The organism is Streptomyces sp. H39-S7 (genome assembly GCF_027158205.1).
Lineage (GTDB): Bacteria > Actinomycetota > Actinomycetes > Streptomycetales > Streptomycetaceae > Actinacidiphila.
The window spans coordinates 72,059-119,715 of record NZ_JAPVLU010000031.1 but is presented as its reverse complement, the minus strand read 5'-3'; the positions used below and the strand labels follow the sequence as shown (position 1 = coordinate 119,715).

The 47,657-nt window shown below is 72.1% G+C and carries 28 protein-coding genes; 16 read left to right on the top strand and 12 right to left on the bottom strand.

Annotation, left to right across the window (positions count from 1 at the left end; genetic code table 11):
- The 4 genes from O3X23_RS27530 to O3X23_RS27515 all read right to left on the bottom strand — a co-directional run.
- Positions 1–1,619, bottom strand: a 1,619-nt coding sequence (locus O3X23_RS27530; protein WP_269274268.1) for an alpha/beta fold hydrolase, incomplete at its 3' end; no start/stop codon positions are given.
- Between the two features lie 36 nt (positions 1,620–1,655).
- Positions 1,656–3,020, bottom strand: a complete 1,365-nt coding sequence (locus O3X23_RS27525) for a carotenoid oxygenase family protein (protein ID WP_269274267.1) — start codon at positions 3,018–3,020, stop codon at positions 1,656–1,658.
- Between the two features lie 81 nt (positions 3,021–3,101).
- Complete coding sequence (locus O3X23_RS27520) at positions 3,102–4,646, bottom strand: MFS transporter (RefSeq protein ID WP_269274266.1); 1,545 nt, start codon at positions 4,644–4,646, stop codon at positions 3,102–3,104.
- A gap of 115 nt (positions 4,647–4,761) precedes the next feature.
- The gene (locus tag O3X23_RS27515; protein WP_269274265.1) at positions 4,762–5,208 is read right to left on the bottom strand and encodes a DUF7144 family membrane protein; all 447 of its coding nucleotides are present in this window, start codon (positions 5,206–5,208) and stop codon (positions 4,762–4,764) included.
- A gap of 324 nt (positions 5,209–5,532) precedes the next feature.
- Here O3X23_RS27515 and O3X23_RS27510 point away from each other — a divergent pair, with 324 nt between their 5' ends.
- Together O3X23_RS27510 and O3X23_RS27505 are read left to right on the top strand one after the other, a co-directional pair.
- Entirely contained in the window at positions 5,533–6,504 is a 972-nt protein-coding gene (locus O3X23_RS27510; RefSeq protein WP_269274264.1) for an alpha/beta hydrolase, read from the top strand.
- Positions 6,505–6,731: 227 nt separating this feature from the next.
- Positions 6,732–7,178 (top strand): DUF2267 domain-containing protein, encoded by a 447-nt coding sequence (locus tag O3X23_RS27505; protein WP_269274263.1) that lies wholly within the window; start codon positions 6,732–6,734, stop codon positions 7,176–7,178.
- An 18-nt stretch (positions 7,179–7,196) separates the two neighbouring features.
- Here O3X23_RS27505 and O3X23_RS27500 read toward each other — a convergent pair whose 3' ends face one another.
- Positions 7,197–7,727 carry an SMI1/KNR4 family protein gene (locus tag O3X23_RS27500; protein ID WP_269274262.1) on the bottom strand — a complete coding sequence of 177 codons (531 nt, stop codon included), beginning with the start codon at positions 7,725–7,727 and terminating at the stop codon, positions 7,197–7,199.
- Complete coding sequence (locus O3X23_RS27495; RefSeq protein WP_269274261.1) at positions 7,727–12,400, bottom strand: DUF6531 domain-containing protein; 4,674 nt, start codon at positions 12,398–12,400, stop codon at positions 7,727–7,729. Before O3X23_RS27495 ends, O3X23_RS27500 begins: the two co-directional genes overlap by 1 nt.
- 504 nt (positions 12,401–12,904) lie before the next feature.
- Between O3X23_RS27495 and O3X23_RS27490 the strand changes: the two genes are divergently transcribed.
- The 8 genes from O3X23_RS27490 to O3X23_RS27455 all read left to right on the top strand — a co-directional run bounded on the left by O3X23_RS27490 (position 12,905) and on the right by O3X23_RS27455 (position 32,786).
- A complete protein-coding gene (locus tag O3X23_RS27490) occupies positions 12,905–14,350 on the top strand; it encodes a DUF4331 domain-containing protein (RefSeq protein WP_269274260.1) in 1,446 nt (481 codons plus the stop codon).
- A gap of 86 nt (positions 14,351–14,436) precedes the next feature.
- Complete coding sequence (locus O3X23_RS27485) at positions 14,437–15,732, top strand: tetratricopeptide repeat protein (protein ID WP_269274259.1); 1,296 nt, start codon at positions 14,437–14,439, stop codon at positions 15,730–15,732.
- Entirely contained in the window at positions 15,729–17,450 is a 1,722-nt protein-coding gene (locus O3X23_RS27480; RefSeq protein WP_269274258.1) for a HoxN/HupN/NixA family nickel/cobalt transporter, read from the top strand. Before O3X23_RS27485 ends, O3X23_RS27480 begins: the two co-directional genes overlap by 4 nt.
- 61 nt (positions 17,451–17,511) lie before the next feature.
- Positions 17,512–17,811 (top strand): hypothetical protein, encoded by a 300-nt coding sequence (locus O3X23_RS27475; protein ID WP_269274257.1) that lies wholly within the window; start codon positions 17,512–17,514, stop codon positions 17,809–17,811.
- 146 nt (positions 17,812–17,957) lie between these two features.
- Positions 17,958–18,821 (top strand): RNA polymerase sigma factor SigF, encoded by an 864-nt coding sequence (locus tag O3X23_RS27470; protein WP_269274256.1) that lies wholly within the window; start codon positions 17,958–17,960, stop codon positions 18,819–18,821.
- Between the two features lie 224 nt (positions 18,822–19,045).
- Positions 19,046–26,344: a SpvB/TcaC N-terminal domain-containing protein gene (locus O3X23_RS27465; RefSeq protein WP_269274255.1), complete on the top strand. Its 7,299-nt coding sequence runs from the start codon at positions 19,046–19,048 to the stop codon at positions 26,342–26,344.
- Between the two features lie 95 nt (positions 26,345–26,439).
- Positions 26,440–31,725, top strand: a complete 5,286-nt coding sequence (locus O3X23_RS27460) for a neuraminidase-like domain-containing protein (protein ID WP_269274254.1) — start codon at positions 26,440–26,442, stop codon at positions 31,723–31,725.
- Positions 31,726–32,018: 293 nt separating this feature from the next.
- Positions 32,019–32,786, top strand: a complete 768-nt coding sequence (locus tag O3X23_RS27455; RefSeq protein ID WP_269274253.1) for an IclR family transcriptional regulator — start codon at positions 32,019–32,021, stop codon at positions 32,784–32,786.
- Between the two features lie 158 nt (positions 32,787–32,944).
- Here O3X23_RS27455 and O3X23_RS27450 read toward each other — a convergent pair whose 3' ends face one another.
- Entirely contained in the window at positions 32,945–34,042 is a 1,098-nt protein-coding gene (locus tag O3X23_RS27450; RefSeq protein WP_269274252.1) for a YncE family protein, read from the bottom strand.
- 180 nt (positions 34,043–34,222) lie between these two features.
- Between O3X23_RS27450 and fes the strand changes: the two genes are divergently transcribed.
- Positions 34,223–35,476, top strand: a complete 1,254-nt coding sequence (fes, locus tag O3X23_RS27445; protein ID WP_269274251.1) for an enterochelin esterase — start codon at positions 34,223–34,225, stop codon at positions 35,474–35,476.
- Between the two features lie 53 nt (positions 35,477–35,529).
- Here the strand turns inward: fes and O3X23_RS27440 are convergent, their stop codons facing one another.
- The 5 genes from O3X23_RS27440 to O3X23_RS27420 all read right to left on the bottom strand — a co-directional run bounded on the left by O3X23_RS27440 (position 35,530) and on the right by O3X23_RS27420 (position 41,656).
- Positions 35,530–35,736 (bottom strand): MbtH family protein, encoded by a 207-nt coding sequence (locus O3X23_RS27440; RefSeq protein WP_269274250.1) that lies wholly within the window; start codon positions 35,734–35,736, stop codon positions 35,530–35,532.
- A 4-nt stretch (positions 35,737–35,740) separates the two neighbouring features.
- Positions 35,741–39,688 carry an amino acid adenylation domain-containing protein gene (locus tag O3X23_RS27435; RefSeq protein ID WP_269274249.1) on the bottom strand — a complete coding sequence of 1,316 codons (3,948 nt, stop codon included), beginning with the start codon at positions 39,686–39,688 and terminating at the stop codon, positions 35,741–35,743.
- A complete protein-coding gene (locus O3X23_RS27430; RefSeq protein WP_269274248.1) occupies positions 39,685–39,912 on the bottom strand; it encodes a phosphopantetheine-binding protein in 228 nt (75 codons plus the stop codon). The genes O3X23_RS27435 and O3X23_RS27430 overlap by 4 nt, the downstream gene beginning before the upstream one ends.
- Before the next feature lie 5 nt (positions 39,913–39,917).
- Complete coding sequence (locus tag O3X23_RS27425; protein WP_269274247.1) at positions 39,918–40,580, bottom strand: isochorismatase family protein; 663 nt, start codon at positions 40,578–40,580, stop codon at positions 39,918–39,920.
- Positions 40,581–40,669: 89 nt separating this feature from the next.
- Positions 40,670–41,656 (bottom strand): ABC transporter substrate-binding protein, encoded by a 987-nt coding sequence (locus O3X23_RS27420; RefSeq protein ID WP_269274246.1) that lies wholly within the window; start codon positions 41,654–41,656, stop codon positions 40,670–40,672.
- 82 nt (positions 41,657–41,738) lie between these two features.
- Between O3X23_RS27420 and O3X23_RS27415 the strand changes: the two genes are divergently transcribed.
- From O3X23_RS27415 to O3X23_RS27395, 5 genes are all read left to right on the top strand, one after another.
- Positions 41,739–42,770 (top strand): FecCD family ABC transporter permease, encoded by a 1,032-nt coding sequence (locus O3X23_RS27415; protein ID WP_269274245.1) that lies wholly within the window; start codon positions 41,739–41,741, stop codon positions 42,768–42,770.
- Positions 42,767–43,897 (top strand): FecCD family ABC transporter permease, encoded by a 1,131-nt coding sequence (locus tag O3X23_RS27410; RefSeq protein ID WP_269274244.1) that lies wholly within the window; start codon positions 42,767–42,769, stop codon positions 43,895–43,897. The genes O3X23_RS27415 and O3X23_RS27410 overlap by 4 nt, the downstream gene beginning before the upstream one ends.
- Before the next feature lie 6 nt (positions 43,898–43,903).
- Complete coding sequence (locus O3X23_RS27405; protein ID WP_269274243.1) at positions 43,904–44,722, top strand: ABC transporter ATP-binding protein; 819 nt, start codon at positions 43,904–43,906, stop codon at positions 44,720–44,722.
- A gap of 48 nt (positions 44,723–44,770) precedes the next feature.
- Positions 44,771–46,345 (top strand): hypothetical protein, encoded by a 1,575-nt coding sequence (locus O3X23_RS27400; protein WP_269274242.1) that lies wholly within the window; start codon positions 44,771–44,773, stop codon positions 46,343–46,345.
- 61 nt (positions 46,346–46,406) lie between these two features.
- Positions 46,407–47,627, top strand: a complete 1,221-nt coding sequence (locus O3X23_RS27395; RefSeq protein WP_269274241.1) for an HtaA domain-containing protein — start codon at positions 46,407–46,409, stop codon at positions 47,625–47,627.
- The last annotated feature ends 30 nt before the right edge of the window (positions 47,628–47,657 follow it).

Below are 47,657 nucleotides of genomic sequence, written 5' to 3'. Positions count from 1 at the left end.
GACCTCGCCCGCCCCGCGCAGGCGCTCGCCGCGGTCGCCGGCGCACTGAGCGACGACGGGGTGTTCCTGATGGGCGACAACGCCGCGTCCAGCCGGCTGGAGGAGCACACCGACCACCCGCTGGGGGTTCTCAGGTGCGTGCAGATGGTGCCGGGGGCCGGCAGCGCGAGGGTGGTCAGGTAGTGGTTGGTGGCCTTCTGCACGCACTTGGACGCCAGGAACATGCTGTAGTCGTCGCCTTCGTGGCCCAGGACGACGCTGCCGGGCAGTTGCGCGGCCATCGCCGCCCCCGCGCGGAACGGGGCGAGGGCCTGATGGGTGGACTGGAGGATCAGCGCGGGCGGTGCGCCGTGGACCGGGGCGCCCGCCTTGACGGGCTCGGCCGGGACGGGCCAGCCCAGGCAGCCGGCGATGGCCTTGTAGGAGCGCACCGCGCCACCGAGGTGCGGGGAGACCCGGAGGAGTGCCGCCTGCAGCGCGATGAGTTGGGAGAGGTTGCGCACCGGGCGGGCGTTGTCGAGGCAGGCGGGTACCTGTACCTGTGTCGGGTCGAGGGTGTCGTCCGGGTCGTGGGTGAAGTCCGTCGCGTCGCCTCCCTGAGCGCTGACGATGGCCTTCGCCAGTTCCGCCCAGGTGCTACCGGACAGCGTCAGGTAGTCCTGGGTCGCCTCGCGGATGTCCTCACCGGTCACCGGCTGGTGCGCCCTGCCCCCCGTTCCGATCGGGTCACGGTCGGCACGGGCGACGAGTGCGTCGTACTCGGCCGGGACGTCCTTGCCGTGCAGAGCGCACTCCTTCGACGCGGCGCACCAGGCGCTGAAGCGGTTGAACGCCGACTCGGCGGTGGCCGCCTCCTGGGTCACCCGCGAAAGGGGTGAGCCGGTGTCGTCCAGGGCGGTGTCGAGGACCATGGTGCGCAGCCTGCCGGGGTAGAGCTTGGCGTAGGTGCGTCCGACGAGCGTGCTGTAGTGGATGCCGTACCAGTTCAGCTGCCGTTCGCCGAGCCCGATCCGGACCGCCTCGAAGTCCCGCGCCGTGCTGGTCTGGTCGACGTGGGCGATGAGCCCGCCGTTGCGGCGCACGCAGTCCTCGGCGAAAGCCCGGTTGTGGGCCACGAGCGCGTCGAACGCGGCCTGTTCCTTCGGGAAGTGGCTGACTCCGGCGGGCTTGAGCGGTTCCGCGCAGAGGATCGGCGTGCTGTGCCCGACTCCGCGCGGATCCACCGCCACCACGTCGAAGTTCTGGGTCATGGCACCGGCGAAGTTCGGGAAGCCGATGCGCATCGCCAGTCGCAGCTGCTCGATGGAGGAGCCGCCGGCCCCGTCGTTGAGGAGCAGGGCGCCCTGACGGTGGGCCCGGTCGTCCGCCGAGCGGCGGACGAGGGCGAGGGTGGTGCTGCCGGAGCGGGGGGCGGACCAGTCCACGGGTACCTGGAGCGATCCGCACTGCAGGTTCTTGAAGTCGCTGTCGGCGCAGGCGTGCCAGTCGATGCCGCCGGCGGTGGCGGGAGTCCGCCGGTTCGCGTCCTCACCCTGCGCGAGCGCCGGTACGGCGAGGGTGGCCAGGAGTGCGGAGAGGCCGGCGGCGATCCAGCCGATGTTCTTGCGGGGTGTCTTCATGTCGACTTTCTTTGGTGGTGTGCGGATGGAGGGGGATCAGCGGGTGGTCGTGTCCGGCGCGGTGTCCGGGATCCAGGAGCCGTGGATTCCGGCGGTCACCCGTCGTGGCAGGTGGACGGTGGCGATCCGGTCGAGGCCGGAGGCGTCGAGGACGAGGAGCTGGGAGGCGTCCTGCTTGAGGTCCGAGGTCACGGTGAGGAGGTAGCCGTCGTCCTCGCGGGTGGCTCCGGCGGCGGGGACGAACACGGCTTCGCTGGGCAGCCGCGCGTCGCCGACCTGGTGGATGCGGCGGGCGCCGGTGGTGCGGTCGTACTTGACGATGCCGTAGCTACCGAAGCCCTTCTCGTCGGGGAAGGAGACGGCGTACTGGTAGCGGTGCTCGGCGCCCAGGTACTGCTCGTTGATGGTCGGGAACTCCACGGTGAGGTCGTCGATGATCTGCTCGTCGACCGTGCCGGCCGCCATGTCGACCACCCAGCGGCGGGTGTAGGAGCGGGCGCCGGGCTCGGTACCGCGGTCGGGGGCGCCGACCCACCAGTTCCAGGAGAGCCGGAAGCCCTCGCGGTCCACCGTGGGACCCTCCAGGACGATCCGGCCCTGGCTGTCCTCGTAGGCGTTGGCTGCGTGCAGCAGGTTGCCGGGCTCGATGGAGAACCAGCGGATCCGGCCGGCCCCGTCGCCACCACGGGGCATGACGCCGATACGGGACAGCTGGGCGTCGCTCCAGCCGTAGGGGATGCCGGAGTGCTCGGCCGGGTCGAAGGTGACGTTGCCCTCGACGAAGACCACATGGCCGCGGGTCAGGGCGAAGTCGTGCTTGAGGGAGGCGGTCGCTCCCGGGATCTCGGCGCTGTGGACGATCTCGCCCTTGGCGTCGGCGACGTAGTACGTCAGGAAGGGCGGGAAGGGCGAGGAGCCGAAGAAGTGCAACTCGCCGTTGGCCGGGTCCTCCTTGGGGTGCGCGGTCATCGCGCCCCGCAGCGTGCCGCCGAAGTCGTAGGCACCGACGGTCTCCAGATCCGGGGTCAGTTCGAAGGGGAGATTCGCTTCGCACAGGGCGAGCAGCCGTCCGGCGTGCTCGATGACGTGGGTGCCGGCGGTGCTGGCGGTCAGGTCGGGTCCCCTGTCGGTCGTGTAGGGGGCACCGTCGAGCGCGGGGGTATGCACCCAGCGGTTGCGGTACCACTCGGCGCGGCCCTCGCGGAGCCGGATCCCGTGGACCATGCCGCTGCCCTTGAACCAGTGGTCCGGGGTGACACCGGGCTTCGGGTTGTGGCCGTTGCGGATCAGCCGGCCGTCCAGCTCCGGGGGCAGGGAGCCCTCCACGGTGAGTCCGGTGGCGGTGACCTCGTCGGTGACGGGGGTGAAGTGGCCGGTCAGGTAGGGCTTCGTAGTGGCCATGTCAGGAACCTCTCTCCATGAAGGTGACGAAAAGTCAGTCGTGTTGCTTGGCAGGGGACTTGAGGTGCGGGCTCCGGGTTCTCAGGAGATCCGGACGGGTTGCGGGTCGTCGAGAGCCTGGCCGGCGGGGGTGGACGCGGCCCGCGGGCCGCCGCGGCGGGTGAGGAGCAGCGCGAGGAGGGCTGTCGCGGCCAGGACCGCGGCTCCGACGGTGAAGACGGCGCGGTAGCCGGCGGTGAGGGCTTCCAGGTGGGTTTCGTGGGTGGCGGCGTGGGCGGTGACGGAGCCGGCCAGGGTCGCCAGGGCGGCGAGGCCGATCGCACCGCCGACCTGGCGGGTGGTGTTCACCAGGCCACCGGCCAGACCCGCGTCCTGCCGCGGAACACCGTCCACGGCGAACGCGGTGAGCTGCACGAAGGCGATGCTCAGGCCGAGTCCGATGAGGATGCTCGGGCCGAGGATGTCGGCGAGGTAGCTCCCGTCGGCACTGATCCGTGACAGCCACAGCAGCCCGGCGGCCTCGGTGAGCAGGGCGGCGGTCACGGTCACGGTGCCGCCGACGCGCCGGGAGAGGCGAGGCGCCAGGGCAGCGCCGAGCATGTTGGCCGCGGCGAGCGGGAGTTGGCCGGCGCCGGTGGCCAGGGGGCTCGATCCGAGTACCTGCTGCTGGTAGAGCGGCAGGAAGAAGAACAGGGCGATCCACACGGACCCCAGCAGCGCCATCAGCAGATTGCCCGCCGCGACCCGGCCGGCGATGAACAGGCGTGGTGGTACCAGCGCGTTCGGCCGGTGAAGCTCGATCACGGTGAAGGCCGCGAGCAGCGTGGCGGCACCGAGGAGGGAGCCGAGCACCCGGGCGTCCGTCCAGCCGGCCCCGCGTGCGGTGGTCAGCCCCCAGACCAGGCACGTCAGGGCGAGGGTGACGGTGGCGGTGCCCAGCAGATCGAACCGCCCGGTGTTCGAGCCGCCCGTCCGCGGGTCGAGCCGGTCGATCTTGCGGGGGTCCGTTGGGCCCGCCGCCCGGTCTGCCGGCCGGGGCACGAGGGCTGCCACGGCGATCAGTACCAGCGCCGCCCCGAGCGCGACCGCGTGGAAGATCCAGGGCCACCCCCACGCCTGGGTGAGCGCGCCGCCCAGCAGGACGCCGCCCGCCCCTCCCGCGCCGGAGACCGCCCCCCACACCCCCAGCGCTCTGCCACGCCCGGGACCGGGCGGGAACAGGTCCATCACCAGGGCGAGCGCGGCCGGGGCGATGGCGGCGGCGCCGAGACCCTGGGCGGCGCGGGCGGAGATCAGCGCGCCCGGGGAGGAGGCGAGTCCTGCCGCCAGTGAGGACACCGTGAACAGCGCGAGGCCGGCGTTCAGCACGCGGCGGCGCCCGAGCAGGTCGGCCGCCCGCCCGCCGGCCAGGAGCAGGGCCCCGAACACCAGGCCGTAAGCGTTGACCACCCAGGTGGTGCCGCCGTCGGACAGGCCCACCCCGGCGCGGATCTGCGGCAGCGCCACGTTCACGATCGAGGTGGCGAGCATGACGGTGAACTGGGCCGCGGCGAGCGCCGCGAGCACGGCCCTTGGCCTGGGGGTGCGGGGCGTCCGGTCCGTCGGTGCGGTGCGTCGGAGGTTCATGACGCACAGGCTGGCGCCGGGCGCTGTCCACTTTCCAGATCAGGCTTGGGCGGGGACTGTCCACTCCTGTCCGCACCTGTCCACCTGCGGTGCGGACCGTGCCCCTACCCGTTGGTCAGTAGGAACCTTCCGATGTCCTGGCGTGGGACGGGGCGCACAGGGCGTAGATGACGAACGCGTCGATGGCGATCAGGACGATCGCCCAGAACGGGTAGTACGGCAGCCACAGGAAGTTGGCGATCATGCTCAGCCCCGCGAGAACGACGCCGACCGCGCGCGCCCACATGGCCCCGGAGAACAGGGCGCATCCGGCGAGCAGCACGACGATGCCCAGGATGAGATGGATCCAGCCCCAGCTGGTCAGATTGAACTGGAACACGTAGTTCGTCGTCCTGACGAACAGGTCGTCCTTGGCGATGGCGGCGATCCCCTCGAGGATGGCCATGGCTCCGCTGAAGATCAGCATGATCGCCGCGAAGACGATCCACCCGGACTGCGACGCGTACGACGGTCCACCGCTGTGCGGGCGCGCAGCCTGCGACGGGGTGACGTTGCTGGCCATAGGTGCCTCCGTGGTCAGGGGAGTCGCCGGTGGCGGCCCCCTCTGAGCAGGCCGGTCGGCAGCTCCTCTACCAGAGTTCCACGATCATCCCGATTCCGCTCCCTGTGCGGGTCCGGGGCGCTGACGCCGCCGGACGGGTCCTGGTCGGATGCCCGGTCGGCCGTTCGCGCGGCCTACGGGGTGACGCCCCGCTAATGGCAGGTCCACGGCCGCTCCGGAGCGCACCACGAGAACACTCGCGGCGCGCCGGGGGACACGTGACCGGTGGCGGCAGCACATAGCGTGGTGACCAGGAAAGCCTTCCCGCCATGCAAGGAGCTGCAGATGTCCGACGCGACGAACCCGGTCCAGCCCGTTCTCGAACCCGAGGCTTCGGCATTCGCCGAAGCGACGGCGAATCCGCCGTACCTGTTCGACCTGGCTCCGGCCGAGGGCCGCAAGGCCGTGGACGAGGTCCAGTCGGGCGCGGGCGAGCTGCTCGACGTCGATGAAGAGTGGATCACCGTCGCGGGCGGCCCCACGGGCAGTGTCCGGGTGCGGATCGTCCGGCCCGCCGGCTCCGTCGGTCCCCTGCCGGTGGTCCTGTACATCCACGGTGCCGGATGGGTCTTCGGCAACGCCCACACCCACGACCGCCTGGTGCGCGAGCTGGCCTTCGGCGCACATGCCGCGGTGGTCTTCCCCGAGTACGACCTGTCGCCCGAGGCCCGCTACCCGGTGGCCATCGAGCAGAACTACGCCGTCGCCCAGTGGATCGTCACCCAGGGGGCCGAGAAGGACCTGGACGGCACCCGGCTGGCCGTGGTCGGCGACTCCGTCGGCGGCAACATGAGCGCCGCGCTGACCCTGATGGCCAAGGAACGCGGCGACGTGGCCCTGCTCCAGCAGGTGCTGTTCTACCCGGTGACCGACGCGAGCTTCGACACCGGCTCCTACCACCAGTTCGCCACCGGCTACTTCCTGCGCCGCGACGGCATGCAGTGGTTCTGGGACCAGTACACCACCGACGAGAAGCAGCGTGCCGAGATCACCGCGTCCCCGCTGCGCGCCACCACCGAGCAGCTCACCGGTCTGCCCCCGGCCCTGGTCATCACCGGCGAGGCCGACGTCCTGCGCGACGAGGGCGAGGCCTACGCCGCCAAGCTCCGCGCCGCGGGCGTCGCCGTGACCGCCATCCGCGTCCAGGGCGTCATCCACGACTTCGTGATGCTCAACGCGCTGCGCTCCACCCACGGGGCCGAGGTCGCCATCAACCTGGCCGCCGACACCCTGCGCACCGTGCTCCACCCGGCCTGACCCGCCGCTTCTCCCTCCGGCCGGCAAGGAAGGCCGCTGTCACCCAGCCGCCCACGCCCACCGTCGGCCTGCCACGGTCCTCGCTCGCCCCGTCCGCCGCAGCGGGCGGGGCGAGCGGTCCCGTTGCCGGTCCCAGGTTTGGTTCCTCCCGCCGCGGACAGGCGAGGGGTGTCCCTGGCCCTCCGCCGCGGTAGCTCGACGTGCGCAGCTCGAAAGGATCCGCCGCGATGTCCCCCCGCTGTGAAGTGACCCCCGCACCGCACCCGGCCCGCCCGGACATGGCGTTCGTCCAGATGCTGGAGAGGATCAGGTACGACGGCGCGTACCCCACCCGCGAGCGAGCCGCGCAGGCTCTGCACGCCGTGCTGGGAGCCTTGGGGCAGCAGCTGATCGGCGACGAGCGGGTGGAGCTGGCCGCTCGCCTGCCCCACGAGGCCGCCCGCACCTTCGCCTCCCAGGTCCCCGCCACTCAACCGTGCACGGGCCGGGACTTCGTTCAGGGCGTCGCCTCCCGCACCGCCGGCACGCCCGCCACCGCACGCTGGGACACCAGCGCGGTCCTCCTCACGGTCGCCCGCCTCGCCGGCCCCGACCTCCTCGACCGCATCATCGCCCAACTCCCCGCGGGCTACGCCCTCCTCTTCGGCCGCCGCGAGCTCAGCCACGCAGCCTGAGCGCGGGAGCTCGGGCCGTCAGATGTCGTACGGGGCGAACATGGGCGGATCCGTCGGGAAGTCGTCCGGGAACACCGGCACGGTGATCCGGCGGGAGAGCGTCGCGGCCAGGAAAGCGGTGGCGTTTCCGTCGAAGGGGAACCATTCCGGGCCGCGGGCCTCGTTGACCAGGACGGTCCACTGGTCCGGATCATCGCCGGTACGAAGCCAGTAACACTGGTCGCCGTTGTCGGTGACAGCGAAGGTCAGGATCTCGTAGGGCTGTTCGAGGCGGAACGGGACCTCCTCGCTGAAGTCGTCGCGCAGCGTCCGGAGAGCGGCCACGGAGGTGTCGATCTGGTGCGCCAGGTCCAGCGGCCGGTGCGGGGAGGCCGGCTGGAAGACGTGCAGGAAGCCGTCGAAGGACCCCGGCCCGTAGGTCTCGATCAACTGCCGGTAGTCAGCCGGCAGCCGGAAGCCGAGATCCCCTTCCACCTGGTTCCAGTCCGGCCGGATCCGGGGCGGGTCCTCCGGTGGGGGGCAGACACTCGTGAGGTTTTCGATCGACATTACGGCTCCACGTTGGCTATGGACTGATAGAGGTGGAACCCGTCCGACCCATGGGCCTCAAGGATGACATGGGTGGGCATCAGGATGTCTCCGTCGTACACGGGGGTGACGGAATACTGGACTGTCTGGCCCGCGGTTTCGGCGTTGCCCTGGACCGCAGCCCGTATTTCGGACTCATAGCCTCGCATGACCGGCGTGTTGACGGGGTTGTGGACGAGGGTGACGAGGTTTTCCGGTATGTCCCCGGAGCCGCCGAGCTGGTTGCCGAGCAGGTGGCCCCGGGCCTGGTTGCCGAAGGGCATGCCGCCCGTGAAGCCCGGAGGCCGGATCCGGCCGGCTGCCGGGGTTCCACCTCGGATCATGTCCCGGCCGATCGTCGCGTACATGGTAGTGGGGCGGTCGAGGTGGTCCAGTGCCCCGTATCGGACCCGGCCGCCCCAGGTGACGTCCGCGCGGCAGGCCCCGGGGGCCAGGCCGAGGGGGTCGGCCCAGATGAGAGGGTTGGACACGTAGCCGTGGGGGTCCGGTGCTGGATCGAGGCCGAGGGGGTCCGGCGATTGGTAGCGGCTGGTCTCCGGGTCGTAGTAGCGGTGCACGTTGTAGTGCAGCCCGGACTCCACGTCGTGGTACTGGCCGGGGAAACGCAGCGGGCAGTCGACCGGATGGGCGTCATCGGGCGACCTGGTGCCCCAGGTATCGGTGCTTGCTCTCCAGACGATCGCTCCGTCGCTGTCGAGGAGTTCCTCGGGCGCACCGACAAGGCCTGCGACGATGGCGTAGAACCGCCGATCGAACCAGTCCTGTTCTTCCCGCGTTTCGATCTGGCTGAGCGGGCGACAGCTGACGGGATCCCAGTCCCAGGTCATCGACCTGCCCTGCCCGGTCTCTTCGACCAGTTGGTTGTCGTCCCACGTGAACCGCACCTGCTCCGCCACCGACCCGTCGGGGGCGAGACGCTGCTTCGCGACGCGCCGGCCCAGGGCGTCGTACTGATATTGCCAGTGCTGACCATCGGGGGTGTTGAGATCGGTGAGCCGGTCCTCCGCGTCCCAGGTGTATTGCCAGGTCCGGCGCCCGCCGGACAGGAGGCGGCGACTGCGGCGGACGACGCGTCCTTGGGCGTCGTAGTCGTACGTGGTTCGCCCGGCGCGGCGGAGGAGAGTTCCCTCATATCCGCGATCGCCCTGGACGAGTGCGTCGGCGCGGGTGGCGACCGAGTGGTTCGGGCGACCCGCGGCATCGAACGCATACGCCTCCGCGGTGTGCTCACCCTCCACGGCCGTGATGCGGCCCGTGGGATCCAGCGTGAACTGCCGCATGCCGGAGGTGAGATCGGTAACGGACGTGGGGTATCCGTCTGCCCGGTACCGGTAGCTCCGGCGTTCGATGGGGGAGCCTCCCGCGTCCGATCGGCGGAGGGCCTGTGCGGCGAGCCGGTGGTTGGCGTCCCACGAGTGCGACAGCTCGACGCCGGAATCGAACTTTCGCTGTGCTTCCCTGCCTGCGGCGTCGAACCTGAAGTTGATGGTATGCCCCGCCGAGTTCAGCGAGGTCGGCTGGTTGGCGGCGTCGTACGCCCAGGTGCTCCGGACTCCTGCCGGGGTCAGGCGCTCGACGCGCCGGCCCAAGGCGTCGTAGGACGATGCCAGGACGCGTCCATCGCTGTTCTGGGTGAGAACGCGTCCCAGGGGGTCCCGTTCGAAGACGACCTCCGACACGGCGTTGGCGGCGCGCAACAAGCGGCCCGAGGCGTCGCGATCGAAGACCGACACCTGGTCCCCGGACCTCTGCTCGATGATCTGCCCCAGTCCATCGCGGGTGAAGGTGATCGTTTGGCCGAGACTGTTGGTCCGCTCCTGGAGTTCACCGGCGGGGTTGTAGCGGTAGGTGAGCGCCCGTCCGTTGAAGTCGACCTCACGGATCATGCGGCCGGCGGGATCGTAGGTGTAGGTCCACACCAGTTGCTGGGGGTCGGTGACCGCTATGAGTCGACGTTCGGTGTCGTAGGCGAATTCGTGGCGGCTGCCGTCCGCTCCGATACGGGCTGACGGCAGATCGAAGTGCGTGTACTCGAAGCGGGTCACGAATCCGGCGGCGTCCGTGTGGTGGAGCATGTTGCCTTCGCCGTCGTACTCCCAACGTTCCGTGGCGCCGTCGGGAAATGTTCGCCACACCGGTCGGCCTTGCGCACTCCAGCCGGTCCGCGCGGCCCCACCCACCGGGTCGAGTGTCTCCGTGACGCGGCCGAACGCGTCCCGCCGGTAGCGTGTGGTCACCCCCAGCGCGTCCGTTACCGCGATCGGGAGCCCTGCCGGGTCGGTCACCACCTGCCGTACACCGCCGAACGCGTCGATGACTTCAGTGAGTACTCCGCGCTCGTCGCGGAGGTAGCGGGTGGCGTACCCCGCGGGGTCGGTGGCGGATGCGAGGTTCCCCGCGCTGTCGTAGTCCTGTAGCCATCGTGCGCCATCAGGATGGGTCACGACACTTGCCAGCCCGCGGTCGTCGTGCACAGTGCTGGTGCTGGTGCCGTCGGCGCGGACGACGCGGACCAGGCGCCCGTGGTCGTCGTAGTCGTAGCGCGTCGTGCGACCGAGGGCGTCAGCGGTCGTCAGGAGCCGGTCGCAGTCGTCCCACGTGTTGCGCGTCACGTGTCCGAGTGGGTCGGTCTCGGCGACGAGTTGGAACCGCTCGTCGTGGAGGAACGTCGTGGTGTGGCCGAGGGAGTCGGTGTATTCGGTCGTCCGTGCGTCGGTGTCGTAGACGATGGCGCAGTTGAGGAAGTCATCGGATCCCAGGCCGCGAATGCAACGGTCGTAATCGTCGTAGACGAACCGGTACCAGGAATCGTTGCGGTCGGTCCACGACGTCACTCGACCGGCAGCATCGTAGGTCAGCACGAACGGCTGTCCCGACGCGTCAGTGACGTGCGTCAGGTTCTTGGCAGCGTCATAGCCATATCGCTGGAGGAGGACTTCATCTGCTGGACTGCCCGCGGTGTCCAGGAGCCGGAGTTCCACCACCCGGTCGTCGCGGGTGACGACGGCCAGGTGGTAGCCGCCGCTATGTCGTACCGACACTGGCGCTCCGGCCGTGTCGTAGTCGAAATCGATGCGGTGGCCATTGCGGTCCGAGATCGCACGGATCGGGAGGACGAGTGGGCCCTTACGAGCGGGCGCCTCGGTGGACAAGGGGTCGAAATGGTGGGTGAGGCCGGTTGTGGGCGAGGTGATGCGGATCTGTCCGCCGGCGGAACCGTCCCACGTCATCGGCCAACGTGGCCCCGTCAGGGGCAGAGTCGTCGTACCCGGCCGCGGCACCGGATAGAACAGCAGCATCCCGTCCTCGGCGGCGAACACGACTCCTTCGTCGTCGAGTTCCAGCCGCTCGTCCAAGGTGGACGCCCAGGTGGGCCCGAACCACCGCCCGTAGTGGTAGGTCGAGACATGCGTGCGTTCCAGCACCAGGGGGAGGGCGCCGGGCAGTACGACATCCGTTTCGGACAGCAGCATCTCTCCGGAGACCATGTCGATGGGGTCGCCGCGCTTGCAGCGGTTGACGAAGGACTTCGCCCTTTCCATGGCTGTGTCGGCAGCCCCGCGAAGATCGTCCAATCCCCTCTTGCCCAGGTCCAGACCCTTGGTTCCCAAGCTCCGCAGACCGCGCAGGGCACCCGCGACGTCGTTGAGGTGGCTGCCCATGCCCTTCATCAGCTTGGGCAGGTTCTTCGCCATCTTGAGGAGACCGCCGGCTGTGGTCAGGCCCTTGAACCCCGGTATGCAGTCCAGGGCGGCGAACGCGACGTCCCATAGGCTGGCTTTTCCTTGGGCGTATTTGATGAGCGTGTCGGCGAGGACGACGAGGGCGGCGGCGAGGACGAGCCAGGCGAGCGGTCCGCCGATGATCATCACGAGGATGCCGAGGACGGCGACGATGACCTTGCAGACGGCGACGATCTCGTCCCAGTGGTCGGCGACCCAGTCGACCGCCTTCTCCCACCAGTGTTTGTTCTTGATGCCCGCGTCCGACGCCTCGTGCAGCGCGTGTTCGGCCGTCGACGCGGCGGTGTCCCGCAGGTGAGCCGCCTGCGCGGCGAGCTCCTTGGCCGCGTCGAGGCGTCCCTGGGCGTCGTGGACGGCGGAGTTCGCGGACTTCTGCGCGTTCGAGGCATCCAGCGCGTTGCGGGTGGCGGTGCGGACCTCGTCGGCGGACGGCGGCTCCACACCCGGCTTCGGATCGGCCTGGTACTCCTTGGACTTGTCCCCCGCCCGTTTCACCCAGTCGTCCGCGTTGGTCTGGGTCGACTTCGCCGCATCGAGGTCATGGCGCGCGGTACGGCCGTGGGCGAGCGCACGGTCGGCGTCGGCTTGTGCGGTTTCCAACTTCGGCCAATACGTGTCCAGCGCGCCCGACGCGAGCCGGTAGGACTTCTCCAGCTTTCCGAGTTCGTTCGGCAGGTCCCCGAACTGCTTGCGATACTCGTCGCCGGCCAAACCGGCCCAGTCCTGCACCGCATTGTCGCCGTTCAGGCCCCGCACCGACCGCAGCGCTGAGGAGACGTCGTCGGCGAAGTCCCCCAGCTTCCGAGCGAGTTCCTTGACCTCGTACGGATCACCGGGGACCGGGTCCCGATCCAGGTCGAGTATGTGCCAGTCCGTGGGTCGATTTCCCATGCCCTGCCCCCGTGCATCGACTACCCGCCGCAGCTCCTGTCACTGTGCGAACAGTTGATCCTACTGAACAAGTTCGAAGGGGTCGATGGCGCCGCAGCGGCGATGGGATTCCTGTCGCAGGTCAGGCCGTGTGGCGCGATCGCTACCGGCAGGATTCTGGCGGGGTCCGGATGGGCTCGGCGCTCCGGCCGGGCGCGTCCCCTCTTTGGGCACGTCAATTCGGCCACTTTCTCCGGGCCGGTGATTCGGGTTTTGTCCGCGGCGGCGCGAAAGGCGGGAATCGCACTGAGGTCTGAGGTCCTGCTGTTGCGTTGATGGTGGCGCAGGATCGCATTCAGCGGTGCATGTATGCGAGCTGCCGGGGCTGCTCGTATGGCTGAGAAATTCGGCCGTTCGGGTGGAGGGGCGGGGTGCGGCCAATCCGGGGGGCGTGCGGATGCGAAGAGGGTTCGGAGGGCTCGGCTCTCCGGGACAACACCTTCATTCGCAGAGAAAAGATCGTCGATGATCTCAAGAAATTCGCACGCCTTGATCGGCCGGTGGAAGTCGGCGGCCATGATGCTGGCCCTCGGTTCGGCAGTCGCCGGTACCGCGCTGGCGGGGCCCGGAGCCGGCGTCGGGCAGGCGTCAAGTCACCGGGAAGCGCCGCTGATCGCGGCCGACCCGCAGATGGACAACACGGACGTGTACGCGTTCACCAGCCCGGACAAGCCCGACACGGTGACGCTCACGGCCAACTGGATCCCGTTCCAGGAGCCCAACGGCGGACCCAACTTCTACCCGTGGGCGCCCGACGCGCACTACGACATCAACATCGACAGCCAGGGCACCGGTAAGCCGGACCTGACCTACCGGTGGACGTTCCGCGACGAGGACCGGCGGGGCGAGAAGACGTTCCTGTACAACAACGGCGTCGTGAACAACCTCAGTGACAAGACGCTGCTGTTCCGCCAGCACTACACCCTGCAGGAACTCCGTCCGGGCAGGAAGCCCGTCACGCTGGTCGCGGACGGCATCGCCGCGCCGTCCAACGTCGGCAAGGCGTCCGTGCCGAACTACGGCCGACTCCGCAACCAGGCGACACGGAAACTGCCCGGCGGCGGGCAGACGGTCGCCACGCAGGCCGCCGACCCGTTCTTCCTGGATCTGCGGGTCTTCGACCTGCTCTACGGGGGCGACCTCTCCGAGACCGGGCACAACACCCTGAACGGCTACAACGTCAACACGCTGTCCATCCAGGTGCCCAAGTCCAGGCTCGCCTACAAGGGCAACGCGAAGCGCAACCCGGTCATCGGGGTGTGGAGCACCACCGAGCGGCGCACCATGCAGCTCAGCCCCGGCAAGCAGACCCCCACGGGCAAGTACGTGCAGGTCTCCCGCCTCGGCAACCCGCTGGTCAACGAGGTCGTGGTGCCGGCCGGGCTGAAGGACGCGTTCAACGCGCTGCCGCCGTCCGAGGACCACAACCAGCCCAAGGTCGTCGCGAAGGTGCTCTACCCGGAGGTGCCGCAGCTCATCAAGAGCATCTACGGCATCCCGGCGCCCGCCACCCCGCGCAAGGACCTGCAGGAGATCTTCCTGACGGGCATCGCGAAGGCCACCAAGGGTCCGCTGGCCGTGGACCTCAACTCGCAGCTGCTGAACCTCGACATCAACAAGAAGTGGTTCGTTCCCGCGGAGGAACTGCGTCTGAACATGTCGACCCCGGTCACGGCCAAGCCGGACCGGCTCGGTGTGCTCAACGGCGACTTCCAGGGCTTCCCCAACGGCCGCCGCATGGGTGACGACGTCGTCGACATCGAGCTCCAGGCGCTCGAAGGGGCCACTCCCGGCCACCTGATCAAGGCGCTGGCCGCAGGTGACGGCGTCAACGGGCCGGGCGCCCCGTTCGGGAACACCTTCCCGTACGTCGCCCTGCCCTACACCGGCTCGGTCAACCAGGCCGGTTAGTCCCGAACTGGTCCCGAACCGGCCGGTGCGGGTCAATGCCTCCGACCCGCACCGGTCCACCGTCGCCCGAGAGAGGGAACTCCTCCATGCGCCGCCTCGCCCTGATCGCCACCGCCGCCGTCCTGTGTGCCGGCCTGACCGGTTTCGCGGCGTTGGAGCACACCACTGACTCCGCTCCCACGGAAGTCGGCGCCGCCCGCACCGCTTCGTCGCCCACGACGGTCATCAGCAAGCTCCAGGAGCATCTGCGCCGTCAGCCGTCGGATGCCGCGTCGTGGGCGCAACTGGGTTCCGCCTACGTCGAGCACGCCCGGCTGACCGTCGATCCCACGCTGTACCCCAAGGCCGAAACCGCCCTGCGGCGCTCACTGACCCTGCGGCCGGACGGCAACACGGCCGCGCAGACCGGCATGGCCGGACTGGCCAACGCCCGCCACCAGTTCACCCAGGCCCGTACCTGGGCCGAGAAGGCCGTCGGCGGCGATCCGTACGCATGGGCCGCCTACGGGGCACTCGCCGACGCTCTCACGCAACTCGGTGACGACGCCGGTGCGCAGGAGGCCGTCCAGCGGATGCTGGACCTGCACCCCTCCACCGCGTCGTTCACCCGGGCCTCCTACACGCTGGAACTGCAAGGCCGGAACAGTGAGGCGGAACAGGCCCTCCAGCGCGGATTGCAAGCCGCGTCCAGTGCTGCCGACCGGGCCTTCTGCCGGCACTACCTGGGGGAGCTGGCCTTCAACTCCGGCGCGTTCGAGAAGGCGTTGGAGCACCATCGGAAGGCGCTGGCACTGGATCCTGGCTACAATGCCGCACTCGCGGGAGCCGCCCGTGCGGAAGCCGCACTGGGTCGGACCGCCCAGGCCGTCACCGACTACCAGACCGCCATCGCCCGCGTTCCCCAACCCCAGTACGTGCTCGAACTCGGCGAACTGCTGGAGTCCCTGGGCCGTACCGCGGAGGCCCGCGCCCAGTACAGCGTCCTGGAGGCGGAGCAGAAGCTGTTCGCCGCCAACGGCGTGGTCGACGACCTGAACCTCGGCCAGTACCAGGCCGATCACGGCGACCCGCAGCTCGCCGTCACCCTGCTCACCGCCGAATGGGGCCGCCGCCACAGCGTGCTGGTCGCGGACGCCCTGAGCTGGGCCCTGCACCGGGCCGGCCGCGACGCGGAGGCACTGCCCCTGGCGCGGGAGGCCAACCGCCTCGGATGGCGTGACGCCACCCTGCTCTACCACCGCGGCGTCATCGAGCAGGCGGTCGGCGACGACCGGGCCGCGCGGACCGACCTGACGGCCGCCCTGGCGGCAAACCCCGGCTTCTCCCCGCTGCGCGCACCCGACGCACGAGCGCGCCTCGCCCGCCTCCAAGGACAACGATGACCCGCCTCATTGCGCGCAAGCGACGAGCCGCGCTGCTCCTCGTCGGCATCCCGGTGCTGCTGGCGCTGGCCCCGCCGACCGCGTCCGCCCATCCGCTGGGAAACTTCACGGTCAACCGCTACGACGGGCTGACGCTCCACCCGGACCGTGTCGACGACCTCGCCGTCGTGGACAGCGCCGAGATTCCCACGCTCCAGGCCAAACCAGGCCTGGACACCGATCACGACGGACAACTCGGCCCCGCCGAGGCCGCCACCCACGCCCGGACGGCCTGCGCCAGGCTCGCCGCGGGCATCACCGCCACAGCGACACCGCAGGGCAACAGCGCGGCACGAGCGGGTTCGTTGCGCTTCCAGGTCCGCTCGTCGGGCTATCGGCTCGTGCGGGGACAGGCCGGCCTGGACAGCGGCCGCCTCGAATGCCGGCTGACGGCGCCGGCGGACCTGGGGACGTCGGGGACCGTGGAACTCTCCACCGGAGTGGACCCCGCACGGATCGGCTGGCACGAGATCACCGCGAGGGGTGAGGGGGCGCGGATCGGTGCCTCCGACGTGCCGGCCACCTCCATCTCGGACGTGCTCCGCACGTACCCCGCCGACCTGCTGTCGAACCCGCCCGACGCCCGGCACGCGCGGGTCTCCCTGGGGCAGGGACCCGGGGCCGCCGCTGTCGGCGCGCCGCGGAGCGGCTGGCTCGGAAGCTGGTACGCCGCCCTCGACGCGCGGCTCGGATCGCTGACCGACCGCGACCGACTCACCTTTCCCGTCGGTCTGCTGGCCGTGCTGCTGGCGCTCGTGCTGGGCGCGGGGCACGCCGCGCTGCCCGGACACGGCAAGACCATCATGGCGGCCTATCTCGCGGGCCGGCAGGGCCGGCCGCGCGACGCGGTGACGGTCGCGTCGACCGTCACCCTCACTCACACCGCGTCCGTCCTGGTCCTGGGGGCCGTGCTGAGTGTGTCCTCCGCGCTCGTCGGAGAGGAGGCACTCGCCTGGCTCGGCACCGTCAGTGGACTGATCATCATGGCCGCCGGTCTCTGGCTGCTGCCGGCCGCGCTCCGCACGGTGCGCGCCCGCCGGGACGCGGGTATCGCGCACCACGAGCACACGCACAGCCATCACGGACACACCCACCCGCACACGCACGACGTTCCGGCCGGCGCCGGCGCCGGCGCCGGCGCTGTCGCGGAGCCGGTGGGGGCCGGGCGACTCGTCGCTGCCGGGGCCGGAGGCACGGCTGTTGCCGAGGTCGCCCATGCGGCTCCGCACCAGGCCGACGGAGACGGCCACCACCATGACGGCCACGGCCACACCCACACCCACGACGAAACCGCACACGGCCACACCCACACCCACGGCCTGTTCGGCCACCATCACCACCCCAAGGCGGCCGGCCGCAGGAAGGGTGGCCTGATCGGTATCGGTATCGCCGGGGGGCTCGTTCCCAGTCCCTCCGCGCTGATCGTCCTGCTGGGCTCCATCGCCCTGGGCCGAACCGCCTTCGGCGTCGCCCTCGTCATCTGCTACGGCCTGGGCATGGCCGCCACCCTGGCCGCCGCCGGCCTGTTCCTGCTCAGACTGCGCGACCGGATCCCGGCGCTGAACGGCGGAGCCGTCGGCCGGTTCGCGGCGTGGGGCGCACGCATCACCCCACTCGGCACCGCCCTGCTCATCCTGGCCGTCGGTGTGGGCACCGCACTGCGCTCCATGCCGCTGTGAACGATCACCGCCAGCACACAACCACCGGTTCACCACCACTGCAGAAGACAGGAAGACCACCGTGGCCACCCGCTGCACCACCCTGTTCCTGCTCGGCGCGCTCGCCCTCACCGGCTGCGGGTCCACCGCCGCACAGACCGGCGCTCTCGACACCATCTCCGACAACAAGACGTGCCGTGCCCACCAGAGCGTGCTCCCCAGCGCGGACTACTCGGGGGGAAGCGAGGCCAGGACACCAGCGGTCCTCAGCATGCTGCGGTACTACACCGCCAAGGGGGCGCTGCCGTTCTGCGACGCCAAGCCCGCCACCGAGCAGGACACCGCCTGGGTCCAGCTCTACACCTACCTCACCAAGCCCTGACGACGGCAGGGAACGCCGCCCACGTCGGTGATCGGCTCCCCGCCCGCGGCAGGCAATCCGCGTACGGCACACATGCGTCCAGGGATCGCGGGTACACCACGATCAGTACATCGGACCGTTCCACCACATCTGGGGAGACTCACGTCATGGCCACAGCACCCGCGGCGATAGCCTCCCCGTCCACGCACGTCGCGGGGGTGGCGGAGCTGCCGTGGGTGGAGGATGCCGGGAAGGTCGCCCCCAAGGACGCCCGGGAGCTGTCGAAGCTCTTCTTCGACCGGCTGCGGACCCTTGACGAGGGCACGCGCGAGTATCAGTACGCGCGCAACACCCTGATCGAGTTGAACATGTCGTTGGTGAAGTTCGCGGCCCGCCGCTTCCGCAACCGGCCCGAACCGTCCGAGGACATCCTCCAGGTCGGCACGATCGGGCTGATCAAGGCGATCGACCGGTTCGACCTGTCGCGCGAGGTGGAGTTCACCACGTTCGCGATCCCGTACATCACCGGCGAGATCAAGCGGTTCTTCCGGGACACCAGCTGGGCCGTGCACGTGCCCCGCCGGCTGCAGGAACTGCGGATCGAGTTGGCCAAGGCCACCGAGGAACTGGCCACGCGGTTCGACCGCGCGCCCACCACCGCGGAGCTGGCCGCGTTCCTGGACCTGACGGCCGAAGAGGTCATCGAGGGCCTCGTCGCCAGCAACGGCTACACCGCCGGGTCCCTGGAGATGACCACCACCGAGGACGACGACCACAGCGGCGGTCTCGTCGAGCGGCTCGGGGACCTCGATCCCGCCCTGCAGGGCGTCGAGAACCTGCACGTCCTCAAGCCGCTGATGGCCCAGCTCGGCGAACGCGATCTGCGGATCCTGCAGATGCGCTTCGGTGACGAGCTGACCCAGGCGCAGATCGGCGTCGAACTCGGCATCTCCCAGATGCACGTGAGCAGACTCCTGACCAAGGTCCTGGACCGGTTGCGCCGGGGGATGCTCGCCGAAGCGGCCCTGTGATTCCGCTCCCGTAGCCGCGAACTCACCCAGGCCCGCCCCGCATCGCGAGGGGCGGGCCTTTCGCCGTGCTGCCGGACGGGAAGCGGGTGGCGGGGACCTGCGGTCGGCGTTCCGGTCCGCTGAACGGAACACGGCGTGACAGGCGGCTCCCGCCACTTCCATGCTGCCTACCCTCAGTCCGACTCCAGCGGGGGATTCGGCGATGTCCAGGCGGGGGCGGACACATGGGTGACGGAGCGGATTCCACGGCGGAGGGCGCCGTTCTGTCGCTGCCCAAGGGCGGCGGCGCGGTCGGCGGGATCGGCGAGACGTTCGCTCCCGACCTGTTCACCGGGACGGGGAACTTCACCGTGCCGATCGCCGTCCCGGCCGGCCGGGCGGGGCTGGAACCGCACGTGTCGCTGGCGTACAGCACCGGGGGCGGCAACGGGCCGTTCGGGCTGGGATGGCAGCTGAGTCTGCCGGGGGTGTCCCGCAAGACCTCCCGCGGGATACCGCGGTACGCGGACGCGGCCGGGCCTGGGGCGGAGAAGGCCGACGTGTTCGTCCTGTCGGGAGCCGAGGACCTGGTTCCCGTCGACGGCGGCCGTCCGGGGCGGGTGCGGTACCGGCCGCGTACGGAGGGGCTGTTCGCGCGGATCGAGCACGTCCTGGACGACTCCGGGAACTACTGGGAGGTCCGCGGCAAGGACGGCCTGCTGACCCGCTACGGCACGCCCCGTCCGGCCGGCGCGGACGCGGCCTGGCGCGACCCCGCCGTGGTGGCCGATCCGGCGGACGCGAACCGCGTCTTCGGGTGGCGGATCACCAGGACCGAGGACGCGCTGGGCAACCTGATCCGCTACGACTACCTGCGCGACCGCGGCCAGGAGCCCGGGCACACCTGGGACCAGCCGCTGCTCGCCCGGATCTCCTACGCGGACTACGGGAACCGTGCCGAGCCGTCGTTCCTCGTCGCGGTGGACTTCGCCTACGAGGCGCGGCCGGACGCGTTCTCCGAGCACCGGGCCGGCTTCGAGGTGCGGACGGCGTTGCGCTGCCGCACCGTCCGGGTGACCACGCACGCCGCCGACGGCATCGCCCGGGTGGCCCGCGAGTGCCGCTTCACGTACCAGCAGGCCCCGTTCAACGGTGTGTCGCTGCTGACGCGTCTCGACGTGGTCGGCATCGACGACCAGGGCGTGCCCCCCGGGCAGGAGCCGGCGACGGAGAGCCTGCCGCCGCTGACGTTCGGCTACTCGGGCTTCGGCCCGGCCGGGCGCCGGTTCGAAGCGGTGGACGGGCCGGGCCTGCCGGCGGTGTCGCTGAGCGATCCGGCGCTGGCCCTGGTCGACCTGCGGGGGACCGGACTTCCCGACCTGGTCGAGCTCGGGGCCGCCGCGCGCTTCTGGCGCAACGCCGGCGGCGGCCGGTTCGAACTTCCCCGGCAGCTGGCCGAGGCCCCGCCGGCGTCCCTCGCCGATCCCGGCGTGCGGTTCCTGGACGCCGACGGTGACGGCCGCGCCGATCTGGTCGTGCCCGCGACAGCCACGGGGGCACACACCGGGGGCGCCGTGGCGGGCTACTACCCGATGAGCTTCGCGGGCGGTTGGAGCCGACGCTCGTTCCGGCCCTACCGGCAGTCGCCGTCGGTCGGGTTCGCCGATCCCCAGGTGCGCCTCGTCGACCTGGACGGTGACGGACTGACGGACGTGCTGCACTCCGGCACCCGTCTGGAGTGCTGGTTCAACGACCCCGACCCCCGCAAGGCGTGGCAGCGCACCGCGCAGAGCGCCGACGGCCCGCCGGTGGACCTGGCCGACCCCCTGGTGCGGCTCGCGGACATGACCGGCGACGGGCTGCAGGACCTCGTGCGGCTCCGCAACGGGAACGTCACGTACTGGCCCAACCAGGGCCACGGCCGCTGGGGCGCGCGGGTGGTGATGCGCCGCTCGCCCCGGCTGCCGGACCGCTTCGACCCGCGCCGGCTGCTGCTCGGCGACGTCGACGGGGACGGCGCGGCCGATCTGGTCTACGTCGACCACGGGCGAGTGCTGTTGTGGGGCAACCGGTCCGGCGGCGCCTGGACCGAACAGCCCGTCACGATCACCGGAACGCCGGGCGCGACGAGCGGTGACTCCCTGCAACTCGCCGACCTGCACGGGACCGGGATGGCCGGGCTGCTCTTCAGCCGGGCCGCCGACGGGTCGGGGAGGGCGCACCTGCGGTTCCTGGACTTCGCGGGAGGGGTCAAGCCGCACCTGCTGACCTCGATGGACAACCACCTCGGCGCCACCACCCGCGTCACGTACACACCCTCGACGCAGGAGTACCTGCGCGACCAGGGCAGCCCGGCGACCCGCTGGCGCACCCCCCTGCCCTTCCCCGTGCACGTGGTGTCCCACGTCGAGGTGGCCGACGCGCTCTCCGGCGGCCGGCTGACCACCCAGTACCGGTACCACCACGGCTACTGGGACGGTGTGGAGCGGGAGTTCCGCGGGTTCGCGATGGTCGAGCACCGCGACAGCGAGGCCTTCGGACCGCAGCCCAGGACCGGGCCCGGCGCCGTGCCCGACGGGCACTTCTCACCGCCGACCCTCACGAAGAGCTGGTTCCACCCCGGGCCGGTCGCCGCCGCCGAGGCGGGGGAGTGGGCCGAACCGGACCTGCGGCACGAGTACTCCGGCCTGGACACCCCGATACTGTCCCGGCCGCCGGAGCAGATCGCGTTCCTGGCCGGCCTGCCCCGCAGCGCCCGCAGGTCCGCGCTGCGCACGCTGCGCGGACAATTGCTGCGCACGGAGCTGTACGCCCTGGACGGCACCGATCGCGAGCACCGCCCCTACACCGTCACCGAGACCCTCTCCGGGGTGCGGGAGGAGTCGCCCGGTCCGCCCGGGGACCCGTCGCCGGACGCCCGCGAGCGGATCTTCTTCCCGTTCGTCCTCGGCAGCCGGACCACGCAGTACGAGCGCGGCGACGACCCGCTGACCCGGTTCGCCTTCCCCACCGACCATGACGGGTACGGGTTCCCGGCAGGACAGATCGCCGTCGCCGTCCCGCGGGGCCGTGACCCGATGACCTCGGTCGCGGCAGCGCCGCAGCCCTACCTGGCCACGTACACGACCACCGAGTACGCCCGCCGCGACGACACCGGGCACTACCTGGTCGACCGGGTCGCCAGAACGACCGGCTACGAGGTCGTCAACGACGGCCGGCTCAGCGTCGACCGGTTGCGCGACGCGATCCTCGCCGGCCCGGCGCCGGCCGGCCCGGCACTGCGCGTGATCGCGCACGCCCGCACGTACTACGACGGCGACGCGTTCACCGGCCTGCCGCTCGGCACCCTCGGCGAGCACGGGCTGGCGGTGCGGGCGGAGTCCCTCGCGTTCACGGATGCCTTCCTCGACGCCCTCCACCCGGCCGGTGACCCGCTCGCGGTCGGCCCGCGGCCGGTCTACCTGGCCCCCGGCGGAGTCACCACCTGGCCGGCGCAGTACCCACCCGAGTTCCGCGCCGCGCTTCCCGGCCTCGCCGGGTACACGCACTACACGGACAGCGCCGTGCCCGGATCGCCGGGCGGGTACTACGTGACCGGCGCGCGGCACCGCTACGACGTGCACGTCGCCGGCCGGGTGCCGCGAGGACTGCCGGTCGCGTCGCTCGACCCGCTGGGCGCGCTGAGCCAGATCGTCCACGACGAGCACGACCTGCTGCCGGTGCGGTCGGTCGATCCCGCCGGGATGGCGAGTGAGGCGGCGACCGACTACCGGTTGCTGCGCCCCCACACGGTGACCGACGCCAACGGCAACACCGTCTCGGTGGCCTTCTCCCCGACCGGACTGGTCACCGCCCAGTACGTGCGGGGCAAGAACGGCGAGGGCGACCGCGCCGCACCGGGCGCGCGGATGACCTACGACCTGCTCGCGTTCTCCGAGCGCGGTGAGCCGGCTTCGGTGCGCACCGTACGGCGGGTGCACCACGACCTGGACACCGACGTCCCGGCCGCCGAGCGCGACGAGACGATCGTGTCGGTGACGTACTCCGACGGGTTCGGCCGGCTGCTGCAGACCCGGTCGCAGGCCGAGGACACCCTCTTCGGCGACCCGGTCCACGGCGGCGGCGTCCTGCCCGCCGAGGACCTCGCGCCGGGCGGCGACACCACCGGGCGGACCCGGCGGCCGTCGGACCCCGACAACGTGATCGTCTCCGGCTGGCAGGTGTACGACAACAAGAGCCGGGTGGTGATGAAGTACGAGCCGTTCCTCTCCACCGGTTTCGGCTACGGGCAGCCGCTCGACGCCCAGCTCGGGCAGAAGGCGACGATGTTCCACGACCCCCGGGGTCAGGTCGTCCGCACGCTGAACCCGGACGGCAGCGAGCAGCGCGTGCTCTTCGGAGTCCCCGCCGACCCGGCGGTTCCCGAGGTGTTCGCCCCGACGCCGTGGGAGTCCCACACCTACGACGCGAACGACAACGCGGGCCGCACCCACAGCGAGAGCGCCGCACCCTACCGCGGGCACTGGAACACCCCCGCCGGTATGGAGATCGACGCACTGGGCCGCACGGTGCGCGCCGTCGCGCGCAACGGCGTGGCCGACGCGGACCGCTTCACCACCCGGTCCGCCTACGACATCCTCGGCAACCTCGTCTCGATCACCGACGCGCTCGGCCGGCCGGCCGTCACGTGCGTCTTCGACGTGGCCGGGCGGCGCTGGCGGATGGACGGCGTCGACACCGGACGCCACGACGCGGTGCCCGACGTGCTCGGCCGCCCGGTCGAAACGCGTGACAGCAAGGGCGCGATGACGCTCTGCACGTTCGACGTGCTGCACCGGCCGAGCCGGGTGTGGGCGGCGCGCGACGGGCTGGCCGGGACGGTGACGCTGCGCCAGTTCGTCGAGTACGGCGACGGCGGCACCGCCGCGCAGCCGCCCGCCGCCCGCTCGGCCGCTCGCGCGCTGAACCTGCTCGGCCGGCCGGTACGCCAGCACGACGAGGCCGGACTGGTCTCGGTCGCGGCGGCCGACTTCAAGGGCAACGTCCTGGAGAGCACCCGGCGGGTGGTCGCCGACGCGCCGGTCCTCGAGACGTACAGGACGGCCAGGAGCAAGGAGTGGAAGGTGGTGCCGTTCCAGATCGAGTGGACGCCGGCAGCCGGCCAGACCCAGGTCGACCGTGACGCGCAGTTGCTGGAGCCCGGCGGCTACACCACCACGACGCGCCGGGACGCGCTCAACCGGATCGTCCGGCATGTGCTGCCGACCGACGTGGAGGGGCACCGCAGGGAGCTGCGGCCGACGTACAACAGGGCGGGCGCGCTGGAACAGGTGCGCCTGGACGACGTGGTGTACGTGCGGCGGATCACGTACGACGCCACCGGCCGGCGGACCCTCATCGCCCACGGCAACGGGGTGATCACCCGCTACGCGTACGACCCGCGCACGTTCCGGCTGCTCCGGCTGCGCAGCGAGCGCTACACGCTCGTCGACGACGTCACCTACCGCCCGTCCGGAGAGCCGCTGCAGGACTCCCACTACGACTACGACCTGGTCGGGAACCTCCTGACGCTGCGGGACCGGGCGCCCGGCAGCGGCATCCCCGACAACCCCGACGCGCTGGCTGCCACCGACCCGGTGCTGCGCAAGCTGCTGGGCAGCGGCGACGCGCTCGACCGGCGGTTCACCTACGACCCGGTCTACCGGCTGCTCACCGCGACCGGCCGCGAGCACCAGGCGCCGCCTCCCGGCGACCCGTGGCCCGGCCTGCCGCGCGGCACCGACGTCACGAAGGCGCAGCCGTACACGGAGGCGTACCAGTACGACGCGGCGGACAACCTGCTGAGCCTCGGCCACAGCGGCACCGGCGGCTTCCGGCGTGACTTCACCCTGGTGGCCGGCGGCAACCGGCTGCGGCGGATGTCCGTCGGGGCGACGCCGTACGACTACACCTACGACGGCAGCGGCAACCTGGTCGCCGAGACGACCTCGCGGCACTTCGAGTGGAACCACGCCGACCGGATGACGGCCTTCGCCACCCAGACCGCGGGCGCCGAGCCGTCCGTGCACGCCCAGTACCTCTACGACGCGACCGGACAGCGCGTGAAGAAGCTCGTCCGCCGTCAGGGCGGCGCCGTGGACGTCACCCACTACCTGGACGGGGTGTTCGAGCACCACCGCTGGGCGCCCGCTGCCACGTCCTCGACGGCCGCGCCCGCCGCCGCCCCCGCGGCCCGCGAGAACAACCACGTGCACGTGATGGACGACCACCGGCGCGTCGCACTCGTCCGCGTCGGGGCCGCCCACCCCGACGACCGCGGCCCGGCCATCGCCTTCCACCTCGGTGACCACCTCGGCAGCAGCACCGCCGTCCTCGACGAGGCCGGAACCCTCACCAACCGCGAGGAGTACTCCCCGTACGGGGAGACCAGTTTCGGCAGCCACGCCCGCAAGCGCTACCGGTTCACCGGCTGCGAGCGCGACGAGGAGAGCGGCCTGAGCTACCACCAGGCGCGCTACTTCGCCCCGTGGAACGGGAGATGGTGCAGCAGCGACCCGCTGGGGATCGTCGACGGGCTCAACCTCTACCTGTACGTCCGCGCCAACCCGCTGCGGACGGTGGACCCGCGCGGCACGAACGGTGACGGTGTGAACGACGCCCTGGACGGGGCGTTGAGCCGGATCGACGCGGTGGAGAACCCGTTCACCGCGGACGGGAAGGCCGGCTCGCGACCCATCTCCATGGACATCGACGAACCGCTGCCGGTGGGGGAGAGCGGCATCTCCGCCGCCGACGCACGCGCCAGGGCCCTCGACGGGTCGAACCGTCAGCTGCTCGACCAGGCGACCAACCGGCGCACCAAGTACCTCGGCACCGATGCGAGAGCGACGAACCTCAGCCGTGCGGCCGTCTCGGTGACCGAGGACGCCAACATCCTCATGACGCGGAACTTCAACGAGATCACCGAGATGAGGACGATCTTCGCCCAGGCCGCCGCGAGGATCCGTGATCCCGCGGGGATGCGGCCCACGGCGCTCAAGGACGCGATCAACCGGAACGTCTGGGACATCATCAAGACCGACACCGGTTCCGCGGCGACCCGGGTGCGGAACGCCCTGGGCGAACTCGGATTCGAGAACGTGCCGGGCAAGGGGTTCCGGATGCGGGCGCCCGCCGGGTCCTCCGGCGGATCGCCGGCCCTGGCGGCCGAGGAGTCGATGGCGGTCGAGGCCGCGGAAGTGGGCTCCGGTCTCAGCAGGGCCGGACGCGTCCTCGGGTTCGTCGGCAAGGCGGCCATCGCCATCCCCGTCGCCTACCGCTCCTTCATGGTCGGCGCCTACCTGCGCGAAGGGCACGGATGGGCGGCGCTGCGGCAGGTGGGACTGCTCGCCTGGGACCTGTCGCCCGGCCCGCTCATGCTGGCGTCGGCGAACGCCCGGCAGGAGCTCACCAACCAGGTCCGGGCCACCATCCACGACCCGAAGCAGGCGGAGCAGGCCCTGCGCATGTCCTGCCTCTCCTGGTCGCCCTCCTGTCACCAGTGAACAGCTCTTTCCACCGGCCGTGACGGCCGGTCCCACCGCCGCCCACCGCCGGGCGGACGACCGCGCACTTCCTGAGATCTCGGACGGGGATTCCCATGACGGACAGCGAACTATCAACCGTGGACACCGCACCGGTCGTGTCCATCATCGAGCAGCCCGGGCCGCCGCCGGCCGACATCCCGCCGAGCGTGAGTGTGATCGCGCCGACCGCACGGGTGGTGGCGGGGATCGCCACCACGATCGGGGTGAGCGCGTTCCCCGGTGCGACCTTCCGGTGGGACTTCATCCACGGGGGCTGGCTGTCGTCCCCCCTCGTCACCTACGTGCAGACGGCCGTCAGCGTCGACGGGGTCGAGAAGGTCCGGGAGAACCGGAGCGGCGGAAACTTCACGCTGACGTTCCCGACCCCCGGTACGCACTCCGTCACCGCGCTGGCGGTCACCAACGGGTCGCAGACCTTCGTCTCCCTCCCGGTCGGCGTCCCGGTGGCGGCGGCCCTGCCGCCCGCGTTCACGGTGACGGCACCGGCCGAGGGCGCGGTGGTCGACCTGGGGGAGGGCGGCGGGACGGTCGACGTGCAGCTCAGCCTTCCGGCCGACGTGTTCTTCCCGGTCACGGTCACCATCGCCCTGGACGGCCGGACCGTGTCGACCGAGACGATCTCCAGCACCCAGTACCTGAAGACCCTCACCCCCGGCCCCACGCCGATCGGACCCCGGCCGATCGCGGTGACCGTCGGCGACCGGGACAACTTCACGTCCACGAAGATCCGCATGATCACCGGTCGTGACGTCGGGAAGCCCCGCGTACCCGTCGTGCCGCAGTCCGACGTCGTCGGCGACGCGAGCGGGCACGCCATCGCCCACCTCAACGGGACCGCGGAGGACGCCCAGAGCGGGATGGCCGGCGGGAGTTCCGGCGTGGCCTGGGCCCTCAGCCGGGACGGAGCCAGAACGCCGGCCCAGGCCCTGTCGGGCAGCGACTTCCGCAACTGGCACGCCGACGTGCCGCTGGTCGGGTTCGGCGCCCACACGGTCTTCGTGTGGGCGACCGACGCGGCGGGCAACACGATGCCGCAACCGACGGAGTTCCCGGTCGGGGTCATCAGCGACTTCCTGCCGAAGACGCTGGAGGAGCGGCTGAACGAACGGGAGTACCTCGTCGCGCTGCTGTCCTTCTGCCAGGAACAGGTCAAGGTGCCGGGGCCGCCCGAAGCCCCGCTGGACACCGCCACCCTGGTCCAGGTGCTGGGTCAGCCGCTCGACCGGCTGAGCCAGCCGCTGTCGGCGGCCGCGGACCGGGGCAACGCCGAGATCAACCAACTGCGCGTGCCCGTCGAACTGCTCCGGGCGCGCATCACCGCCACCAAGACCCCCACCGGCCCCGGAGAGGCCGGCGAGACGGCCTACCGCACCGCGGCGTACGCGTCGCTGCTCGCCGCGGTGGGCACCTCCTACGCCGAGCTGCGGCTGGTGCGGGGCGCCGCGCCCGCCGTCCGGGCGGCGCTGGCCGCGCGACTGGGCATCCGGCTCTCGGCGGCCAAACCCGACGAGCTGGACCAACTGGTCCTGGACGGGCCCGGGCTCACCGAGACGGCGCTGGAGACCCTCTTCGGTCTCACGTCCACCACCCGGTCCGACCCGCTGCGCACCCCGTCGACCCCGCTCCTGCTCACCTGGCAACTGGCCGGGCTGGCACTGTCCTGGGCGGACCAGGACCGGCACCCGAACACGCCGCGCACCTACGGCGTGCTCGCCGACCCGGAGGTGATCGGTGCCGCCGACGTCGTCGACGGCCCGAACGGTGAACCCGTCCGCCTGCTGCTGACGCAGCGGGCCACGACGCTCACCGCCTACGAGCAGATGCTCGACGCACTGCGCACCGCCGCCACCACCCCCGTCCTGGGGCTCACGGCCATGGTCACCAAGGCGCTGCCCGGCGTCGATCTCGCCCGGTGGGAGAGCCAGGAGAACCAGGGCACCGACATCGGCAACCTGCTGGCTTCGGCCGGCCTGAGCCGCCCCGGGTTCCTCCTGCTGCGCAAGCTTGCCCGGCTCGCCGCCGGCGGCAACCTCACGTCCGCCGAGTGGAAGGACGCCGTCTCGGTGCTCACCGGCGCCCACAAGCGCCAGCTCTTCCCGGTCTGGACGGGCCAGGAGACCGCGTTCGCGCTCTCCCCCGACTACTTCGTCCTCTCCGGCACCGGCCCGCAGGCCAACCCGTACCGTGTCGACGGCGCCGCCCGGCATGACTGGCAGTCCGTGCTGCGCGGCCGGACCACCCAGCGCGAGGACGTCGTCGAAGGGAGCGCCCAGGCCGTGAGGGCGGCCGAGCAGACCGCCCTGCCGCTCCTGCGCGACGCCCTGCTCGTCGACCTGGCGCCCACGACCACGGGTGTCGTCGGCGAGGAGATGACGGCCCTGTTCCTCGTCGACGTCCTCGCCGGCGGAACGCTGCGCACCACGCGCGTCAAGCAGGCACTGGAGAGCATCCAGTCGCTCCTGTCCGCCAAGCGGTCCGGTGAGATGCTGCCGACGCATCCCGCGTTCGGCTGGAAACTCGGCAACCCGGACGCGTTCACCCGCGCGTGGGTGTGGATGGGTGAGCTGGGAAGCTGGCAGGCGGCCACGACGGCGTTCCTGTTCCCCGAACGCAACCTCGACCCGACCCTGCTGGTGCCGCGCGGCCGGCAGCAGCTGAAGAACTTCTTCGAGGCCATCCGCGCGCCGGGCGCCTTCAGCGCGCAGAAGGCCGTGGACGCGGCGGCCGAGTACCTGCGCCAGCTGGGACTGGCCTTCTCGTACCTCGATCCGCCCAGGTCGGCCGCGCACCAGGACGCCCTGCGGAAACTGCAGACGGGCAAACCCGACGCGGAGAACCGGGAGACCTTCTGGGCCGTGCCCCTCCTGCTGGCCCAGCGCCTGCAGACCTCCGGCGACTACCGTGCGGCGCTCGACTGGTACTGGCTGGTGTACCCGTACGACGACGGCGTGGCCAAGTCGATCTACCTCCGGGTGACCACCGAGCCGTCGGCCCGCCCCGACCTCAAGTTCCCTCCCCAGTGGACGGAGAAGCTGGACCCGTTCGCGCTCGTGGAGAACCGGCCGGTCCCCTACACCCGTGCCTCGCTGCTGACGGTGATCCGCTGCCACGTCGACTTCGCGGACTCCGAGTTCAGCCGCGAGACCGATGAGTCGGTCGCCCACGCCAGGACCCTCTACCTCGCCGCCCGCCGGCTGCTGGCCGTCCCCGCGCTCCGGCCGCTCGTGCCGACGAACCCCGGTGAGCCGGCCCTGCCGATCCCGGAGCTGGAATCCCTGTCGGCACGGGTGAACGTCCAGCTCGCGAAGTTGCGGCAGGGCCGGAACATCGCCGGGATGGCCCGGACGCAGGGCGCCGTCGGGATGATCACGGTGAGCCAGCCCACCCCGTTCCGCTTCAAGGCGCTGATGGAGCGCACCCGGCAACTCGTCGCCCAGGCCGCGCAGATGGAAGCGGGATACCTCGCCGCACTGGAGAAGTACGACGACCGCAGCCTGCGGGCGTTCGACGCCGGGAAGGGCATCGACCTGGCCAACGCGCAGATCACCCTCGCCGCGGGCCGGCTGACCGAGGCCCGCGACGCGGTGAAGGCGGCCGAGGCCCAGGGCATCAAGGCCGGCGTCATGGGCAGGACCTACGAGCGGCAGATCAACCTGCCGCCGAACCGGTACGAGAGCGACCTGCTCAACCAGTACGGCGAGATGCGAGCCGTCAGGAACAAGATCGACGCCGCGGACACGGCCATTGGTGTCCTGCAACAGGCCTACAACGCGGCCGACCTCTCCGGTGCGGTCTTCTCCGGTGGCGCCCGGCAGGTCATAGCGTTGACCATCACCGCCGGACTGGTCGCCAAGGGGATCTTCCAGGCCAACGAGAACAACCTGCAGGCACAGATGGACGCCAACCAGCTCAAGGCCGGCATCGAACAGCGCAAGGACGAGTGGCGCCTGCAGAAGACCGCCGCGGAGCAGGACGCGCTGATCGCCGCCACCCAGGTCGTGACGGCCCGCGACCAAGTGGCGATCGCCACCCAGGAGCAGGCCATCGCCACCCTCCAGCGCGACCAGGCGACGGCGACGCTGAAGTTCCTCAACGACCAGTTCACCAACGCCGACCTGTACCTGTGGATGAGCAACACGCTCGGCGGGGTGTACCGGTACTTCCTGCAGCAGGCCACGGCCACCGCCCGGCTGGCGCAGGCGCAACTGGGCTTCGAGCGGGCGGAAGCCGCGCAGACCCTGATCGGCACCGACTACTGGCAGACGCCGGTCGAGACGCCCGACGCCACCGGTCAGGTCAACCGCCGGGGGCTGACCGGGGCGGAACGGCTCGCGCGGGACCTGAGCGGACTGGAGGAGTACGCCTTCCGCTCGGAACGCAGGCGGTTGAACCTGTCCCAGACGTTCTCCCTCGCCCAGCTCATGCCGGTGGAGTTCCTGGAGTTCCGGCGTACCGGAATCCTGGCCTTCGCCACGCCCATGTCCCTGTTCGAGCGGGACTTCCCCGGCCAGTACTGCCGGCTGATCAGCGAGGTGCGCACCAGCATCGTCGCGCTCGTTCCGCCCGACCGGGGTGTGCGCGCCACCCTGGCCTCCAACGGCATCTCCCGGGTGACCACCCGGCAGGGCAGCAACTTCAAGGACATCGTGGTCCGGCACGACCCCGGCGTGGTCGCCCTGACCTCGCCGGTCAACGCCAGCGGCGTCTTCCAACTCGACTCCCAGGCCGACATGCTGCGGCCCTTCGAGAGCAGCGGCGTGGACACCACCTGGGAGCTGCAACTGCCGCCCGCGGCCAACCCGCTGGACTTCTCCGCCATCGCCGACGTCATGATCACGATCGACTACACGGCGCTGTACGACGACGGCTACCGCGACCAGCTGATCACCCGGTTCAACGGCGCCCGGGAGCAGGGCTCCGACCGGGTGTTCAGCCTGGCGACCGACTTCCCCGACCAGTGGTACGACCTCAACAACCCCGTCGACCGCACGGCCCGCTCGGTCACGATCAATCTGCGGGACGTCGACTTCCCGGTCGGGATCTCCGGCCTGGTCACCTCCGCGCTCGCCGTCCGGCTCGACAGTGCTCAGCCGGTCCCCAACACCGTGGTTTCGCTGCGCCGCGCGACGGCCGGCGGCAACGCCACCACCACGGACGGCACGGCCAGCACCCGGCGGGGCAACGCCGCGAGCTGGGTGCGGCTCTACGGGACCAGCCCCAGGGGGGAGTGGCAGCTCGGTTTCGGCGAGGACGCCGCCGCGCTGTTCGAGTCCGGCAAGTTGGACGACATCCAGTTCGTCGTCAGCTGGACCGGCCAGGCCCCGGCCTGGGCCTCCTGACCCGATCCGACCCGACCACCACCGGCCCGGACGGGGCGTCGCGCACAGCGGCGTCCCGTCCGGGCTTTCGTCATGTCCGGCGGGCCGGCCGCAGGGTGACGCGTCGACCCGCCGGGTGCAGTACCCCCTGACCACACCGCTGTGCGTACGGAACTCACGTTCTCCGCAGCTGAACTCGAGCGCCGCCGGAGCCGTACCCCCGAGTGACACAGCCGGGAGCGGGGTACGAGCCGGCGTTCGGTCACCGGGGGCGGCGCACGCAGCCGTGACACATCGAGACGGGGGTCTCATCGATGAGGCAATTGGAAGAACGGTTGGACCGGCCGGAGGTATCCACGCCGGAGACCGGGCCGTCGGCGGATCTCTCGCGGTGGGCCGGCGGGCGCGGTGTGCTGCAGGGGGCGTTCGGACTCCTCGGTGCCGTCGACCGGGCCGGGGAGGCGGGACTGACGAGACTCGCGTCGGAGTGCGGGCTGCCCAAGACGACCGCGTACCGGCTGCTGGAGCAACTGGTCCAGCTGGACGCCGTCGAGCGGTGCCGCGGGGGATACCGGATGGGCCCGCGGATGTTCCGGCTCGGCCAGGAGTGGCAGCCGCATCCCGGGCTGCGGGCCGCGGTGCGGGAGCCCGTGCGCCGCCTGGTGGGCGCGACCGGCGCGACCGTGGGCGTCAGCGCGCTGCGGGAAGGACGGACGCTGGTGCTGAACTGGACGCCGGGCGAGGACACGGCCCTGCCGCCGCCGCGCAGCGGCACGGTCTGGCCCTGGTACACCGCGGCGGGCAAGGTGCTGGTGGCGGGCGCGGACCGCAGCCTCCCGCTCGACCGGCTCCCGGCCTCCTGGCCCCGTGAAGCGGCGGTGATCCGCGACCGCGGTGCGGCGTTCGACCGTGAGGAGGTGGTGCCGGGCGTGTGCTGCGTGGCGGTACCGCTGTACACCGCGGACGACGCCCCGGTGGCGGCGCTGTGCGTCCTGACCCATCCCGCGCAGCACTTGGAACGCCTCGCGGATGTCGTGCAGCGGACGGGCAGGGCGATCAGCGCGTCCCTCCGGGCCCGTTGAACCGGTGCGCCGATCCCCCGGGGCCGGTTCCGGCCCTCGCGGAGCTGCTGACGTCCGCTCCGGGATCCGCCCGCACGCTCCCGGACGGGGACTCCGTCCGGGAGCAGATCACTCAGGGCTGGCGCACGCCGGCGCTCTGAGCCCCTCGTCGGGCCGGGTCAGCGGCCGAAGGTGATGCGGTGGATCGAGTCGGGGTCGCCGCTGCCGCGGGCGCTGGACTTGTCCACCGCGAAGACGCCGCGCGGGGTGACCGTCACGTGGTTGGTCTTGGCGCCCGTCGCCAGCTCCGCGACGGTGGCGCCGGTGCGCGGGTTGACGACCTTGGTGGTGCCGGACGTCTGCAGGCCGACGTACAGCAGGCCGGAACGCGGGTCGGTGGCCACGGAGATGGTGCCCGCGCCGGTCTCGAGGGTCCGCTCGGTCGTGCCGGTGCGCACGTCGACCACGGTGACCCGGCCGTTCTTCAGGTCGGCGACGTAGGCGGTGCGGCCGGTGCGGTCCAGGGCCACATCGAGCAGCGAGCCGCCCGCGACCGGGATGAAGCGCGGCTCCACGGACGCCTTCGGCGACACGACGATCAGGCGTTCCTTGCTGAGGTCGGTGGCGTAGACGGTGCCGGTGCGCTGGTCGACGGTGAGTCCGGCGGGGCTCGAACCCTCCACGTGGACGCGGCGGATCTCCTTGAGCGTGCGGGTGTCGAAGACGACGACGCTGCCGTCGGCGAGGGCGGTGGCGTACGCGCGGTTGCGCGCCTCGTCGACCACGACCTCGCGGGAGTGCCTGACGCCCGGGAAGGTGGCGAGGTGCTTGCCGGTGCGCTGGCTGTAGACGGCGACCGAGTTGTTGCGGGTGTTGGTCGTCCAGACGGTGTCGTTGCGGTCGTCCACGGCCACGCCGTAGACCGCTTCGACGGCGCCGGTCGCGGTGTCGGTGACCGGCGGGGTGATGGACTTCTCGACCGTGAGGGTGCGCGGGTCGACCTTGAGCAACTGGGACGTGGTGCCGGAGGCCGCGGTGACCCAGAGGTCGTCGTGCCGCTGCGAGTACGCCGACTGGTAGAGGCCGCCGGTGAGTGCGGCCGAGGTCACCTGGTAGGTGGGGGCGGCGTGCCGGGAGGCCGATACCGTCTGCTCCGCCGGCGACTGCGCCATGGCCGTGCCGGCGTTGGCGCCACCGACCAGCGCGCTGACGACGAGTGCGGCGCTGATCGCGAGCGTCGCGCGGCGCCGGGTGGATCGGATGCCACTGTTACCCATGTCGACTCCTTGGATATCTACCGAACAGCCGGCCCCACCGTTCCGGGCCCGCCAAGAATGAAGGTTAGCCTAACCTAAGTTGAGCGGAGCGGGGGGCACGGTTCTCCGTCGGACGCCGCTGCGACCAGGGAAGGTAAGGTCAGCCTTATCCCATGGCCGACACCGGAGGACGCACCGCTCATGCTGCCCGCACCACCGACCGGAACCCCCCGCCGCCCGCCGCCCGTCCCGCGCCCCGCCCCCGTCGAACGGGCGGAGAGCCGCCGGATCGCCGACCTGGCGGCGCGGCCGGAGACGGAGGAGGCGTTCTGGGACGCGGTGCGTGAGGAGGGTGCCCCGCTGGTCGAGGCGGCGCCCGACGGGGAGGGCGGGCACGTCGTCGTCACCTTCGTGTGGCGCGGCACGTCCGATACCCGCGCCGTCCTGGCGCTGCCCAACAAGGTGCTGGACCCGGCCGACTGGAACCGCAACCTGATGCGGCAGGTGCCGGGCACCTCGGTGTGGCACTGGTCGGTACGGATGCGGGCCGACTGGCGGGCGAGTTACGTGCTCTGCGTGGACGAGGGGCAGGCGCCGGCCGGGCTGGAAGGCCGGGCCTACGGCCAGTGGCTGCGCGGCCAGGGCCGCCGCGACCCGTACAACTCCGGTGCGCAGCCGCGCCGCTGGGGCGGCGAGCCGATGTCGGTGGTCGACCTGGCCGCGTCCCTCCAGGACACCGCCCCGGCGGACCGCGTCGCGGAGCGTGCACCCGGCACCGTGGCCGTGCACCAGGTGCGCAGCGCCGTACTGGGCAACGAGCGCCGGGTGTGGGTGTACGCGCCGGCCGGTCACCACCCGGCCCCCCTGCCGGTCGCGGTGGTCTTCGACGGCGAGATGTGGGAGCCCGAACTGCGCCTGTCGCAGGCGCTGGACGCGCTGCCGCCGATGGTCGTGCTGATGCCCGAGTCCCTGGGCGGCGACACCCGGTGGGCCGAACTGGCCTGCAGTGAAGCGTTCGCCGACTTCCTCTCCACCGAGCTGCTGCCGTGGGCGGCCGACCGCTGGCCGCTCACCACCGACCCCGCCCGTACCGTCCTCGCCGGACAGAGCCTCGGCGGTCTGACCGCCGCCTACGCCGCGCTGCGGGAGCCGGAGCGGTTCGGGGTGGCGCTGTCCCAGTCGGGCTCCTTCTGGTGGCCCAGCGGCACCCCCGACGAGCGGGGCGCCGAATGGCTGACGGACCGGATCGGGGAACTCCCGCCCCTGCCGGTGCGCTTCGTCCTGTCGGCGGGCCTCCAGGAGTGGGTCCTGCTCCCGGCCAGCCGGCGGCTGCGGGACGTCCTCCGGGCCAAGGGGTACGACGTCGACTACCGCGAGTTCAACGGCGGCCACGACTACCTCTGCTGGCGCGACGAACTCGTGGCGGCGCTCGGGACCGTGGCCGGCGGTTCCTGAACTTCGGGCCCCGGCCCCCGGACGACCGAGGTCGTCCGGGGGCCGGGGGCTTCTCACAGCGCCATCGTCCAGTACTCCTCCACATAGGCCGAGCAGCGGTCGTGGGAGTCCGGGCCGTACACCTGGATCCAGCCGCCCGGCACCGGGGCGAAGGCGGGCCACAGCGAGTACTCGCCCGCCGCGTTGCGCAGCACCAGATGGGTGGGCTCACCCGCGCGCGCGGCGTCCGGGTCGGCGTCGAAGGGGCTGTGACGGGTCATCGGTTCACGCTCCGAGGTGGTCGGCGAGAGTGGTGGCGATCGTCGCCATCGGTCCGGCTCCGGTCATCTCCTGGTGCAGGCAGTCGATGTCCCGGTTCACGATCCCGCCGGTGAGGTAGGGCCGCCACGCCTCCCTGGTCAGCCACGTCTCGGCGCGGGGTGCCGTCGCGGTGAAGAAGACCAGGTCGCCGTCGAACCGGCTGTGCCGGTGCTCGCGCATCAGACGGGCGTTGTTGACGACGATCCCGGTGACCGCGGAGAGGGTGAACTCCGGCAGCCCGGCCAGCGCGCTGCCCTCGTTCCGCAGCAGTTCGACCGCCGCCCCACGGTTCAGCGCCCGGCCCGGGTCGATGCCCGCCATCCGCAGCAGCGCGGCGAGCGCATCCTCGTCCGTCGGTCCGGCCTGGTCGCGCCACTGGTCGGACGGGTAGGCGTCCATGAGGGCCAGCAGCTCGACCTCGTCGCCCTGCCGCTGGAGATGAACGGCGACGGTATGGGCGACGACGCCGCCGACCGACCAGCCGAGCAGCCGGTAAGGGCCGTGCGGCTGCACCGACTTGAGGTGGCGCAGATAGTCGGCCGCCATGTCGTCCATGGAGGCCGGCAACTCCTCCGGCGCGGTCAGCCCCCGGGCCTGGAGGCCGTGGACCGGCTGGTCGGGGCCGAGCGCGGCCAGCAGGCCGGAGTAGCACCAGCTGATGCCGCCCGCGGGATGGAAGACGAACAGCGGGGTGCGGGCGCCGGTGGCCCGCAGCGGGAGCAGCACTCCCAGCGCCTCGTCGCCACCGCCGCCCCCGGTTCCGGGATCGCGCAGCCGTTCGGCGAGCGCGGCGGGGGAGGAGGCCTGGAAGAGCGCGCCGATGGGGAGGTCGACGCCCAGGGTCGCGCGGATCCGCGCGACGAGCCGGGCCGCCAGCAGCGAGTTGCCGCCGAGGTCGAAGAAGCCGCTCTCGGCCCCGACCCGGTCCACACCCAGCACCTCGGCGAAGAGCCGGGTGAGGGTCTCCTCCCGGGGCGTGCGGGGCGCCCGGCCGGCCGCACCGACGGCGGCGCCGGGCGCGGGCAGCGCGGACCGGTCCAGCTTGCCGTTCGGGCTGAGCGGGAACGCGTCGAGCGCGATGATCGCGCCGGGCACCATGTGCTCGGGCAGCGCCGCCCGCAGGGCGCCGAGGTCGGGCCGCGCGTCCGCCGGGGTGACGTAGCCGACGAGGCGCTGGTCGCCGGGCCGGTCCTCGCGAACCAGGACGCAGGCCGAGGCGACACCGGGGACGGCCGTCAGCGCGGCCTCGATCTCGCCCGGTTCGATCCGCTGCCCCCGCAGCTTCACCTGGTGGTCGGTGCGTCCCAGGTAGGCGACGCTGCCGTCCGGCAGCCAGCGGGCGAGGTCACCGGTGCGGTACATCCGGGCGCCGTCCGGGCCGAACGGGTCCGCCACGAACCGGGACGCGGTGAGCGCGGCACGTCCGAGATAGCCGCGCGCGAGCTGGGTGCCCGCCAGGAACAGCTCGCCCGTGACGCCCGGCGGGCAGGGCTGCAGCGCCGCGTCGAGTACGTACAGCCGGGTGTTCCAGACCGGCTTGCCGATCGGGACCGGGCCCTCGTGCCCCGGCCGGCACGGGTGGTACGTCACGTCGACCGCGGCCTCGGTCGGACCGTAGAGGTTGTGCAGTTCCACGCCCGGCAGCACGGCGTGGAACTGCTCGGCGGTCCCCGCCGGCAGCGCCTCGCCGCTGCAGAACACCCGGCGCAGCCCGGTGCACGCGCCGGCGGCCGGGTCCGTGAGGAAGACCTGCAGCATGGAGGGGACGAAGTGCGCGGTGGTGACGTGCTCCTCGCGGATGACCCGCGCGAGGTACGCCGGGTCCTTGTGGCCCTCGGGCCGGGCCACGACCAGGGCCGCGCCGTGGCGCAGCGCCCAGAAGAACTCCCAGACCGAGACGTCGAACCCGGACGGGGTCTTCTGCAGGATCCGGTCCCCGGGCTCCAGCGGGTAGGCGCCCTGCATCCAGCGCAGCCGGTTGTCGATCGCGCCGTGGGGTACGACGACGCCCTTGGGGCGGCCGGTCGAACCGGAGGTGTAGATCACGTAGGCGGGGTGCTGCGGTGTCAGGGCCCGGCCGGGGTCGGTCGCGTAGTAGCCGCTGAGGTCCGTCCGGTCCACCAGGACGACGGGCAGCGTCAGTTCGGCGGGCAGGGCGTCGCGGGTCACGCTGTCGGTCACGACGCAGGCAGGCCGGGCGTCGTCGAGCATGTACGCGAGCCGGTCGGCGGGGTAGTCCGGATCGAGCGGCAGGTAGGCGCCGCCCGCCTTGAGGACCGCGAGCAGGGCGACGATCAGGTCGATCGAGCGCGGTACGGCGACCGCGGCGAGCACCCCCGGGCCGACGCCCAGGCCCGCGAGGTGGCGGGCGAGGCGGTTGGCGCGGGCGTTGAGCTCGCGGTAGGTGAGTTCGCGGCCTTCGAAGACGAGCGCGGTGGCGTCCGGGGTACGCACCGCCTGGGCCTCGATCGGGCCGATGAGCGTGGTGGGGGGCACTGCGGTGGTGGTGGCGTTGAACTCACCCACGGTCAGGGCGCGTTCGGGCGCGGTGGTGATCCCGGTCAGGGCCTGCGGGCGCTGCGGGTCGGCTGCCGCGAGCTCCTCCAGCAGGTGCAGGAAACGCCCTTGGTGGGCGGCGAGTCCGGCCTCGGTGTACAGCGCGGGATTGCCGTCGTAGTCGATCCGCAGACCGGAGCCGTCGGCCCGGTCGTAGATGTTGACGGTCAGGTCCTCGACCGGGCCCGCGGACAGGTTGTGCGGGGTGGAGGGCGCCCCGCCGAACGTCAGCGCGTAGTCGAACGGCATGACGTTGACCAGGGGGCCGACCAGGGCCCGGCCCTCGCCCAGCAGTCCGAGGTCACGGCGGATGTCCTCGTAGCGGTAGCGCTGGTGCCTGCGGATCGTCCGGATGCCGAGGACGACCTGGCGGACCAGTTGCCGGAAGCTCTCCTCGGGCCGCACGCGCACGCGCAGCGGCAGCACGTTCATGACCATGCCCGGCACGCGCAGGGCCGCGGAGCCCATCCGCCCCATCATCGGCACGCCCAGCACGACTTCGGGCGCGCCGGTGGCCCGCGACAGGTACAGCGCCTGGGCGGCGATCAGCACATCGGGCCACGTGGCCCGGACCGAGCCGGCGAGGTCACGGATCCGGGTCGTCAGTTCCGGTCCGAGGTGGGCGGTACGGCGCAGGAAGGTCCGCGAGGGCAGTGCGGTGCGGTCCGCGAGACCGGGCACGGCGGGCCGGTCGCGGAAAACCTCGTGCCAGTGGGCGCGATCGGCCGCGAAGGCCTCGCCGGCCCGGTAGGCGGCGTCGTCGGCGACGAGTTCGGTGAGCCGGCCGAAGGGGCTCGGGCCGATCCCGGTGCCCTGCGCGAGCGCCGAGTACACCTCGGCGACCCGGCGGGCGAGCAGCGAGTACCCGAAGCCGTCCATCACCGCGTGGTGGATGCGCTGGTACCAGAGCCAGCGGTCGTCGCCGACCCGGAACAGCGCCTGCGCGAACGGCGGTCCGGCCGCCAGGTCGAACGGGACGGCGAGGTCGGCGCGCATCCACGCGGCGGCGGCGAGGCCCGGGTCGGGCTCCGCGCGCAGGTCGGCGGTGTGCAGCGGGAAGCCTTCGTCCAGCGCCCGCACGGCCAGCGGCAGTTGGCGGGGCCCGTCGGGCGTCTCGACCAACCGGACGCGCAGGGCGTCGCACTCGCCGACCGTACGGTGCAGCGCCTCCGCGAACAGCGCCGGGTCGATGTCCCCGTGGATCTCCACGTACTCGGCGGTGTTCAGCGCCGGGCCGGCCGGGTCGAGGGACTGCGCGAACCACATGCCGCGCTGTGCGGCGGTCAGCGGCAAGCCCCCGGCACCGGACACCGTGTCGGCCACCGTGGGCGTTCCGGGGTCGAGCACGGCCGTCATGCGCCGACCCCCGGCAGCGCCATCCACGCCTCGATGGCCGGCTGCTCCGCCAGTTCGACGAAGGTGACCTCCACGCCCTCACGGCGCCACCGCTCGACGAGGGTCATGATGCGGACCGAGTCCAGACCGTAGTCGACGAGGTTCTCGTCGAACGGGATGTCCTGGGGGTCCTCGTCCAGGACCTCGGCGACGTCCTGGCGGATGCGCTCGCGGGTGAGTGCCATGCCGGTCACTTCCCTTCCGTGGTCTGGAAGCCGGGTTCGGTGGTGGGGAAGACGGCGTCGGTGGTGGTGACCACGGCGCACCGGCCCGCCGCCCACTTCAGGGCCATGTGGTGGTCGGCCTCACTGAAGTCGGCGACCGCGTCGGCGACGACGAAGGCCTGGATGTCGCGCATCCAGGCGTCGCAGGCGCTCATCAGGACACCGATGTGGGCGTACACCCCGACGACGATCAGCTGGTCGCGGCCCTGCGCGCGCATCATCTCGGCCAGCTCGGTGCGGACGAAGGCGCTGTACTTCCACTTGGTCAGCACGGTGTCGTGCCCGGCGGGGGCCACCGCGTCCGCGACCGCCGCGGCGCGGGCGTCGGCCGGCAGTCCCGGACCCCAGAAGTCCTGCTGCAGACCGCGCTCCGCGGCACTCTGGCCACCGGGCTGCGCGGAGTACACGACCGGGACGCCGAGCCGCTCGCACTCCTTGCGGAGCAGCGCGATGTTGTCGAGCAGTTCGGTGACGGGCGACGCGCCGGGGGTGAAGGCGTCGAGGAAATAGTTCTGCAGGTCGTGGACGAGCAGCAGCGCGCGGTCGGGGTCGACGGCCCAGTCGACCCGGTTGGCCGGGAGGCTGTCGGGGGTCGGCATCGGGTAGGGCGCGATGGCTGGCAGGGCCATGGGAGTCTTCCTCAGTTCGGTTCTGGCGGCGGTGTCGGCGGTGCGGGGTCGGCGGTCGCGGATGAAGCGGATGAAGAGGTCCCGTCGCGTCAGGGCTTCATGGCCCGCTCGACGTCGTCGAGGACGTTCATCGCGGCGGTCGCCCCGCCGAGGCTCGTCCACTGGGTACCGTCGATCTCGGTGGCGTGCTTGGCGGTGATCGCGCCCAGGCTCTTGAAGGCGGCGTCGGCCGAGAGCTTGGCGATCAGGCCCGTCCCGCCGGCCGACTGGCCGGTGGAGGTGAGGGTGCCGATGAAGAGCCAGTCGGCGTCGATCTGCCCGATGTCCTCGGCGCTGAGCGGGGTGGAGTGGCCTTCGCCCTGCTGGTTCTGCAGGCCGGGGCGCTGGAAGGCGAGGTCCTTCAGGACGTCGCTGATGAAGACGCCCTGCTGCATGACGGCGGTGCCCTTGGGGGAGTACCGGGCGACGCTGACGGTCGAGCCGGCCCGGTTGCCGATCGCCGTCCGCACCGCGGTCACCCGCTGGTCGTAGGAGCCGAGGAACGCCTTGGCGGCGGCGGACTTGTTGAGGACGGCACCGGTCACGGTGAGCGCCTTCTTCCACGACTTGGTCCCGTCGATGGTGATCACGGTCGGCGCGATGGCCTTGAGCTGCTTGAGGACCTGGCTGTCGGAGATCTGCCCGGCGAGGATCACATCGGGTTCCGCCGCGACGACCTTCTCGATGTCCGGCCCGGTGACCGCGCCCACCAGCGGTATGCCCTTGGCCTTCGCGGCGAGGTACGCGGGAGCACCGTCCTGGCCCCGGCCCGCGGTGAGGCCGACCGGTGTGACGCCCAGGGTCAGGGCGCTGTCGAGGTCCATCTCGCTGAGCACGACGACCTTCTTCGGGGCGCCGGGCACCGTCACCTTCGCGCCGGTGGCGTCGGTGACCGTCCGCTCCTTCGCCGTGCCGTCCGCGGCGCCGGCGTCCGTCCCGGAGGAGCCCGATCCGCACGCGGTGAGGGCGAGGGCGGAGACGGCGGCGATGACGGCTGCCGCGGTCAGCCGGGCGCGCGAGGTGCGGGTGGTGGTCATGCGGAACTCCGATGGAGAGGGGAACGACGGTCAGTGCCGGGCCACTTCCGGACCCGGTAAGAGCTTAGGCTAGGCTAACCTTATGGCAGTTCAGCAAGGCGAAGTGCGGGCGATCCGGACGGCGGCCGCGATCCTCGTGGCGGCGCTGCTCGGCCTCGTTCTGCTCTCCCTCCTCACCGGCTCCGGCACCATCCCCATGGGTCGCGCGATGGACTTCCTGCTCGGCGACCCGTCGGCGCGCGCGGACGCGCGGCTGCGCGCCGCCGTCATGGACGTACGGGTGCCGCGCACGCTCGCCGCTCTCCTGGTGGGCGCCGCGCTCGGCGTGGCCGGCGCCCTGCTCCAGGCCGTCACCCGCAACCCGCTCGCCGAGACCGGACTGCTCGGAGTCAACTCCGGCGCCGCACTGGGGGTCGTCGTCGGGCTCACGTACTTCAAAGTGACGTCCTCGTACGGCGTCCTCCTCTGGGCGCTGGGCGGCGGAGTGGCCGCCAGCTCGGTGGTGCTGCTCCTGGTCGCCTCCGGCCGGGCGGCCGTCTCGCCGCTGCGCCTGGTGCTGGCCGGATCCGCGCTGGGCGCGACCTTCCACGGGATGACGGCCTACGTACTGCTCGGCACCCAGACGACGTTCGACGAGTACCGCTACTGGACGATCGGCTCCCTCACCGGCGTCACCACCTCGACCGACCTGGCGATCGCGCCCCTGGTCGTCGCCGGGCTCGCCCTCGCCCTCGCCTCCGCCCGCCCGCTGTCCGCGCTCGCGCTGGGCGACGACGCCGCCCGCGCGCTGGGCCACCGGCCCGGCCGCATCCGGCTGGTGGTCGCCGGATCCGTGGCTCTGCTGGCCGGAACAGCGGTCGCGCTCGCCGGGCCGATCGCGTTCCTCGGACTGCTCGCGCCGTACGCCGCCCGCGCGGTGACCGGCCCGCGGATGGGGGCGCAACTGCTCCTGTCCGGACTGGTCGCCATGGCCGTCATGGTCGCGGCGGACATCCTGGCCCGCGTCGTGATCCGGCCCTGGGAGACCCCCGTCAGCGTGCTGCTGGCGCTGCTCGGCGGACCGTTGCTGATCTGGATCGCCCGCACGGGACGGATGACGGGAACCCCGGCATGACCACCGACCTGACGCGCGACCCGGCCCCCGCTTCCGCGCGCGACTGCACGCCCGCGGACAGCCTCGTGCTGCGCACCGGCACCCTGTCGTGGCTCTTCCCGCGCCGGACGGCGCTGGTCGTCCTCGGGCTGACCGCCGTCGCCGCGGTCGTCGTGGTCCTCGCGTCCTTCGCCAGTTCGACGGGGATGAGCCCCGGCGACACCCTCGCCGGGCTGCTGGGCACCGGCACCCGCGGCCAGGTCCTGCTGGTCCGGGAGTTCCGGCTGCCGCGCATCCTGGTCGGCCTGATGGTCGGCGCGGCACTCGGCGTCTCCGGCTGCCTGACGCAGACCCTCGCCGGCAACCGGCTCGCGACCCCCGACGTGATCGGCGTCAACGAAGGCGCCTCCGCCGCCGTGGTCGCCTCGGTCGTCGGCAGCAGCACGGCGATGGTCGGCGAATGGTGGCTGGGCCCGCTGGGCGCCGCCGCAGCCGCCGTCCTCGTCGTGCTCGCCGCGGGAGGCACCGGCACCCGCGGCTACCGGGTCCTGGTCGTCGGCATCGGCGTCTCCACCGTGATCGGGGCCGTCACCGACCTGGTGATGTCCCGGCAGAACCAGAACACCGCGGGCGGTGTCTTCCTGTGGAGCGTCGGCAGCCTGAACGGCCGCGACTTCTCGGTCGGCGCCCCGCTGCTGGCCTGCCTGACGGTCCTGATCCCGCTCGCGCTGATCGCCGGCCGGCGGCTGGACGTGATGCGCTTCGACGACGACATGGCGGCCTCGCTCGGCCTGAACATCCCGCTGATGCGCGGACTCACCCTGGCGCTGGCCGTGGCCCTGGCCGGGGTGGCGGTCGGCATCGGCGGCCCGATCGCGTTCGTGGCACTGGCCGCACCCGTGGTGGCCGGCCGGCTGTGCGGCCCGACCCGGGTGCCGGTCATCGGCTCCGCACTGACCGGCGCGATCCTGATCGGCGCGGCCGACGCGCTGGGCCGGATCGTCGCACCGGTGGAGATCCCGGTGGGCGTCGTCACCAGCGTCCTCGGCGGCCCCTTCCTGCTCTGGGTGCTGTTCAGCGACGGCGCGGAGCGCCCACGGTATTCGCAGCGCCGCCCGGCACTGTTCCGGCGCAAACGAGAGGTCTGAGTGCAGGTGGAATTGCGAGTTGAGGGCGTCCGCGCCGGTTACCCCGGGCACACCGCCGTGGACGGCGTGGACCTGACCGTCCCCGCCGGGCAGGTCGTCGCGGTCGTCGGGCCGAACGGCTGCGGGAAGTCCACCCTGTTGCGGACCATCGCCCGGTTGCACCGCCCGGACGAGGGCCGGGTGCTCCTCGGGGACGAGGACATCTGGGAGCTGAAACCCCGCCGGGCCGCGCACCGCATCGCGCTGCTGCCGCAGTCCCCGCAGGCACCGGAGGCCGTGACGGTCGCCGGCCTCGTCCGGTACGGGCGCCATCCGCACCAGGGGCTCTTCCGGCAGTGGTCGCGCGAGGACGAGGCGGCGGTGCGCGAGGCGCTGGAGGTGACCGGGGTCGCGGACCTCGCGCGCCGGCGGCTCGACCAGCTGTCGGGCGGTCAGCGGCAGCGCTGCTGGCTGGCGATGGTGCTGGCCCAGCAGACGCCCGTGGTCCTGCTGGACGAGCCGACGAGCGCCCTGGACCTCGGGCACGCGGTCGAGGTGCTCGGCCTGGCGCGCGACGTCGCCCGCGCCGGGCGGACCGTGGTCATGGTCCTGCACGACCTGGCGGCCGCCGCACGGTACGCGGACACGATCGTCGCGATGCGGGACGGGTCCGTCGTCGCGGCAGGCGACCCGCGTGAGGTCGTGAACGCCGCGCTGGTACGGGAGTTGTACGGGATCGAGGCGGACATCCTCAGTGCGCCGAGCGACGGATCGCCGGTGGTGGTTCCCGTCGTGCCGCGGAAGGCGGCCCTGGTGCCCACGGAAGATATGGTTAGGCTAACCTAACTGCACCGGGTCTCCCCGGCGTTCACTTTCGCGAGGAGTCGCTTCCGCATGCACGTTCACCGTTCCCGCGCCGGCCTGCGCCGCGCCGCCGCCGTCGCGGCGAGCACCACGCTCGTCCTGGGCATCACCGCGATCGGCGCCGCCTCCGGCGCCGCGGCCGACACCCGTCCGGCCAACGCGTCGGACGCCGCCGCTCCGGCCGCGGCCGACGCTCCCGCGGCGGTGGCGCCGAAGGTCCGGCTCGGCGCCGAACAGGCCGTGGGCGGCGGACAGCTGACGTTCGCGGTCACCGGCTATCCGGCGGGCGCGAAGCTGACCGTCAAGCTCGACAAGGGTGCGGTCGTCGGCACCTTCACCGTCGGAGCGGCGGGCAGCGCCGCCGGCACCCTCACCGTTCCCGCGGGCACCGCCGCGGGCGCCCACGTCCTCAACTTCCTGGCACCGTCCACCTCGGTCTCGCCCGGCTTCACCGTCGTCGAGGGCGCCCCCGCCGCCCCGGTGGCGCAGGCGCTGGTGGGAGCCGACTCCTACCAGGAGGGCGCCGAAGTGCCCTTCGCGGTGACGGGATACCCCGCGGGCGAGGCGCTCACGGTCAAGCTGGTGGCCGGCACCGTCAAGACGACCCTCGGCTCCGCCGTGACCATCGGCGCGGACGGCACCTACGCCGGCTCCGTCACCGTTCCCGCCGGAACCGCGGCGGGCGCCTACCAGCTGTTCTTCCTCGCCAAGGGCACCAACCCGGCGGTCGCCGTCACCATCACCGCGGCGCCCGTGGTCACCGAGCCGAGCGTCACCCTCGGCGCCTCCGAGGTTGTGGCGGGCACGGACGCCCGGTTCGCCGTTGCCGCCTTCCCGGCGGGCGGCACCCTCACCGTCAAGCTCGGCACGTCGAAGGACGACGCCGTGCAGCTGCGGCAGTACACGATCGGCGCCGACGGCGCGCTCAGCGACACGGTGACCGTCCCGGCCACCACGGCCGCGGGCAGCTACACGCTCTTCTTCCTGGCCACCGGCGTCGCGGTCAGGACCCCGCTGACCGTCAAGGCCCCCTCGGCGGAAGTGCCCGCAGCCGCCACCCTTGCCACGGACGCCCTCGCGGCGGGCGGCACCCTCGGCTTCCGCGCCACCGGATACCCGGCGGGCGGCACGCTCACCGTCAAGCTGGACGACGGCGCCATCCTCAGCGCGTTCACGGTCGGCGCCGACGGTACGTACGAGGGCCAGGTGACCGTCCCGGCCGCCACGGCCGCGGGCCGGCACTGGCTGCGGTTCCTCGCCAAGCCCGGATACTCCGTCAAGAGCGCGGAGTTCACGGTCACCGCAACGGGAACCACGGACGGCGGAACGACGACCGGCGGCAGCACCACGGGTGGCACCGGTTCGACGGGTTCGACCGGTTCCACCGGTTCGACCGGTGGTTCGACGACCACGGGCGGGACCACCGGCACCGCCGGGGGCGACAACTCCGCCCCGGGCTCGACCGGCGGCACCCACGTCTCGCTCGCCTCGACCGGCGCCGGGGACCTGACCCTGCCGCTGTCACTGGCGGCCGGCCTGCTCGTCGCGGGCGGCACCGCCTACACCGCGACACGTCGCCGCAGGACCGCGGCGCAGACCGGCTGAAGCGCCTCCGGCAGCCGTCCCGCATCCCTTTCCCGAGCTTCAACGAGCGGAAGAACACGTCATGTCCCACGCATCCCGCCTGCACCGCACGATCGCGGTCGCGTCCGGCACCGCCCTCACCCTGGGTGCGCTCTCGCTGAGCGCCACCGCCATGGCCGACAGCCCGGGTGAGAGCGGCCCGAAGGCCTCGGCCGGCGCGGAGGTGACCGGGGGGACCCTTCGCTGGGTGCTCCCGGCCACCGACGCCAGCGCCGTCTCCGTCGACGGCGGCGCCGCCGTCGCCGCCGACGGACGCACCGTCACCCTCGTTCGTGCGGAAGGCGACTTCGACACCGCTGCCCGGAGCGGGAAGGTCGCCTTCGACGGCCGGATCCACCTCACGGCCACCGACGGCACCGGCGCCCGGACCACCATCAGTGACGTCCACGTCGCGATCACCGCGAACGGCACCTCCGCGATCGTCGGCGACTACCAGGTCACCGAACCGGCCGCCGCGCCGTCGGAGACACCGACCGCCGCCCCCGGGACGGCGAAGGAAGCCGACGCCGCGCAGGACGTCACGCTCGCCGAACTGCCCGCGCCCCAGGTCGCACCGGCCGACGACGCCGTGACCGTCACCGCCCCGACCCTCGCACTGGCCCGCACCGCCCCGGCGATCCTCGCCGTGTCGGCCCGCAACGCACCGGCCTCCGCCACCCCCGCGATCACCCTCGCGCTGACCACCCGGTCCGCCCCCGCGCTCGTCGCCGCTCCCGCCGCCGCGGGCAAGGCCTCGGCGACGACCGGCGCCACGACGGTGACGGCGGGCGGCTCCCTCGGGTTCTCGGTCGCCGGCTACCCGGCCGGGCAGAAGCTGACCGTCAAGCTCGACGACGACGGAATCCTCAGCCAGTTCACCATCAAGGCCGACGGCACGTACGCGGGCAGCGTCACCATCCCGAAGGACACCGCGACCAGCGGCTCCCACTGGCTGCGCTTCCTCGCCCCCAACCCGGCGACCAGCGTCAAGGGAGCCTCGTTCACCGTCACCGCGGCCTCCACGGGCAGCGCCGGCCCCACCCCGACCCCGTCCGCCGGCACCACCGCGCCCGCCAAGGGCGGCACGACCGGAGGCACCACGGGCGGAACCGGCACGACCGGCACCGACGACGCCCCGGCCGGCGGCGACACCCTGGCCTCCACCGGCTCCGACGCCACCGCCCCGCTCCTGGCGGCAGGCGCACTCCTCACCGCGGGCGCGGCGGCCCTCGTCGCCACCCGGCGCCGGCTGTTCTCCCGATAGACCACAGCGGTGGGCCAGACCGGGAACCCT

What these genes read in the sequence shown, in the direction of transcription:
- O3X23_RS27455 (WP_269274253.1), top strand. Translation starts at nt 32,019, where the DNA reads ATGAGGCAATTGGAAGAACGGTTGGACCGGCCGGAGGTATCCACGCCG.
- O3X23_RS27450 (WP_269274252.1), bottom strand. Translation starts at nt 34,042, where the DNA reads ATGGGTAACAGTGGCATCCGATCCACCCGGCGCCGCGCGACGCTCGCG.
- O3X23_RS27495 (WP_269274261.1), bottom strand. Translation starts at nt 12,400, where the DNA reads ATGGGAAATCGACCCACGGACTGGCACATACTCGACCTGGATCGGGAC.
- O3X23_RS27490 (WP_269274260.1), top strand. Translation starts at nt 12,905, where the DNA reads ATGATCTCAAGAAATTCGCACGCCTTGATCGGCCGGTGGAAGTCGGCG.
- O3X23_RS27520 (WP_269274266.1), bottom strand. Translation starts at nt 4,646, where the DNA reads ATGAACCTCCGACGCACCGCACCGACGGACCGGACGCCCCGCACCCCC.
- O3X23_RS27525 (WP_269274267.1), bottom strand. Translation starts at nt 3,020, where the DNA reads ATGGCCACTACGAAGCCCTACCTGACCGGCCACTTCACCCCCGTCACC.
- O3X23_RS27430 (WP_269274248.1), bottom strand. Translation starts at nt 39,912, where the DNA reads ATGGCACTCACCCGCGAGCGCATCCGCCAGGACGTCGCCGAGGTCCTG.
- O3X23_RS27435 (WP_269274249.1), bottom strand. Translation starts at nt 39,688, where the DNA reads ATGACGGCCGTGCTCGACCCCGGAACGCCCACGGTGGCCGACACGGTG.
- O3X23_RS27500 (WP_269274262.1), bottom strand. Translation starts at nt 7,727, where the DNA reads ATGTCGATCGAAAACCTCACGAGTGTCTGCCCCCCACCGGAGGACCCG.
- O3X23_RS27440 (WP_269274250.1), bottom strand. Translation starts at nt 35,736, where the DNA reads ATGACCCGTCACAGCCCCTTCGACGCCGACCCGGACGCCGCGCGCGCG.
- O3X23_RS27395 (WP_269274241.1), top strand. Translation starts at nt 46,407, where the DNA reads ATGTCCCACGCATCCCGCCTGCACCGCACGATCGCGGTCGCGTCCGGC.
- O3X23_RS27470 (WP_269274256.1), top strand. Translation starts at nt 17,958, where the DNA reads ATGGCCACAGCACCCGCGGCGATAGCCTCCCCGTCCACGCACGTCGCG.
- fes (WP_269274251.1), top strand. Translation starts at nt 34,223, where the DNA reads ATGCTGCCCGCACCACCGACCGGAACCCCCCGCCGCCCGCCGCCCGTC.
- O3X23_RS27480 (WP_269274258.1), top strand. Translation starts at nt 15,729, where the DNA reads ATGACCCGCCTCATTGCGCGCAAGCGACGAGCCGCGCTGCTCCTCGTC.
- O3X23_RS27515 (WP_269274265.1), bottom strand. Translation starts at nt 5,208, where the DNA reads ATGGCCAGCAACGTCACCCCGTCGCAGGCTGCGCGCCCGCACAGCGGT.
- O3X23_RS27415 (WP_269274245.1), top strand. Translation starts at nt 41,739, where the DNA reads ATGGCAGTTCAGCAAGGCGAAGTGCGGGCGATCCGGACGGCGGCCGCG.
- O3X23_RS27400 (WP_269274242.1), top strand. Translation starts at nt 44,771, where the DNA reads ATGCACGTTCACCGTTCCCGCGCCGGCCTGCGCCGCGCCGCCGCCGTC.
- O3X23_RS27425 (WP_269274247.1), bottom strand. Translation starts at nt 40,580, where the DNA reads ATGGCCCTGCCAGCCATCGCGCCCTACCCGATGCCGACCCCCGACAGC.
- O3X23_RS27510 (WP_269274264.1), top strand. Translation starts at nt 5,533, where the DNA reads ATGTCCGACGCGACGAACCCGGTCCAGCCCGTTCTCGAACCCGAGGCT.
- O3X23_RS27485 (WP_269274259.1), top strand. Translation starts at nt 14,437, where the DNA reads ATGCGCCGCCTCGCCCTGATCGCCACCGCCGCCGTCCTGTGTGCCGGC.
- O3X23_RS27460 (WP_269274254.1), top strand. Translation starts at nt 26,440, where the DNA reads ATGACGGACAGCGAACTATCAACCGTGGACACCGCACCGGTCGTGTCC.
- O3X23_RS27420 (WP_269274246.1), bottom strand. Translation starts at nt 41,656, where the DNA reads ATGACCACCACCCGCACCTCGCGCGCCCGGCTGACCGCGGCAGCCGTC.
- O3X23_RS27410 (WP_269274244.1), top strand. Translation starts at nt 42,767, where the DNA reads ATGACCACCGACCTGACGCGCGACCCGGCCCCCGCTTCCGCGCGCGAC.
- O3X23_RS27465 (WP_269274255.1), top strand. Translation starts at nt 19,046, where the DNA reads ATGGGTGACGGAGCGGATTCCACGGCGGAGGGCGCCGTTCTGTCGCTG.
- O3X23_RS27505 (WP_269274263.1), top strand. Translation starts at nt 6,732, where the DNA reads ATGTCCCCCCGCTGTGAAGTGACCCCCGCACCGCACCCGGCCCGCCCG.